The following is a 48128-nucleotide window of genomic DNA, read 5'->3' on the forward strand; positions in this document are numbered from 1 at the left end:
CCAAATGACCGAGTGTCCGTTGATGGTTGAGTTGACAGCCATCAAAAGATGCAGCCGCGGTTGATGGTTGAGCCGACGAGTTGCGACGCGACAAGGCGTGTAGAAGCCCCTGTCGGCCGAACCGCCTACAGGGGAAGCAGCAGTTTGCGATTGCGCCTTGAACCGATCCGGCGACGGCAATGCTCGTCGAGGGCGGCCGACTGTGCGACGTCGAGGCGGACCAGGCCCGCCCGTAGTGCCGAACGCACCCGGGTGTAGAACGCCGACGGCGGCATCCCGAAGGTCAGGAAGATCTCCTCCTCCGGGGTGTCGAACGGCGCCCAAGCCAGGGCGAACCGCACCATCTCGGCGGAAGCGGCAGTGGTCTGCGAGGTCTGCATCTCGCCCTCCTTTCGCTGTGTTTATGGTATGACCAAATAAGGATACGGTCAACCACCGACGCCCATCTCGCTGCGGCCGGTGGATCGTTTGCCTTTTTGGTCGTACCATACGATCTATTACGCCAATGGGCGCGACAATCACCACGACGTCAGGATGGTCCATGATCTCCTTCGAGTTCACCGAGGAACAACAACAGTTCGCCAAGGTGCTGCGCGACTTCAGCACCAAAGAACTTCTCCCCTACTACACCCGGCGTGCGGCGAGCACCGACTTCCCGTACGAGGCATTCGCGCGCCTGGGAGAGCTGGGAGTGCTCGGCATCGGGCTTCCCGAGCGGTTCGGCGGCACCGGCACCGAGGATCCACTGCTGCTCGGCCTGGCCACCGAGGTCCTGGCCGAGGGTGACATCAATCTGGCGTCGGCGCCCATCCAGGTCGGGCTGGTGGGCTCCCAGCTCGTCCACTCGAGTGACGAAGTCCAGGAACGATATCTGCCCGCACTGATCGAGGGCCGGGAGACCCTGGCCATCGCACTGACCGAGCCCGGCTCCGGATCGGATGCCGGCGCCCTGCGGACCACCGCCACCCCGGTCGACGGGGGCTGGCGGCTCTCCGGCGAGAAGACCGCCATCAGCTGGGCCATGAACGCCTCGGCCACGCTCGTCTATGCCCGGACCCCGGGCACCAGCCGCTCGAAGGGCGTGAGCTGCTTCGTCGTCCCGATGGACGCCGAAGGCGTGACCCGCCATCACATGCTGGGGATGGGATGCCTGCCGATCGGCTGGGGCTCGATCCACCTCGACGACGTCTTCATCCCCACCAGCCACCTGGTCGGTGAGGAGGGCCGTGGATTCGCAGCGGTGATGAACCACTTCGACTTCAGCCGCGCCGCAATCGGTTTGATGTGCCTGGGTGCGGCCCGGCAGAGTCTGGACGAGGCGGTGACCTACTCCGAGCAGCGCGAGACCTTCGGTCAGCCGATCTCGACCTACCAGGGCGTCTCGTTCGGGATCGCCGAGCAGGCCACCCTGGTCGAGGCGGCGCGACTGCTCTGCTACAAGGCCCTGTGGTCGCGTGAGGCCGGCCTCCCGCACACGGCACTGGCATCGATGAGCAAGTGGTGGCCGCCGCAGGTCGCACGGCAGGCCATCGAGGTGGCCATGCGAATCCACGGAAACCTGGGCTACGCAGCCGAATTCCCGCATCAGGCCCGCTACCGTGACGTGATGGCCTACCTGGTGGCGGCCGACGGCAGCGCCGAGATCCAGAAGCGCATCATCTCCGGCGACATCTACAAGCGCGGTTCCACCGCATTCTGATCCACTTCGGAATCGACGAGACCGCCGGTGTGACAATCTCTGTCACACCGGCGGTCTCGTCAGAAGGGGGAGGATTAGACAGGCGAGGACCTGTCGTGCCGACTCAGCGGTCGGCGAGTGCCAGGACCCGCTGCGCCTGCTTCAGATGCGGCAGGTCGAGCATCTTGCCTTCCAGCGCAACCGTTCCCACGTCGCCGGCGAAGGCCTCCACCACGCGGCCGGCGAAGGCCACCTCGTCGGCGGAGGGGGTGAAGGCGGCGTTGATCGTGTCCACCTGCGCCGGATGGATCGCGATCCGGCCGCTGAACCCCTCGGCGCGGGCACGGCGTGACGACTCCGCGAGTCCGGCGTCGTCACGGATGTCGACATACAGCGTCTCGACCGCCTCGACGCCTGCGGCATGCGCGCCCATCAGCATCAGCGAGCGCACCAGCTGATAGGTGGTCGCCCACCTACCGTCGGGTCCGAGGTTGGTCGACGCTCCCAGGGCAGCGCTCAGATCCTCGGCACCCCAGGTCAATCCGTAGAGCCGTGCGATACCGGCCGTGGCGAAGTCGCCGAGGCGGAACGGGGCGAGCGGTGTCTCGGTGGCCACCGGGAGCACCCGGATCGTACCGGGCGCGATCCCGTGGGCCACCTCGAGCGCCTCGAGGTAGTGGTCGACCCGCGCGACAACGGCGGGACCGGTGATCTTGGGAATCATCACGCCTGCGGGCACCGCGGGTGTGATCGCGGCGAGATCGGGTAGCGCATGGGCGGCGTCGAGCGGGTTGATCCGGACCCACAGCTGGGGGCCGCTGCCCGCACCGAGTTGTGCGACCACGAACTCCGACACCATGTCCCGGGCCAATGCCTTACGACTCTCGGCGACCGAGTCCTCGAGGTCGAGGATCACCGCGTCAGCGGTGGATTCGGCGATCTTGCCGAGCTTCTTCTCACTGTCGCCGGGGACGAACAGGAAGGACCGGAGGGGGGCGCTCATCGCTGCGGGTTCTTCTTCTGCAGGCCGCTGCGCTTGCACGAGGCGACGAGTTCGTCGTTCTGGTTGAACGCCTGATGCAGGAAGGTCACGATGCCCTGGTCGGGACGGGACTTGGAATCGCGCAGTTCGATCACCTCGGAGACGACGTGGATGGTGTCGCCGTGGAACAGCGGCTTCGGGAAGCGGACCTCGTCCCACCCCAGGTTGGCGACCGCGGTGCCGAGCGTGGTGTCGCCCACCGAGATCCCCACCATCAGACCGAGGGTGAAGGCGCTGTTGACGATCCGCTGACCGAACGGCGTGTCCTTCATGTATTCCTCGTCCAGGTGCAACAACGCAGGGTTGTGCGTCATCGCCGTGAACAGGACGTTGTCGGTCTCGGTCACCGTCCGTCGAATCGGATGCTCGAACCGCTGTCCCACGGTCAGCTCGTCGAACCACACTCCGGGCATGTCGCCACCTCCAGTTGTTTGTCTTGTTGACGTCTCGTCGGTCGTGTCGGCCACCGCGTCCCGAACATCCCGGTCACGGCCTTCACGGTCACGGCACCGGCCGCCTCAGGCGGCCGAGATACCGCCGTTGACGCTGATCGCCTGTCCGGTCAGCTTGGCCGCGGCGCGGGTGACCAGGAATCCCGCCAGCGCGCCGATGTCGTCGGCGGTCGCCACCCCGAGATGTGCCTGCTTGGCCGCACTCGCGAACAGCTTCGCGCTGAACCCGTCGGTTGTGATCCGCTCGGTGGAGGCGGTGCCGTGCACCAATGACGGCGTCAGGACGTTGGCCCGGATACCGCACCGCTTCTCCTCGATGGCGAGGCCTCGGGTGAACATGATGATCGCGGCCTTCGCCGCCCCGATGACGGTCTCACCGGGGGTCGCGGTCTTCCCCGCGTCGGAGGCGACGTTGATCACCACGCCGCCACGCCGCTCGCGCATACCCGGAAGCACCACCGACGCCATCAGCATGGAGGGCAGCACGAGGTCGTCGAGCGTGGTGGCGATGGCGGTGGCCGGGATGTTGCCGAACAGTTCGGGGCGGACGTCGGCGGCCGTCGTACACATCAGGATGTCGATGGCGCCGAGGAACTCCGACGCCTGCGCCTCGATGGCGGTCGCCCCCTCGACGCTGCGCGCATCCCCGGCGACGAACCTCGCGTCGACCCCGCGCTCCCGGAGCCGCTCGCAGGCATCGTCACCACGGGCCTGTGTCCGCCCGACGATCACCATCCGCCGGACCCCGACGTCGGCCATCGCGAACGCACTGTGCAGCCCGATCCCGGCGGTCCCGCCGACGATCAGCGCACCGCTGTCGGCCGGGTCCTTGACCACGATCTCGCTCATCACATCACCTGCTCCCCGCGCGACTCGGCCTGTCCGGACGTCGTCCGGCACGCGATATCGGCGACTGCCTCCGAAGCTACTAATGGTACGACCATTAGTCAATATCGCGGATTCCCTGGCGAGTGGCGCAGAGGATCATCAGTCTTGACTGATAAGCCTAGACTGATGATCATGACGTCTCCCGATGTCCTCGACGTGGCCTCCGACCTGCGCCTCACCCTGGGCGGACTGATCCGGCGACTCCGGACGATCCGCTCCCCCGACGACCCGTCGGTCCCGGAGACCTCGGTGCTCGCACGACTCGACCGCGAGGGCCCGACCACCGCCGCCGACCTCGCGCGCAGCGAGCAGGTCACCCCGCAGTCGATGGGCGCCACCATCACCGGACTGCTCGGCCGGGAGCTGATCGCCCGGCAACCCGACCCCGACGACGGCCGGCGGGTACTGGTGCACCTGACCCCGGCCGGCTGCGCGGCCCTCACCGACCGCCGCAACACCCGCACCCGCGCCCTCGCCGACGCCCTGGGTACCACCCTCACCGACGACGAGCTCGACACCGTCGCCGCGGCGCTGCCACTCCTGGCCCGCGCCGTCGACGCACTGCAGGTGCCGCCCACCCCCGACCCCCGGAGGTAGCCACGAACATCCCGCTCACGAAAACCCCCGAAAGCCCCGATGTCTCGGCCCCGCCACCGTCCGACGGCTACCGGTGGGTCGCGCTGTCGAACACCACCGCCGCGGTGTTCATGTCGGCCCTCGACGGGTCGATCGTCATAATCGCCCTGCCCGCCATCTTCCGCGGTATCGATCTCGATCCGTTGGCACCGCACAACATCGGCTTCCTGCTGTGGATGATCATGGGGTATCGCCTGGTGCAGGCGGTGGCGGTCACCACGCTCGGCCGGCTCGGCGACATCTACGGCCGCGTCCGGATCTACAACGCCGGTTTCGCGGTGTTCACCATCGCATCGATCCTGTTGTCCTTCGACCCTTTTCACGCATCCGGGGCCGCCGTCTGGCTGATCGCGTGGCGCCTGCTGCAGGCGCTCGGCGGGTCGATGCTCACCGGGAACTCCGCCGCCATCCTCACCGATGCCTTCCCGGCCGATCGACGGGGATTCGCACTGGGCCTCAATCAGGTTGCGGCACTGGCCGGTCAGCTGACCGGACTCGTCCTCGGCGGACTCCTCGCCGCCTGGGACTGGCGGGCGGTGTTCTGGGTGAACGTCCCCATCGGACTGTTCTTCACCGTCTGGGCCTATCGCAAACTGCGTGACACCGGTGAACGGCATCCCGGGCGGATCGACTGGTGGGGCAACGGATTGTTCGCCCTGGGACTCGGGGCGATCCTGATCGCCATCACGATGGGGCTGCAACCGTACGGCGGACACACCATGGGCTGGACGAGCCCGGCGGTGATCCTGCTCCTGTCGGTCGGCGTCGCATCGTTGGCCGGCTTCGTCGGCGTGGAGATGCGCGTCGCCGAACCGATGGTCGACCTGGATCTGTTCCGGATTCGCGCGTTCAGCGCCGGGAACATCGCCGCACTGTGCGCCTCGCTGGCGCAGGGTGGCCTGCAGTTCGTGCTGATCATCTGGCTGCAGGGGATCTGGCTGCCGCTGCACGGCTACGACTACGCCGACACCCCGCTGTGGGACGGGATCTTCTTGCTGCCGTTGACCATCGGCTTCTTCATCTCCGGGCCGCTGACCGGTGCGCTCTCCGACCGCTTCGGTGCACGGGTCTTCGCGACCATCGGGATGGTGCTGTTCGGTTCGAGCTTCGTCGGGTTGCTGTTGTTGCCGATCGTGTTCCCGTACTGGGCCTTCGCCCTCCTGATCGCCCTCAACGGGATCGGCACCGGCATGTTCGCCGCACCCAACACCGCGTCGATCATGGGCAGTGTGCCCGCACGCTATCGCGGGGTGGCGTCCGGGATGCGGGCGACATTCCAGAACTCCGGGACCGCACTGTCGATCGGAGTGTTCTTCTCGCTGATCATCGTCGGGATCTCCGAGCGTCTACCGGCGACGATGTCGGTGGGTCTGCAGCAGCAGGGTGTCCCCGCCGACATCGCGACCCGGGTGGCCGACCTGCCACCGGTGACATCGTTGTTCTCGGCGATGCTGGGCAGCAACCCGATCGAGCAACTGCTCCGCGGAACCGGCATCCTGGACACCCTCGATCCGGCGCAGCAGCAACACCTCACCGGGGGCGAGTTCTTCCCCCAGCTGTTGTCGGGACCGTTCCATCAGGGCCTGGTGATCGTGTTCGTGGCGTCGATCGCCTTGTCGCTGTGTGCGGCAACGGCATCGGCACTGCGCGGCCCTCGATCAGCGGATGGTGACCACGGTGTTCGCCGCGGCGTCACCAAGGATCTTGTGCAGGTTCCAGACCGGACGGTGTGACTCGAACTGGGTCTCGTAGGGCACCTTCATGGTGGCGACCAGCTCACCCCAGTGGTTGGTGACCATGTTCTGGTAGCGCGGCAGCAGTTCGGTGGTCACGTACTTCCAGCGCTGGTCGAACACCGACCAGTCCCAGTCGGCGATCGGGGTCTTGACCGACAGGGTGCGGCCGTCGGCCAGACGGGTCGTGTAGGTGAACGGGATGAAGTCACGCAGCGCGGGGACCCCGGCGATCGACGGCGACCCGGCCAGCGTCATCGCGTAGGTCAGGGCGGCGCCCACCCCGTCGGCCTTGCGGTAGTTGCGGACATCGTCGAACTGCCACCCGACCACGTCGTACTGTTCGCGGTGCAGCAGTGTGGCATTGCCGCGCCCGACGCGTGCCGGGTCGTGGGAGTCGATGTCGCGCCAGGCGTCGAGGACCTGATCGTCGATCACGCCGGCGCGGCGCATCTCGGTGATGCCGTTCATGCCGTCGTGCACATAGGCCATGTGCAGGGGCATCAGGTCGCCGAAGATGGCCTTCTGCATCACCAGGATCCGGTTGGTGAACCAGGTGAGGTCGGCGGGCGTGATCTTGTCGGCGCCGTAGGCGAGGGTCTGCAGTCCCTTCGGGAAGATCCCGACGAATCCCGGTCCGGCCACGCTCGTGGTGGCCTCGATGATCTGTGCGGCAAGGGGTTGCAGACCGCGGATGGCGTAGATGTCACCCATCATCACCACGTCGGCGATACCGCCGCCGAAGTCGGCGCCGACGAGGCCGGCCATACCCGCCCACTGCAGGTTCTTGTGTGCGATCTGCAGATCCTCGTACAGGCGGTACGACTTGATCATGTTGGACCGGTTGGCCTCGAACCCCTTCTGCGGATTCCACGCGGCCAGGTCGATACCCGCCGTCGAGGTGGCCTGCGCCAGCCGCCACTGGAACAGCAATGCCTGGTAGCGCTGCGGATCGATGCCGCTCGCCCGGGCCTGTCCGACCAGCTTCGCCAGGACGGTGACGTCGGTGGGCAGGGCCGCGTTGACGCCACCCGCCGACTTGTCGGCAAACCGGTTGGTCAGCGGCAGATCGAGGTAGCGGTCGATGTCGGCGGCACGGGCCGGGCCGGCGAGCACGACGGTTCCCATCAGCGCCGACAGCAGCGCGAGAACTATTGCTGACCAGCGCAGACGCGGCGTGGTGGCGGACACGGTTCCCCCTTCGGGACGAGCATCGATGCGCTGGAACCTACCGGCAGGTAAGTTCGTGGCGCAACACGGAGCCCCCCGACACCAGCGATGAGACTATCAGACGATTCCGTCTCAGTCGTAACGCGTCGGATCAGCCGATCCACTCAGATCGTCGATCCACCCGGCCCGGAATGGTCCGGACGGTCTCGCCTACCCCTCGTCCCCGTGGCCGTCCGCGACCTGCCCGGCCTCGACGTGCCCGGCCTCGACGATGAGGACGTGCAGGGTCCGCGGGCCGTGCACACCCTCCACGCGGTCGAGTTCGATGTCGCTCGTCGCACTGGGACCGCTGATCCAGGTCTGCGGCCGGGTGTCGGCGCCGTCGGCGATCAGCCTCGCCACCGCCTCCGGGACATCACTCACGATCTGGCCGGCGTCGACGATGCACACGTGGACGTCGGGAACCAGGGACACCGCCCGCCTCCCCTGGCCGGCGGTGTGGTCGAGCACGATGGTGCCCGTGTTGGCGATCCCGACCGCGGCGGTGGTGATCACCGCCCCCACCGCATCGAGACCGTCCGCGGTGAGGGCGTCGTCGTCGATCCAGTCGATGTCCGCGGCGATCCGGCGCCGGACTCGATCATCGGCGATCACCGGTCCGGCGATCCCGATGAGTGCGGCGGTGATGGAGGGCGCCAGCCGGTCTTCGGTGACCCGCTCCACCGCGGCACGGTAGTCGGCGACCCGTTCGGCGAACCGGGCGACGGTGTCCAGCGCACCGGTGGAGACGGGCCGCCCATAGGTCCAGTCGACGGTGACGTCGGCGGACTCGGCGTCGACATCGTCGAGTGCGCTGCGGATACGGGCGAGGATCTCGTCGCGAGCGGTGCTCATGACCGCGGTCCGCCATCCTCGGACCGGTTGCCGCGCTCGCGTTTCCACCAGTCGCGGAACGACTCGGCGGGCGGGACCGGGACGTCACGGGCCGAACTCCACGCCGACAGCGGCCACGGCAGCGCCCCGATGGTGGTGCGCTTGCCGAAGAACCGGTGGCTGGTGGTGGCGGCCTTCTGCGCGGCCTCGAGGCGACGGTGATCGGCGAAGGTCCAGGCCATCGCCTTCATCGCGGCGGCCTCCCCCGACGGAAATCCGCCGCGGTTCTCGTCGACGACGCGGGTGCGCAAGTGCACCAGGATCTCCGGGATGTCGATGCGCACCGGGCACACGTCGAAGCATGCCCCGCACAGACTCGACGCATACGGCAGGGACTTGTCCACCGCCGACGACGTCCCGCGTAGCTGCGGGGTGAGGATCGCGCCGATCGGGCCGGGATAGACCGAGCCGTAGGCGTGTCCGCCGGCCCGCTCGTACACCGGGCACACATTGAGACATGCCGAGCATCGGATGCAGCGCAACGCATCTCGGCCCACCTCGTCGGCGAGGACATCGGTGCGGTGGTTGTCGAGGAGCACGATGTGGACGTTCTGCGGACCGTCTCCGGGGGTGACGCCGGTCCACACCGAGGTGTAGGGATTCTCCCGTTCGCCGGTGCTCGACCGCGGCAGCACCTGGAGGAAGACCTCGAGATCGGCCCAGGTGGGCAGGATCTTCTCGATGCCGACCACCGAGATCAGGGTCTCCGGCAGCGTCAGGCACATCCGGCCGTTGCCCTCCGACTCCACCACCACCAGGCTGCCGGTGTCGGCGACGGCGAAGTTGGCCCCGCTGATCCCGACCTTCGCACGCAGGAACTTCTCCCGCAGGTGCAGACGTGCCGCCTCGGCGAGCCGTCTCGGCTCGTCGGTGAGGTCGTCAGGGGCCGGGCGTCCCACCTCTTTCATGCGGCGCAGGAAGATCTCCCGGACCTCGCTGCGGTTGCGGTGGATGGCCGGCACCAGGATGTGGCTCGGCCAGTCGTCCCCGAGCTGCACGATGAGTTCGGCGAGGTCGGTCTCCCACGCGTCGATACCCGCGGCCGCGAGTGCCTCGTTGAGTTCGATCTCCTGTGTGGCCATGGATTTCACCTTGACCACCTCGTCGGCGCCGGTCCGCCGGACCAGGTCGACGACGATGCGGTTGGCCTCGGCGGCATCTCGCGCCCAGTGCACCGTGGCACCGGCGGCGGTCGCCTTCTCCTCGAACTGCAGCAGATAGGTGTCGAGGTTGCGCAGGGTGCGGTTCTTGACGGCCTCGGCCGCGAGCCGCAGCTCCTCCCAGTTGTCGAGCTCACCGACGACATTCGCCCGTTTGGTCCGGATGATCCCGGTGGCGTGGGCCAGGTTTCGGCGCTGGGTGGTGTTGCCGAGCTCGGCCTTGGCGGCCTCGGGGAACTTCGGCATCCCGACGAAGGTGGCGGTGACCCCGACGTGCGGGTGGACCGACACCGCCGATGCTGCCGAGAGCGGGGCCGGGGTCATGCCGGCTCCTCCTCGGTGGAGGCCAGGATCTCGGCGAGGTGCATGGTGCGAATCCCGGCGCGTTCACGGGTGAGCAGGCCGCCGATGTGGGCCAGACACGAGTTGTCGCCCGCGACCAGGACCTCCGCGCCGGTCTCCTTCACGTGTGCGGACTTGTCCGAGCCCATCGCCACCGACACGTCGGCGTTCTTCATCGCGAAGGTTCCACCGAACCCGCAACACTGTTGCGCGGCAGGTAGTTCCACCAGGTCGATCCCCTTCACCGCCCGCAGCAGCTGCAGGGGTTTGTCGCCGACCCGTAGCATCCGCAGCGAGTGGCAGGTCGGGTGATAGGTCACGCGATGCGGGTAGTAGGCGCCGACGTCGGTCACGCCGAGTACGTCGACGAGGAACTCGCTGAGCTCGTACACCTTCGGGGCGTACTCGGCGACGGCACGTTGCAGACCGGGGTCGCCGGAACGGCGGGCGAGCCCGGGATGCTGATGGCGGACCGATCCGACGCAGGAACCCGACGGCGCGACCACGGCGTCGAATCCGGCGAAGACGTCGGCGAACTGGCGGACCCCGGGGATCGCCTCGTCGGCGTAACCGGTGTTGGTGAACATCTGCCCACAGCAGGTCTGTGCCTCCGGGAACTCGACGCGCACACCGAGACGCTCGAGCAGTGCGACCGTGGCCCGGGGCGTACCGGGCCACATCGTGTCGTTGAAGCAGGTGGCGAACAGCGCGACCGTCATCGAGCGAGGAGGACCTGAGCAAGGACCTGAGGGCATGGGTCAACGGTAGTCCAGGGACACCGGTCCCGGCAGCGTTCACGACTCCCGGTTGTCCGGTCACCCGTTCTCGATGACATGATCGCCGCCGTGGTGCATAGTTGACCTAACGAGTAGTTGACCATTTGATCAACTCCACGCCAACGCCGTCTGACGCCACCACCGACGGTGTCGGGTCAGGGTGACCTGTGCGCGGAGCCGAGGGGACTGGGGATCGCAACGTGAGCACGTCATCAGAACATCGCCCGGGTGTGTCGCGCCGAGGATTCTTCGGCGGGGCCGCGGTCGCCGGAGCGGTCGGCATCGGGATCGCGGGCGCGGCTGCGGCAGGCTCCGGCCCGGCGGCGGCCGACCCGGCCGGCGGATACCTGGTCGGCGCCGGACGTGGCGATGTGACCGGCGTGATCGCCGGCCAGGGCATGATGGGCTACTCCGACCTGGAACAGGTGGCCACCGGCCTGTTGCAACGGGTCTGGGCGCGTGCCTACATCATCGCCGACGCCGCCACCGGCAAGCGTGTGGTCTTCGTCAACGCCGACCTGGCGATCATCTTCGAGTCGCATCGCGTGGGTGTCGTCAAGGCGCTGCGACAGCGGTTCGGCAACCTGTACTCCGAGGACAACGTCAACCTCAACGCGACCCACAACCACAATTCGTGCGGTGGCACCGCCTGGGACTACGCCTATGTGCTCGCCGCGCTGGGACATCGCGAGAACTCCTATCGGGCGGAGGTCGACGGCATCGTCGACGCGATCGTCGCCGCGCACGACTCGCTCGCCCCGGGCACGCTGGAGATCGGCCACACCGAGCTGCACGATGCCAGCGCGAACCGCTCGCTCGAGGCCTTCCAGAAGAATCCCGCCGCCGACCGCAAACACTTCCCGCAGCACATCGACCCGCAGGTCACCGCCCTGCGACTTCGGCAGGGCGGCACCACGATCGGCGAGATCACCTGGTTCGCCACCCACGGCACGTCACTGACCGATGCCAACACGCTGATCTCCACCGACAACAAGGGCTATGCGTCGTATCTGGCCGAACTGCAGAATCCGGGTGTCGTCGCCGCGTTCCCGCAGACCAATGCCGGCGACATGACCCCGAATCTGTGGGTGCGCAAGATGAATCCGGGTGGCCCGACCGAGGATCGTCGCGCCAACTGCGCGATCATCGGCGAGCGGCAGCATCGGGCCGGGGCACGGGCACTGGGCGCCACCACCCCGTTGACCGGGTCGATCGACTACGCCTACCGCTTCGTCGACCTGTCGGATGTCCGTATCGACGGGCGCTACACCCCCGACGGCAAGCCGGCCCGCACCAGCCCGGCGATCATGGGTGCCGGTGCCGCGGCCACCAGCACCGAGGACAACACCCGTAGCCAGTTGAGCTTCCTCAAAGAAGGCATGGTGCTGCCCTTCGCCGCGGCACTGGGCGCCACCACCTCGGCCACCCCGCCCGCGTGGGTACAGGCGATCCAGGCCCCCAAACTCGACCTGTTCCCGCTCGGCCTGCTCCCTCCGCGCCCGTGGATTCAGCAGGTATTACCGATCCAGCTCATCCGGATCGGCGACCTCGTGCTTGCGGCCGGGCCCGCGGAATTCACCATCGTCGCCGGCCTGCGCATCCGCCGGATCGTCGCCGACACCCTCGGGGTTCCTCTGGAAAATGTTCTGCTACAGGGATATTCCAATGGATACAGCCAGTACGTGACGACCCCGGAGGAGTATCTGTCGCAGCAATACGAGGGCGGTGAGACCCTGTTCGGCCGCTACACCCTGTGCGCGTACATGCAGGAGTTCGACAAGCTTGCCCGGTCGATGGCCGGCGGCCCGCGGGCCGGACGCGGACCCACGCCTTCCGACTACAGCGGCCTGCAACCCGACCTGCTGACGCCCGTGCCCGCCGACACCCCGGTGCGCGGCACCCGGTTCGGTGACGTCACCTCCGCACCCAAGGCGAAGTATGCTGCGGGACAAACGGTGTCGGTGTCGTTCTCCGGCGCCCATCCGGCCAACCGAGTGCGCCGTACCGCCCCCGGCGGAACCCGACCCGCTGACGGCTACTTCGTGGTCGAACGCTTCGAGAACGGATCGTGGGTGACCGCGTCCGACGACAACAGCTGGAACAGCGAACTCACCTGGAAACGCCCGAACGGCAGCACATCCGCGTCGGTGGTGACCATCGTCTGGCGAATCCCCAAGGGCACCGGCGGCCGTCACCGCATCCGCTACTTCGGTGACGCCAAGTCGGCGTCGGGGCGGGTGTCGTCGTTCACCGGTGTGAGCCCGGCATTCGAGGTCGGCTGAGGCGGTACGTTCGTCGACGTCCACCGGTCACCGTGGCAGTGCCGCAACCACTTCACGGGCGGCGGTGGTCCATGCAGCGGTCGACGGCTGGGCGGGCAGGTTGCTGCCCACCAGCACCACGCTGACCACATAGTCGTCGGTGACCACCCACATCTGCGGGTAGTCGTCGGGCGGGGTGATGATCACCGCCCGCGCGATCCCGGGCACCGTCGTCGATCCCGGCTCGGTCAGACCGGCGACGATCTCGTCGGTGATCGGTCCCGACTCCGGCTGTTGCACTTTGATGGTGCCGGTGAACGACAGGATGCCACCGGCGGTGAGGTAGTAACTGCAGTTGTACGAGTCGGGTCGGCCCTGATTGATCAGCCGGGTGTCGTCCCCGTCGTCGAGGGCCACTCCCGCCAGCGCCGACATCTGGGCGCCGGTCAGCAGACAATCGCTGGGCAGGACGTGGTCACGCAACCGGGGACGCGGGGTGCCCGGCGTCGTTCGCGTCGGAAAGCTCCGCGGCGTGTTCGACGGGGCGGTTGTCGCGGTGGTGGGGATCGTGGCGGTGGGGAACGTGGCGCCGGGCTCCGCCTGGTTCACACCTCCGGCAGCCGCGCCGGTCGCCACCGGTTCACCGGATATGGGCCGTGCGCACCCGGCGATTCCGCCGGCGGCGATCACCACCGCACCGGCGAGCGCGGCCGTCGCCATCCGATGTCGGCGATGCCACCGAGGCCTGCGCGAATCAGGTTGGCGTGTCACCGACTTCAGTGTCCTCACGTTCGGCAGCGTACCGCGCCATGGCCTCGCGCTCGCCCGCGGCGTTCGGATAGAACAGCCACACGAGCAGTGCGCCGGTGGCCACGATGACGATCGCTGCCGAGTACGCGCGGGTGTCACCCTGCACGAAGGCATCCCGTGCGGCACTGATGATCTGCTCGCCGTACTGCGGATAGCGTTCGGCCAGATCGGCGGCGCTGGCGAACGACTTGGTCAGTGCGGCCTGGGTCTCGGAGCTGATCTGGGCGGCATTGGGCGAATCGTGGATGGTCTCGGTGAGCGCCTTGGCATATCCGGCGGTCAGGATGGCGCCGAGCACCGACTGCATGATCGCCCCACCGAGGTCGCGCTGCAGATCCGACGTACTCGACGCCATGCCTGCACGGGACACCGGCACCGAACCGGTCAGTGAATGCGATGCCGGGGTTCCGGCGAATCCGACGCCCACACCGATCAGCATGTAGGTTCCGATCACCGCCCACAGTGAGGCCGAGTCACGCCAGAAGACCTGTGCCACCACCAGTCCGGCGATGATGAAGGCATATCCGATGATCAGCGTGTACCGCGATCCGATCGACTCGACCATCTTGGCCGACTGCGGCGCCACGATCACCATGGCCGCGGCTGCCGGCAGCGCCAGCGCACCCGCGGCGAGAGTGGAGTAGCCGAGAACGTTCTGCAGATACTGCTGACCGACGAACATCGCGCCCATCAGGGTGCCGAAGATGATGATGCCGCCGACCGCGGCAACCCAGAACGTCGGGCGGGATGCGATCCGGAAATCGTAGAGCGGTACCCGAATCCGCAGCTGCCGCCACACGAACACCAGGGTCGAGATCACCGCGACCGCGGCAAGGATCCATACCGCGGTACCCATGTCGCCGAGCGGGGCGAAGTTGATGGCCAGGACGGTCGCGCCGACGAGCACGATGGACAGCACACCGGAGAAGTTGTCCACGCTGACCGCGGTGTCGCCGCCGTCGCGGGGTACCAGGAACCAAGCTGCGCCCAAGGCGATCACCGCGAGTGGGATGGTGACCAGGAAGACCGACTTCCAGTCGAACTGCTCGAGCAGTGCACCCGACAGCACCGGGCCCATCGCCGAGATGGCACCACCGATCGCCGACCACGCCGCGATCGCGGCCGTCCGCTTGGAACCACCCCACAGTGCGGTGATGATCGCCAGCGTCGTCGGATATGCCAGACCGGCGGCCACGCCACCGAGGACACGGGCGCCGAAGAGCACGTTCGGGTCACCCGCGAACCCGGCGATCAGCGACGCCGGGAGGGTGAGCAGCATGCCCGCGACCAGCAGCCGCTTGCGGCCGTACCGGTCGCCGAGCACACCGAAGTACAGCACCGACGCCGCCAGACCGAGCGAGTATCCGACGGCGATCAGGTTCAGCTGGGTGGAGCTGGCGTCAAGGGCACGACCGATGTCGGGCAGGGCGACATTGGCGACGGCCAGGTTGATGTTGGCGACGCCGGCGACGAGGATCAGTGCCGCCAGTACCAGCTTGGCGCGGGCCGGGGCCCGATCGTCATTGGTCCGGGTGTCCGTGGTGGTCACCCGCTGAGCGTACGTTGACCAGCGTGTTCTCGCGGGATTTGTGCGGGTTCCGCCCCGGCCCGGACCTACCCGGGAAACGTCGTGACCGTCTTGCCGGTGAGCGGGTTGCGCCAGACGATCGCACGATCGGTGAGCATCGTCGGAATCCACAGACCCAGATGCTTGCGCTGATGATCCGCACGACACAACGGCATCAGATTGAATTCGACGGTCCAGCCACCGGATGCCGGGTCGGCATGGTCGAACTTCACGACATGGTCGAGTTCGCATGCGGATGCATCGCGCCCGCAACCGGGATAGCGGCAGATCTTGTCCAGCGCGACGACCTTGTCCCGCAGCCACTCCGGCGGCCGGTATCGCAGTGCCTCTCTCGGTGCCACCGCATATCCGCCGTGACCGGTGGGATCGACCGGTGGTGCCGGACCGCGGTCGGCGCCGACGTCGACGGTCTGCCAGGCCGCGAGATCCCGGCCGATCGCGGCGAGCTCGACACCGGGATCATCGAGTTCGGGCAGGTCCAGCTCCGGTGCATCCATCCTGGTCACCAGCTGCCCGGCCGCGATGTCGTGCCAATGCTGCGGATCGATCGCCCCGTATCCGACCAACCGGGGTGAAGCGATTCCCGCGGGATCGGTGATCACGGTCAGGGATGACTGCCTCGCGATGGATTGCCGTGGCGTGATGGGCGATCGCGGTGGGACGAGTGCGACCGGGAGTCGAGGCGACTGATGCTCTGGCGCCGGATCGGACCCCCCGAGCCGCTGCGGGATCGGCGGCGTCGTCGTTCTCTGATCTCGGGGCGGGTTCGGGACGGGGTCGGCACCGGACTCTGCCCGAGGCGCATAGTCCAGATCCAGTTCGGGATCCGGTTGTGGGACCGGCGGTAGCGGAATCCCCCGACTGCAGAACTCGTCCCCGCAGGCGCATTGCAGAACCTCGCCCGGCATGCCCTGGATCTCCTTGAGCGCCTCGACCCGCAGCCGACCCATCGGCCGCGGGTCCCTGGAGCACACACGCTCGGTGATCAGTTCCCGGATCCGGCAGGCCAGGAACAGACCGACCTCCGCCGGTACCGTCGCATGCACGTTCACATGTCCGTGCGCCTCGTCTGTGACGGTCACATTCTGCGCGGACTCCGCGAAATCCTTGCGCCGTTCGGCCGCGGCATCCGGGTCCAATGCGATCACCATCTCCGCGATCTGGTTGCGCAGGGTACGTTCCGCGGTCGGCCGATCCGCCAGTGTGATGGCCCGGACCTCGGCGAAGGCCCGCACCTCCGGATCGGTCAGTACGGCGAGTTCGGCGACCATGGTCGAGGTTCGGGAGAAACTCCACCGACCATCCAGGAATGCGGCGCGAATACCCGGCCAGTCGGCGAGAGCGAGTGCCAGCCACATCCATTCGCGCGCGACCTTCGGCGGCACATTCAACGCGATGGCCACCTGCGAGGCAGCGGTCTTGTCCACCTGGCGCGCGATGTACCCGGTGGTGATCGGTGCGGTGACGATCATCTGGTCCAGGGTGTGTTCGGCGATCCGATTCGCCGCGAACACCTTACGTGCCATCAGCCGGTACTCGTCGCGCTGCAGTGACTCGGCCACCGAGTCCACCTCCGTGGACGAAAGACGTTGGAGGCGGAGGTAATCGGCGTCAGGATCGGTGAGGGTGAACATCGATGCGGCGTCGGTTCCGGTGGTAGCAGTGGCAGTGGCGACCATGGTGTTCCCTCCCCCGGAGCGGTACTCGATCTCGTGTTCCACCATAGGCCAGGGGTCTGACAAGAAACGCTGCGTGAGAAGGTGACCGGTAGGTGGCAGTGGCCGAATGAACCATGCTCGGCGAGGTGACGTTGTCTGTACCCGCCTCGACGGTGGCTCCTACCGCGTTGCCGGGCGGAGGAGGTTTCGACGGACGGGCGTCCTCGCTACGCTCGGTCGACCTGCTCAACCACCGTAAGGGTATCGGTGCCGACGGACGACAGATCACCTACGCCCGATCAACCCGCTCACCCACCGTAGGGGTGCCGGCGTCGACGGCGGCTCCAGTCGCGTTGTCGGGCGGAGGAGGTTTCGACAGACGGGCGTCCTCGCTACGCTCGGTCGACCTGCTCAACCACCGTAAGGGTGCCGGCGTCGAGAACCAGTCGGTCGACCTGCTCAACCACCGCCGGGGCGCCGGCGTCGACGGTGGCCCCTGTCGCGTTGTCGGCCGGAAGAGGTTTCGACAGACGGACGTCCTCGCTACGCTCTGTCGACCCGCTCAACCACCGTAGAGGTGTCGGCATCGACGGGGCGCCCCTGGACGTAGACCTCGGCGATGGCCGGCTCACGCAGACCCATCAGCAAGGTGAACAGCTCCTGATCGCGGGCGAGTTCGGCGTCGTCGGAACGGATTCCGAGGTGTAAGGACTTCGCCAGCGGCGGCCAGCGGTCGGGTTCGATCACCAGGAAGTCGGCTTCCTTGCCGACGTCGAAGTTGCCGAACCGGTCCTCGGCGTCGAGGGCCCGGGCACCGGCGAGGGTGCCGGTGAACAGCAACTCCGCCGGGTGCATGGAGTAGCCGGCCTTCCCCGGCTCGGAGATGTGCACCTTGAACGCATCCGACAGCACCCGCGAGATCAGCCACTCATCGCCTGCACCGCAATCGGTTCCGGCGGCGACGGTCACCCCGGAGGCGACGGTGCGCAGCCAGGGCATGGTGCCCGAACCCAGGAACAGCTGTGAGGTGGGACAGTGTGCGATCGACGTCCCGGTCGCGGCCATCCGGGCGAGTTCGGCGTCGGTGCAGTGCACCGCATGTGCCAGGACGGTGCGCCGCCCGAGCAGGCTCTTGCCGCCGGTCGCCGAGCCGGGCAGGAATTTCCCGTCGTAGGTGTCGAGGTACGAGTCGACCTCGAAAAGTTCTTTCACCGTGTCGATCTCGCCGGTACCGGGACGATTGTTCTCGTTCAGGTGGGTGTGGACGTACACCCCGGAGCCGGCGACCTCGCCGTACAGCTCGCCGAGTTCGGTGAGCGTCTGCGTCGTCACCGACAGCGTGAACCGGGGGACGATCGCGGTGTGCAGCAGGGCACTGCGCTTGCCGCGCTCACCCTTTCCGTGCCAGGTCTCGATCTCCGCGCGGGTCAACGCGATGGCATCGGCCTCCGAGGTGAGCAGCGGCGCAGCCGATTCGGGGCCGACGGTCTGGATACCCCGGCCGCTGACCGTACGGAGACCGGCCTTCAGGCTCTCGGCGAACAGGGCATCCTGGGCATCGGGGAACGCCGACCCGAACACCATCGCCGCGGTGGTGCCGGTCGACACGCGGCGGGCGGTGAAGTCACGGGCCGCCATCTCGGCGAACCCGACATCGGCCAGACGTGCCTCGGCCGGGAAGATGCACGTGTTGAGCCATTCCAGCAGCTGGCCGCCGCCGTAGGCGTCCAGCGAATAGGTCTGCGGGAAATGGATGTGGGCGTCGACGAACCCCGGGATGATGTAGGCCGACCCGTGATCGTGGACGTCACGGCCGGCCGGGTCGGTGAGCCGCGTCGGGAGTTCGGTACGCGGACCGCAGAACTCGATGACGCCGGTCTCGTCGTCGTAGGCCAGCGCACCCTGCGGGATGTCGACGAGCGCGGCGGCCGCCTCGCCGACCGCCGGACGGCCCGCGATGTGGATGATGTGCCCGAGGTGAACATGAGTACTCACCTACGTAACCGAAGCACAACTTCGGCGTTCCGGCTCGCCGGGCGCACGACACCACACCCCGGACGCCGCCGGGCCCCGCTCAGATGGTGTGGCCGTCCCATTCGTGGTCGTGCATGAACCCCTCCGCGAGTCCCACTCGGTACTTCACACAGCTGCGCAGGATTCCCGCGTAGGCGGCCGGCAGCAGCACACCCGGCTTGCGGTCACCGGGCACGCCGATCACGTCGTCGAAGGTCCGCATGTCGTGGAAGTACTGCTTCATGGTGCGGCCCTGGCGGGCGTCGGCCCTCCAGCCGTAGAGCGCCATCCCGATCTTGATCATCCGTTCGACGTCGTCGTCGGGGGTGATCAGCTCGTCGTTGGTACCGAAGAACGCCTGGTCGACGCGGTTGTGCGGCCGGAACATCATGATCCCGCTGGTCGCGCGCGGATTGCACTCGATGGTGTAGAGGCCGTCGTCGGGGTGATCGATGAAGTCGAACCCGACCTGGCCGGTGAAGGACGTGTCCGCCAGGAAGTCGGTGACCCAGTCGAAGATGCCCTGATGGTGGACGTTGGTGAACGACAGACATGAGCTGCCGCCGATGGCGTAACCGACCGGATAGGTGGCGTGGGCGAAGATCTTGCCGTCCCGCACCACCGAATAAGTGCAGTAGCGGTCGCCGTGCAACCACTGCTGCGCCAGCCACGGGTTGTCGTCGTCGAACTCCAGCCAGTCCATCGGATCGCCCGGATACACCTTGTGTACCTTCTGCGATCCGCGTGAATAGACCTGCTTGACCGCGAACGGCCCGTCGAAGTCCAGCCCGGCGATCTCCGCACGCGAGGCGAACTGCGCATACTTCAGCGTCGGCACACCCCGCTCGTCGAGCATCGCCTGGAACTCGAACTTGTTGTGCAGGCGGTTCTCCAGCTCGAAATCGGAGAGGAACAGCTGACATTCCGCCGGGAACAGCCCCTGCATCATCGACAGGATGTCGGTTTCCTCGTGGATCGGGATGACCATGTCGACCGACTCGGCCCGGACGATCCGGGCCAGCTCACGGCAGTACTCCTGGGGCGCGAACTTCGGTGGCGGCACCTTGTGGAACCCGGTGACCGCATTCGACACCCGGGTGATCGCCACCGGGATACTGTCGACCGTGGTCACCCGATGCCCGCCCGCGGCCAGCAGCCGCGCCAGGTTCAGGGAGAGAAACGACCGTCCGAAGGTGATGAGCACATGTTTGCCGGAAGAGGTCACCCCGGTGAGTGTAGTGCTCGGCGGTACCCGGCCACCGCGACGCCGCGCACCGGTCGTCCGCACCGCCGAGCACGCCGCGTCACCCGGAATAGCCGGACGGCAGTCGTTGTTCTTCTTAGCTGATTGTTAGGTTGGGGTTGTCGGTCTCACGGGAGCACCGGCGCCGAACGGGCCGACTGGGGTGGTCCGGGCGGCATGAGGTCTTCGGGAGGCACGGATGCTCTTTCTCATCGGAGTGGTGTCCGCATGTCTTGCCGCGGTCGCATACGGAATGTCGACGGTGCTGCGTGCACTCGGCGCCCGACGGGTGGCGCAGGCCGACCGGGAACGCGGCGTCGACGACACCAATTCCGCCGGTGGCCCCACCCTGACCTCGACGATGTCGACGCTGGTCGACCCGTCGTTCATCCTCGGCACGGTGATGGTGGTGATCGGCTTCGCCGGTGGCGCCATCGCCGCACGGTTCCTGCCGCTGTTCCTGTCGCAGACCATCGTCTCGGCCAACCTCATCGTCACCGCCCTGCTCGGCACGATCATGCTGAACATCGCCCTGCACACCCGCGACTGGGTGGCGATCTGGCTGGTGGTGCTGTCGCTGTGCCTGCTCGGCTTCTCCTCGTCGACCACCACCGGTGAGGGTGAGGAGGCCTCGATCCACTGGGGCCTGTTCCTGACCACGCTGGTCGCGGCCGGACTGGCCCTCGCCGCGGTCTACAAGCTCGGCAAGCACGGGGCCATCGTCGGCGGCGCGATGTCGGGTCTGCTGTTCGGCATCATCGCCATCTCGGTCCGCATCCTCGACGGCGTACATCCCTTCGAGCCGACGACGCTGCTCCTCGACCCCGCCGCCTGGACCATCGCGGTGGCCGGCGCGGTCGGCTTCTTCGTCCAGACCGTGGGCCTGCAGCTCGGCGCGGTCAACGGCGTGACCGCCGCGCTGGTCGTCGGCGAGACCGCCGGCCCCAGCCTGGTGGGCGTGGTCTTCCTCGGCGACACCGCCAAGGCCGGCCTCGGCTGGCTCGCGGTGGTCGGCTTCATCGGCGCATTCGTCGGCGCGGTGCTCGTCGCCTGGTACGGCTCGGGCGATCCCGACCACTTCGGTGAGGCCCCGCCGATGAAGGGTGGCTGGCGGCGCGGACGTGAGGACGACTACGACGACGAAGTGGAGTTCGACGAACTCGAGGCGATCGACGAGACCGCCCCCGACGTGCCACGGATTCCGCCGGTGCCCGACGACGCCGCAGCACTCAACTGCGACCTCACCACCGACCTCGGGTCCGGGCCAGACCTGGATTCCCGGCCAGACCTGGACTCCCGGCCTGCCGATGACCTGCGTCCCGACGACGTGCGGTCCGACGGCACCGACCGCGGACCGGTGCGCAACGGACTCGGTCACCGTCCGTCCGACTGACCGATCCGATCCCGCCGATCCACCCGGTCGGGCCATCGCCGGGACCACCCCGACAGCCGTCGGAACGTCCTCGACAGTGATCTGGCACCGCCTCGAGGGCGGGCGAGCCCGTCCTTGACAGTGGTCTGGCCCACCGACAAGGTGGGGACATGACCTCGACCGCGCCGTCTCGCGCGCGCCTTGCCTATGACACCCTCGAGCCGTTCCACGTCCTGGCGTACTTCAATCGCGGGCTGGGCGCGGCCACCCGGGAGACCGGACTCGACCAGTTCGCCTTCTACACCGGCACGCGCGGCGCGCCGCTCGGGGACTGCTCGTCGGCGGTGGTCGCCGCCGCATTCGTGAACTTCAATCCCGACCCGCTGCGCGCGAGTTGGGACAGCGCCCGCGCCGTCGGCCTGGAACGGCTGTCGGAGGTCCGCTACCGGATGCTCGACGAGCAGTACCACGAGATCCTCGGCGATGCCGCCGACCATCCGTATCTCACCGAGGCCGCCGACCGCATCCTCACCGCGGCGGCAGGCCTGCCGACGTCGGGACGTCCGCTCGGGGCGGCCTGGCTCGCCGCCGAACCTCCCCGCGAACCCGCCGTCCGCCTCTGGCATGCGCTGGCCGTCGCACGAGAATGGCGCGGCGACAACCACATCGCCGCACTGGTCGTCGAGGGCATCAACGGGATCGATGCGTGCACCTTCCACGAGGCGCAGCTCCCCGACCCGACGGTTCGACGCCGCGTCCTCGGCCGCGACATGACGCTGCTGACCCGGCAGTGGTCCGAGCAGCAATGGGAGGACAGCGTCGACCGCCTCGTCGACCGGGGTCTGGCCGAACGCACCGACACCGGGCACCGGCTCACCGCCGAGGGTGCGGCCCGTTACGACGACATCGAGGCGACCACCGACGCCCTGACCGAACCCCTGTGGACGACAACCGGTCTCGACGACGTGGTGGAACAGCTCCGGCCGTACGTCAAGACCCTGATCGACGCCGGGGTGCTGCCCGGTACACGCCGCAAGAGCTGACCCGGGCCGGTCCCCCGACCCGGATGACCCGGACGACCCGACGTGCGGATCGCCGCGAGATCACCTGTCCCGCAGGATGAGTGCGGCGATCCCGTCACGGTCGGTGACGTCGAGTTTGGCGCATGCACGATAGATGTGGCCCTCGACGGTGCGCACCGACACGGTCAGACGTTCGGCGATCTGCTTGTTGCTCAGGCCCGATGCCACCAGGTTGGCGATCTCGCGTTCCCGTGAGGTGAGCGGCAGCGGCTGCGCCGCCTCCAGCAGCGCCGGGGTGCGCAGCCCACCGCAGGCCGCAGCCAGCCGGTTGGCCATCGACGACGACGCGACCGTCGCCGACCGTTTACCCGCGGCGTCGTGGATGGTGCTGGCCTGGGCGGCGATGTCGGCCGCCGACAGCTTGAACCCGAGTTCCTCGAGTTCGGCTGCGCAGACGTCGAGTTCGACGCCGTCACCGTCGGCCAGCGCGGCCGCGTGCCGGGCATAGATCCCGGCGAGCGGGCCGTCGATCACCTCGGCGAGTTCGGCCAGCCGCGGCGCCCCGGTGGTGTCGCCGAAGCGCGCCGCGGAGTGCAAGGCCTCCGCCTCGATCGCGAGCTGACCGGTCTCGGCAGCGGCCCGGGCGGCGACGTGGGAGAGTTCGATCCCCTTGGACACCACTCCGGCGGCGGCCGCCTGCCAGGCCTCGGCGATCCCGAGCATCGGGTCGAACACCGCCACATGGCGTCCGCCGCGGGCGCGGGCCCGGTCGAGGATGGCCTCGGCCCGGTCCGGCTCACCCAACGCGCTGAGTGCCTGTGCGAGAAAGACATAGGCCGGATGGTTCCAGGACGCCGAGTACTCCTCGCCGTCCAGGGTGGCCAGGGTCTGCTCGATCCGCCGGACCACCGCCGCACAGTCGCCGCGCGCCAGCTCGATGGTCGAGACCAGCACCCCCGACATCGCCCAGCTCAGATACTGCGCGGTGTTGGCGAAGGCGACGTAGCGTTGCACGGCCGCGTCGGCGTCGTCGAGTCGCCCGGTGAGGGTCAGGCCGAGGACCTCGCCGATCCCGGCCGGGTAGCGCAGCAGACCGTCGGTGAAGCGCTCCGCCTTGCGGGCACGGTCGGCCATCGGCCCCAGCTCGGAGCCGCGCCCGGCGACCGCACGCGAGAGCATCCCGCCGAACACACCCCATTCGACCGCCCACGGCAGCGCCGTCTTCTCGGCGAGTACCGAATCGGCCATCGAGATGGCGTCCCCGATCCGGTTCTCGAAAAGTGCACAGGCCGAGGCGATCCCGTCGACGATGAGCATGAGATTCTGATCGTCGACGCCGGTGCGGACCTCGTCGAGGATCTTGGCGGCACGTTCGGCGTCGTTCATCACCCAGAACATGTTGCCGACGCGCTGCAGCCCGATCCGCAGGGTCAGGGCCGCATCGAGTCCGGTGACGTCGATGTCGGTGAGGATCTCCTCGGCCTGATCGGGGTGTCCCTGCCACATCAGTGCGCGCGAGAGCAGTTCGGCCTCGGCGGGTCCGCCGCCCTCCTCGAGTGCGGCCCGCGCGAACCGCTCCCCCATCGGGGTCTGCGCCAGGTTCAGCGCATCGTCGGCCGCCGACGACAACAGGCTCAGATCCACCGCCGACGCATCGCTCTCCAGCGCCAGCTCGGCCAGCCTGATCCGGTCGAGGGGGGTGTCGAGGCTGCGGGACTTCAACGCACGCACCAGATTCCCGCGGAGCCGACGCGAGGAGGCGAAGCCCAGGCGGCGTCGGATCACCTCGCCGAACAGGGGATGCTGGAAGCCGACGTTGAGATCACGTCCGGCACGTTCGATCCGTACCAGCCCGTCGATCTCGGCGTGCTCGATGGCCTCCTCACCGGCGAGTTCGGCCAGGACGTCGAGATTCAGGGGTTCGCACAGACTCACGTACTTCAGCGAGGTCAGCACCGACTCGTCGAGTTGCTCGATCCGGCCCTCCAGCAGGGAGGCCAGCTCGGAGGTGATGGCTGCGCGGCCGCGCAGCTGCCACACCCCGTTGACCTGCCGCAGGGTGTTGGCCTGCCGCGCTCCCTCCACCAGATGACGCAGGAACAGCGCGTTGCCGCCGGATGCGGCCCACATGCGGTCGGCCGAATGCTCCTCGAGCTGCCCGCCGAGTACCGACTCGACCAGTTCGACGCTCTGTTCCTTGGTGAACGGCGACAGCGTGATCCGCAGGAGGTGGTTGTCCTTCCACAGCGACGTCACCGCATCGGGGACGGTCTCCCCGCTGCGCACCGTGGCGACGATGTGCACCGCCCGGTCGATCGCCAGCTGGTGCAGCAGCGTCGCCGACAGTTCGTCGAGCAGATGGGCGTCGTCGACACCGATCACGACGTTGCCACCGGACAGCAGTGACTCCCGGGCGGCGGCCAGGTAGGTGACCGGATCACTCGACGTCGCCGGCCCCACCAGATGCGCGAACACACCCAGGGGGATCGACCGTGCCGATTCCGTTCCGGCGACCCACCGCACGCCGCCTTCGATTCCCGCCGTGACGTGACGGGCCAAGGTGGTCTTACCCACCCCGGAATCCCCCGTCAGCACCACGCCACATACCGAGGCCTCCCCCCGCAGTGCCGCGGAGATCGCCCGGTACTCCTTCTCGCGCTCGACCAGAGGCCAGTTCGCCGGCATGCGGAGAATTTTAGTCGGTTGATCAGGAGTTCGATACGTCGTGTCCCCGCGCCGACGGACACCGGTTGCCGATCAGGCTGTACACCGGCTGTGCGTCGGCTGTGGATCTATGCGTCGCGTCGGTCGGTGACGACCACACCGATCACGAAGATGACGATCGCCCAGATCGCGAAGTAGATCAGCGAGACCGTCGGTCCCCAGTGGTAGTCCGAACCTTCCACACCCGACAGGAACCGGGTCCCGTTGCCGAACGGCAGCAACGGCGCCGCCCAGTCGCTGACCTTGGGGACCGCACTCAGGATGGTCTCGATCACGAGCATCCACACCAGCACCAGCGAGATGGCGCCGGCGGTCTGCCGGATCAGTGCGCCCACGCCGATCGAGAGCAGCACGCACAGCGCGGCGTACACCGGGATGCCCCAGATCTGCCGGATCACCCCCGAACTGCCCAGGTCGACGCCGGTGATCCCGGCCTTGAGCACGAGCACACAGATCACCGTGAGGATCAGCATGACGAGGAATGTCAGGCCCACGTAGACGACCGCCTTGGCGACCAGCGCGACCGGCCGCTTGGGGACGGCCAGGAACGTCGACCGGATGGTGCCGAACCGGTGTTCGCTGGTGATGCCGAGGATCGCCATGATCATCAGCACGATGACGGCGAACTGGTGCAGCCCGATCAGTGCGACGAACATCGACTCGCCGTCGACCGGCGTGCCGTCGGTGTTGTCGGCGAGACCGGCGAACAGTCCGGTGACACCCAGCGACAGGATCACCGCGAGTCCCACACACCAGTAGGGAGATCGGATCGTGGTGAGTTTGATCTGCTCGGCCCGCAGTGCGCCGATCATCGGGGACCTCCGTCGAACGGTGCGGACGGCGTCTGAGGTGACCCGGCCTGCGGGGGCTGCTGGGGTATCGGGTGAGGTATCGACGCGGACGGCGGGGGGCCGGCGAAGGGCGGGCCGGCAACAGGCGGTCCGGCGAGCGGGGTGGCAGAGTGCGGCGGGGCGGCGACGGGCGGTCCGGCGTACGGAGTGGCGGTGGTCCCGCCCTGGTACTGCACCGACCCGGCGGTGATCGCCATGAACGCCTCCTCGAGCGAGGCGGTGTGGGCGGCCAGCTCGTGAAGACGGATACCGGCGTCCCCGGCGACGTCGCCGACACGGTCGGTGGTCACGTCGTCGATCGCGACGACCGGACGGCCCTGCGCGTCGGCTTCCGGGCGGGGCGCCAGCCCGGCGGTGACCAGCGCGTCGTGCAGACGTTGCGGTTCCGGCGTGCGGACCCGGACCGTGGTCCGCGCCGATGCGGTGAACTCGCCCACCGAGCAGCTCGTGATCAGCCGGCCCTGCCCGATGACGACGAGGTGGTCGGCGGTCAGCGACATCTCGGTGAGCAGATGACTCGACACCAGCACGGTGCGGCCCTCCCGGGCCAGCTGCCGCATGAAGTTGCGAATCCAGACGATGCCCTCGGGATCGAGCCCGTTGACCGGCTCGTCGAACATCAGGGTGTGCGGGTCGCCGAGCATCGCCCCGGCCAGCCCGAGGCGCTGTGACATGCCGAGTGAGAACCCGCCCGCCCGCTTCTTGGCCACCGAGGTCAGGCCCACCATCTCGAGGACCTCGTCGACGCGGCCCACCGGGAGGCCGTTGCTCACCGCGAGCCACCGCAGATGCGAGCGTGCACTGCGGTTGGGGTGGACCCACCGTGCGTCGAGCAGGGCACCCACCTGCCGCAACGGGTTCTCCAGCTCGGCATAGGGGTGACCGTCGATGGTCGCGCGGCCCGACGTCGGACGGTCGAGTCCGAGCATCATGCGCATGGTGGTGGACTTCCCGGCCCCGTTCGGACCGAGGAATCCGGTGACCCGGCCCGGTTCCACGTCGAACGAGAGATCGTCGACGGCGCGGACGCTTCCGTAGTCCTTGGTGAGGTTCTCGACCTTCAGCACACGGCCGACATTACACACCCGGTGACGAGGCCTGAGCCCAGAAACGCTTGGGAATCCGCCCCGCCCCCGCGGCCAGCCGGCCCGCCGTCACCGCGTGCGCCATCGCCTGCGCCATCCGTTCCGGATTCTCCGCACGGGTCACCGCCGTCGCCAAAAGCACGGCATCGCAACCCAACTCCATCGCCAGGGCGGCATCGCTGGCCGTTCCGATGCCGGCGTCGAGGATGATCGGCACCTGTGCGGCGGCCACGATCATCTCGATGTTGTGCGGGTTGCGGATTCCGAGGCCGGTGCCGATCGGCGAACCGAGCGGCATCACCGCGGCCACACCGAGATCGGCGAGCCGGCGGGCCAGGATCGGGTCGTCGTTGGTGTAGGCCAGCACCACGAACCCGTCGTCGACGAGGCGCCGGGCACCGTCGAGCAGTTCCACCGGATCCGGTAGCAGGGTCTTCTCGTCGGCGACCACCTCGAGTTTGACCCAGTCGGTCTCGAGTGCCTCCCGCGCGAGTTGTGCGGTGAGGACCGCCTCGGCCGTCGTGTGGCTGCCGGCGGTGTTGGGCAGCGGCGCGATATCCAGGCGCCGCAACAGATCCAGCACTCCGGTTGTCGACGAACCACTCACCCGGCGCATCGCCACCGTGGTCAGTGCGGTCCCGGAGGCCACCAGGGCACGTTCGAGGACGTCGAGGTTGGCCGCGCCACCGGTACCCATGATCAGCCGGGAGGCGATCTCGCGGCCGGCGATCGAGAAGACGTCGGGGTCCGTCGCGGTCACCGGGCTAGCCACCTTGCACCGCCGTGACCACCTCGACCTCGGCCCCCTCGGACAGTGCGGTGTCCCAGTGCCGTCGCGGCAGCACCGCACCGTCGACGGCGACCGCGATCCCGGTGTCCGGCAGGCCCAGTGCGGCGAGCAGGGTGCGAACGGTGCCGCCGGCGTCGAGCTCGGCGGCATCTCCGTTGACGGTGATGGTCATCCTATCCCTCCGGTGGTGATCGTCTGTTCGAAAATGTTTGCGGTGCAGGGCTTCTCGTCGCCCGGTTCGGCGAGGAGTGCGGCGAAGGCGTCGGCGGTGTAGGGCGCCAGCATGATCCCGTTGCGGCCGTGACCGCACGCCAGCAGCACCCGCTCGTCGAGACGGCCGATGATCGGCAGGCCGTCGGGCGAACAGGGCCGGAATCCCACGCCGACCTCGGCGAGGGTGTACTCGCGCAATCCGGGATAGACCTCGATGGCGTCGGCGAGCAGGTCGGCGACCCCGGCGGCCCGGGCACCGGCGGCACCGCTGCGCCATTCGTGCGCGTCCCCCTCGTATTGTGTTGCGCCGACGACGATCCCGTCGGATCGGGGCACCAGGTAGACCGTGCGGCCATCGACCCGCGCGCGGATCACATGCAGGGGCGGGGGCACGGTCCAGCGGTCGGCCCGCAGCCGCAGCACCTCCCCCTTGTCCAGGTGAACCGGGGCATCGGGCCAGAGGTCGGCGATCCCGGCACCGGCGGCGAGCAGGATCTGATCCGGGCGATGGCCGTCGAGCTCGGCGAGGTCGGCGATGCGACCCGATTCGATCCGCCCACCGGCGGCGATCAGGGCCGCACGCAGTGCGGCCAGCAGGCGGCGGTTGTCGACGGCCCCCTCCCCGCGGGCGAGATAGCCACCGCGCAAACGGGATCCGATCGCCGGCTCGCGCTCTCGGATCACCGTGGCGTCGACCGGGGTGAGCCGATCGGTGCTGCGCGGACGCCGCGACCAGACGAAATCGGCGAGTTGAGCGAGGTATCCGGCGTCGGCGGCGGTGGCCGCGACGAACAGCGAGTCGTGTGCGGCGACCACATCCGGGTCGCCGAGCCGGACGATCAGGTCCGGCCAGCGTGCGACGGAACGTTCGGACAGCTCGAGCAGGGCGTCCTCGCCGGGATGACCCTCACCGAGCGAACCGAGCATCCCGCCGGCCACCCAGGCGGCCCGCAGATGTTCTCCGGCGTCGACGACGGTGACCTGCCAGCCCTCGTCGGCGGCACGGAGTGCGCAGGTCAGGCCGATGACACCGCCGCCGACCACGACGAGATGGCGGGGTGTGCGCGATGTTTCGCTGGACGACATGGGTCGGTCGCATCCTTCCTTCGCCGGCATGATCCGGATCAGGTGTGACGGTCAGCGGGGGCGTCCCGCACTCTCAGCCCGGCGAACCCCGGACTCCCGTGTTGTCGTACCCAGCATAACCTTTCGGTCATGGCCACCGATCACCCGTCCGCCTCCGCCCGTCCCGACATCCGAACTCGCCTCGCCGGGGCCCGGCTGTACCTGTGCACCGATGCCCGCCGCGACCGTGGCGACCTGATGGAGTTCGTCGACGCCGCACTCGCCGGTGGCGTGGACATCATCCAGTTGCGCGACAAGGGATCTGCGGGAGAGAAGCAGTTCGGCACCCTGGAGGCCCGCGCCGAGCTGGACCTGCTCGCACAGTTGCGCCGGCTCGCCGACGCGCACGGTGCGCTGCTCGCGGTGAACGACCGCGCCGACATCGCCGCGCTCGCCGGAGCCGACGTCCTGCACCTCGGGCAGGGCGACCTGACGCCGGCGCGGGCACGCGAGGTGGTCGGCGATGCGATGATCGTCGGCGTGTCGACCCACGACCCCGATCAGGCCCGGAGCGCCGACGCCGACCCGGCGGTGGACTACTTCTGCGTCGGGCCGTGCTGGCCGACGCCGACCAAACCCGACCGCGTCGCCCCCGGCCTCGGCCTGGTCCGCGAGGTGGCGGCGAGTGCACCGTCGACCCCGTGGTTCGCGATCGGCGGCATCGACGAGCAGCGGCTGCCGGAGGTCGTCGAGGCGGGCGCGTCCCGGATCGTGGTGGTGCGGGCACTGACCGCCGCCGGCGACCCCGCCGCCGCGGCCACCCGTCTGCGTGCGGGCACCGGTCGGCCCTGATCCCCCACACCTGTCCTGATCCCCCGCCGGTCCGGATCTCACCCGGACGGCGGTTGCCGGACCCGCAGGTCGAGGTCTATGATGGTCCGATCATGCGTATCCACAACGTGCTCGTATCCCGCCGCAGCGGGGCCTGACTTCGACCGGCCCCCCGCTGCGGGGTCGTTGCACGTTCTCGTCGGTCACCTTTTCTTCGACCGAAACGAGTTTTCCCGATGCGCAGCCTTCACTTCTCCGAGTCATCGTGTTCGTGTAGCGAGCGTGACGCCGGAGTCCACGACGAGCTCCTGGCTCGGTTCGGCGCTCCGCTCCCCCGAGGCATTCGCGAGGAGGCACACGGAATGACCTGGCAAGAATTCGACGATTCCTTCGGCGGCACGGGTGCGATCCGGTTGGGGTCGTGGTCGCTGAACCCGGCCCCGGCCGACATGATCGAGTGTCGCGCCACCATCGCCTACGCCGACCGGATCATGTCGATGTCGGCGACGGCGACCGGACCGGTCGGCGCGATGACGTCGATCCTGCACGAGATGGGCGCACCCGTCCAGGTCGTCTCGGTGCATCAGCGCCAGACCGACGACGGCATCACCGCGTTCATGCTGTGCGAGCACAACCACCGGCAGTGCTGGGTCTACGGTGACGGCGCGACCGCCGACGAGGCGAACGTCAACGCCCTCGTCGCCGGCGCCAACCGGTTGCTCGAGCCCGACGCCTGAGGTGCCCCGGCCCACCCCGGACACCATCTGCCGTCACAGGCGGATCGCATCCGACAAGGCCTCGGTGATCCGGGCGAGACGATCGGCGGCGGCGGCACGCGGCACCTCGTCGTCGCACCGGAACACCACCTCGAGGTAGCACTTGAGTTTCGGTTCGGTACCCGACGGCCGGATGATCACCCGGTCGTCGGCGGCCGTCCGGAACATCAGGCCGTCGGTGGGCGGCAGATCCGGTGACCCGACCGACAGGTCGACCGATTCGATCACCGCCGATCCGGCGAGCACGGTGAGCGGCCGCGCCCGCAGCCGCGTCATCGCATCACGGATCCGGGACAGGTCGTCGACGCGGATGCTCAGTTGCGCCGTCGCGTGCAGCCCGTGCTGCCGGGCGAGCTCGTCGAGGCGGCCCCCGAGTGTCACGCCGCGGCCGGCGAGTTCCTCGACCAGCGTCACCACACGGACCGCGGCACCGATCCCGTCCTTGTCGCGAACCGCCTGCGGATCGGTGCAGTACCCGATCGCCTCCTCGTACCCGAACCGCAGGTCCGGTGCGCGGGCGATCCATTTGAACCCGGTCAGGGTGGTCACCCCGCGCAGCCCGTGGGCCTGCGCGATCCGCCCGAGCAGCCGGCTCGACACGATCGAGCACGCCAGGGTGGTGCCCGGACGGGAGTCGTCGCGGGCGGCCTGATCGCCGAGCAGGGCGCCGAGTTCGTCGCCGGTGAGCTGCCGCCACGTCCGGTCGGCCTGCGGGATCGCCACCGAGCAGCGGTCGGCGTCCGGATCGAGGGCGATCACCACATCGGCGTCGACATCGGCGGCCAGTGCCAGCGCCAGGTCGAGGGCGCCGGGCTCCTCCGGATTGGGGAACGCGACGGTCGGGAAGTCCGGGTCGGGGTCGGCCTGGGCGGCGACGACGTGCACGTCGGTGATCCGTGCGGCGTCGAGCACCCGCAGGGCGGTGGCGCCGCCGACCCCGTGCATCGCGGTCAGCACCACACGCACCCGGCTGGGTTCGGGGTCGCGTCGATGTGACGCCATCCGGCTCACATAGGCCTCGACCACCTCGTCGGCGACCGGTTCGACGTGCTCGGTGCTGCGGGGTACGGCATCGGCCGGCGGGGCGTCGGCGATCCGTGCCGCGATCTGGGCGTCGGCGGGCGGCACGATCTGCACCCCGCGGCCGTCCGGGTCGGCGGCACGGCCACCGAGATAGACCTTGTAGCCGTTGTCGGCGGGCGGATTGTGCGACGCGGTGATCATGACCCCGGCGTCGGCGTCGAGGGCTCGCACCGCGTAGGCGGTGACCGGGGTGGGCAGTCGGGCCGGCAATGCGAGTGCGCGCAGCCCCGCCCCCGACAACACCTCGAGGGCGACGTCGCGGAAGGCCGACGACCCGTGGCGGGCGTCGCAGCCGACCACCACGCGGGCATCGGCTCCCACGGTGTCGAGCAGATGGCGGGCCACACCGGCGGTCGCCCGGGTCACCACCGCGACGTTCATCCGCGACTGACCTGCGCCGACCGGTCCGCGCAGGCCCGCGGTACCGAACTCGAGGGGACCGGCGAAGCGGTCGGCCAGTGCGGCGAGCGCACCGGGCCGGCTGCGGTCGGCGTCGGCGATCAGTCCGGCGAGCTCGTCGCGGGTGGTCGGGTCCGGATCGTGACCGAGCCAGTCGCGAGCGCGATCGGTGAGGGTCATCCGGGCAGGTCGAGTGCGTCCATCCGGCTGCGCAGGCCGGGCCAGGCCTCACCGAACGCCGGATGCAACGGGAGATCACCCACCTCGGACTCACCCACCCAGCGCAGCTCGGCGGATTCGCCGTTCGCCACGGTCCGGACCGGTTCGGACGCCTCGGCGATCACCGTGGTGTACGCCCACCCCGAGGTGGCCTGGTGGGTGACCACCGCGGCGACCACCCGGATGTCGTCGGCCTCGATACCGGCCTCTTCCTGGGCTTCGCGGAGGGCCGTGTCGACCGCGCTCTCGTGCGAATCGCGGGCACCACCGGGCAATCCCCAGGTACCGCCCTGATGTGACCATGCCGCACGATGCTGCAGCAGGATCAGCGTCGCGCCGTCCGGGGCCGCCGCACGCAGCAACAGACCCGCCGCGCCGTGCACCCCCCAGTATCGCGATCCATCCGGATCGATGACCCAACCGTCTCCGTCGCCACGCACCGCGCCTCCTGACACCCAGCCGTCCCGGCCTCGCCCCTACCGTATGTGAGGGTGGCCACGCGGGCCAGGGATGATTCCGACACGTCCTCGCCGAATCGCCCGGTTCCGCGTGCCTGGCGCACCTGGGCGGGCCGATCGTCTTAGGCTGGGAAACAGATCGACGGCCGGAGACGATGGACCGAGTAGGACCGCGGCACATCGCGACGCCGGATGACGTGGACGCCACCCGGCGCGCGAACGACCGCGAGCGGTCGGAAGGGATAGTGGTGACCGGCGACGCATCCCCTGTGCGCACGGTGCTCACCCGTGCCGGGCGGTCGCTGCGATCAGATCTCGCGGCCCCGCCCATCCGGGAGGTCCTCGCCGACCGCCGGGAGCAGGTCGCCTTCGGCCGTGAGCCCGGCCGCTCCCCGCTCACCATGCTGCGGCACTACGCCGGGACCACCCCGGGAAAACTCATCATGATCGTCGCGGCCTTGTCGACGGCGATGCTGATCACCGGCTGGTACGGCTCGACGGTGCTGGAGAACCGGACCGCCACCCTGCGGACCATCGTCGACCGGGCCGAACCCCTCGCCGAGGCGTCCCAGGTGCTCTACAGTTCGCTGTCGATCGCCGACGCCGCGGCCAACTCCGCATTCATCTCCGGGGGACTCGAATCCCCCGAACTGCGTACCCGCTACTCCGACTCCCTGGCGACCGCGTCGGCCGCGCTGATGCGGGCGGCCGGCACCTCCGGTGTCCCCGGCACCGACCCGGACGCCGACACCCGAGCGGTCACCGCCGACCTGACCACCCTGGCCACCACGATCCCCGTCTACAGCGGGCTGATCGAGACCGCCCGCACCAACAACCGCCTCGGCAACCCGGTCGGCAGTTCCTATCTGACGCAGGCGTCGGCGCTGATGCAGAGCCAGATCCTGCCGGCCGCGCAACGACTCTACGAGCGGCGCTACGCGGCCATCGCCGACCCCCAGCAGGCCCTGACCATCCCGCCGTACGGGGTGTATGCGGGACTGTTGTTCGTCGCCCTGGCCCTGATCGGGACGTCGCGGTATCTCGCCAGACGCACCCGACGTCGCTTCAACATCGGGGTGGTGCTGGCGCTGGTCGCGATCATCGGCGGGCTGGTGTGGCTGCTGGCGTCCGGTCTGATGTCGGTGGCGGCCACGTCGTCGGCGAAATCCGACGGCGTCGATCCGCTCCGACAACTCACCGAGGCGCGCATCCTCACCCAGCAGGCGCGGTCGGCCGAGACCCTCGCCCTGATCCGACGCGGCGACCAGACCGACCTGGAACGCACCTTCGCCACCTCCACCCAGCAGATCACCTCGATCCTCGACGACCTGCAGTCGCAGACCTCCGCGGGCTCCGACGGGCCACTGACCACCCGGCAGATCGACTCGGTCTCCTCGGCCCTGGATCAGTGGCGGACCTCCGACGAGAAGACCCGCAGCGCCATGGACACCGGCGACTTCGCGACCGCCCGCACCCTCACCGTCGGCTCCCAGCCGTCGAGTACCGCGAGCAGCTATGCCGCCGTCGACTCCGCCCTCGTCGACGCCATCACCACCACCCGCACCGGTTTCCGCGACGACATCAACACCGCGCAACGCGTGCTCGGCTTCACCGGCACCGGTGTGCTGCTGCTGACCATCTTCGCGACCGCCGCCCTGGTGCTCGGCCTCATCCCGAGGGTCCGGGAGTACCGATGACGGCCGCACGGGAAGCAGGGCGTCGTCGTGGACCGGCGGCGACCCGGCCCGTGCTCTGGATGATCGTGGTGCTGGTCGCGATGCTGACGATGACCGGTTGCGTCCGGTTCACCGCGCCCGAGTCGCCGCCGCCGAGCGCCACCGCGGTGATGCCGTCACCGCAGGGTGCCGACACCAACGTGCCCCGGGAGACCACCCCCAGCGCCGACTCGTGCGATGCGACGGTCAGCCTGCGGCCACCGGCCCAGATGCCCGAACCCGGCCACATGCCCGCCGGTTCGACGATGGCCGCGATCCAGCGGCGCGGCCGGCTGATCGTGGGCACCGACATCGGCTCCAATCCGTTCAGCTTCCGCGACCCCATCACCGGTGACATCCAGGGATTCGACGTCGACATCGCCCGGGAGATCTCCGACGCCATCTTCGGCGACCCCGACCGGATCGAGTACCGGGTGCTGACCTCGGCCGAACGCAGCGAGGCACTGGAGACCGGTGACGTCGACATCGTCGTCAAGACCATGTCCATCACCTGCGACCGGCTTCGATCGGTGAGCTTCTCGTCTCCGTACTACATTGCGTCGCAGCGGATTCTGGTGCCGCGTAATTCCGGCATCGACGAGATCGACGGCCTGGCGGGCAAGCGTGTGTGCGCCGCCCGCGGCTCGACGTCGATCGGGCGGATCCAGGCCGAACAGCCCAAGGCGACCATGGTCACCACGACGACCTGGGCCGACTGCCTGGTGATGCTGCAGCAGGGACAGGCCGATGCGGTGTCCACCGACGACGCGATCCTCGCGGGCCTGGCCGCACAGGACCCGTGGGTGGAGATGATCGGCCCGGGACTCGGCGCCGAGTACTACGGCGTGGGTATCCCGAAGGGCCATGACGACATGGTCAGATTCGTCAACGGGGTCCTGGCCCAGACCCGCACCGACGGTCGATGGTATGAGATCTACAACCGGTGGCTGGCCAACCTGGGTCCGGGATACGGCCCGCCACAAGCTGTCTACCGGGATTGAGAACGATGGTGCGCCGACACGAACCGACCGACGTCACGCCTGCGGGTGTCGACGGCGACGACGCCACCCGCCGGGATGTGGGCACCGAGCGCGGCGAGAGCGTGGATCAGGATCCCGAGGTGGGTACGCAGCGGGCGAATCCGGCGGACCTCGACCTCACCCTCGGCACCCAGCGGACCGACCCCGCCGATCTCGACCTCACCCTCGGGACGCAACGCGCCGACCCCGCAGACCTGGACGTCGACCTCGGGACCCAGCGTTCGGATCCCACCGATCAGCTCGGGACCCAGGCCACCCCCGCCACCGCGTCGACCGACCCCGTCGTCCGGTCACGTCCACTCATCCCCACCGAGGCCCTCGCCTCGGTGGGGCAGACCCGTCGCCTCGTCCCCAGCCGGACGTCGGCCGTCCACGACCGCAGGCTCGGCAGCGGGCTCGTCGAACTGCCCAAGATCACCGACATCGAACCGGCCGACGCCGTCCTCGACGTCCCGGTGATCGCCGAACGCAAACGTAACTGCTGGCGCTGCGGACGCCCGGTGGGACGCGAATCCGGTTCCGACACCGGCGATCTCACCGGCACCTGCCCGCACTGCGGGGCTCGCTACTCCTTTGTCCCGGGACTGGCGCCGGGCACGCTGGTCGCCGGCCAGTACGAGATCGCCGGTGCCATCGCCCACGGCGGACTCGGCTGGATCTATCTGGCCATCGACCGCAACGTGTCGGACCGGCCGGTGGTACTCAAGGGCCTGCTGAACTCGTCGGATTCCGAAGCGCAGCAGGTCGCCCTGGCCGAACGGCAGTTCCTGGCGTCGGTGAACCATCCCGGCATCGTGAAGATCTACAACTTCGTCGAACACATCACCGCCGACGAACAGACCTTCGGCTACATCGTGATGGAGTACATCGGCGGCCAGACGCTCAAACAGATCACCGCCGACGGGCCGTCGCGACTGATGCCGATCGAACAGGCGATGGCCTACATGCTCGAGGTGCTGCCCGCCGTCGGATACCTGCATTCGGTGGGTCTGGTCTACAACGACGTCAAACCGGAGAACATCATGGTCTCCAGCGACGAGGTCAAGCTGATCGACCTGGGTGCGGTGTCGGCGATCAACGGGTACGGACATCTGTACGGCACACCGGGTTTCCAGGCCCCGGAGATCGTCCACACCGGGCCGCAGGTGGTCACCGACATCTACAGCATCGGCCGGACCCTGGCCGTGCTGACCGTCGACATGCCGATGTCCAAGGGCCGCTACGTCGACGGTCTCCCCGACCCCGACACCACCCCCGTCTTCGCCGACAATCCGTCGTATTACCTTCTGCTCCAACGTGCGACGGCACCCGATCCGGCCGACCGGTTCGCCTCGGCCGAGGAGATGACCACCCAGCTGCTCAACGTGCTGCGGGAGACCGTCGCCGTGCACACCGGCGTACCCCGCCCGTCGCTGTCGACGGTGTTCACCCCGCAGCGTTCGACCTTCGGTACCGATCTGATGCTGGCCCCGGTGGACGGATTCTTCGACCCGCAGGAGGGGTCGTTCCACGACCCGGTGGACATCGCCCGGGCATTGCCGGTACCGCTGGTCAATCCCAACGATCCGGCTGCGGGACTGCTGAACTCGGCGGCGCTCTCGGACCCGCGTCAGACCCTGGACTCCATCTCGGCGGTGCGCGCCGAGGGATTCGCCTCCCTGCTCGGACGGCGATCCACCAGCGCGCATCCGTCCCTGGAGATCGACCTGGCCGAGGCCCGCGCGCATCTCGAGCTCGACGACGTCGACACCGCCCTGGAGATCCTCCGGAATGTGTCCGCCCAGCACGGTGATTCATGGCGGGTGCAGTGGTACATGGGGATGTGTGCGCTGATGAACGCCGAACCCGAACTGGCATATCAACGATTCACCGACGTACTGCAGGCCATGCCGGGTGAGGTGGCCCCGAAGCTCGCCACCGCGGGCACCGCCGAACTGATCGGCCGCTGGCTGTCGGCCGAACACGGCGGCCGGGACGGCTCCTACGGCACGGTCGGCAAGGTCGCGGAGCTGTATGACGTTGCCACCCACCACTATCACGACCTGTGGCTGACCGACCACGCGATCGTGACCGCCGCCTTCGGGCTGGCCCGGCTCGCCGTGGCCCGCGGGGATTTCGACGCGGCGATCAGGCCGCTCGACGAGGTCCCGCCGACCAGCCGCCACTACAACACCGCACGCGCCACCGCCGTGCTCACCCTGGTCCACGGCCGGGACCCGAGGGATGTGGAGAAGCGTCAGATCGTCGAGGCCGCCAAGCGTCTGGAGGTCATGCCCGACACCGAACCCCGCAAGGCGCGACTGCAGCTGATCGTCCTGGGCACCGCACTGGGCTGGATTCTGGCGCACCCCGATCACACCGGCGGCCCGGACCGGCTCCTGGAGGTGCCGTTCACCGAGCGGGGACTGCGCGCGGGTACCGAGCGATGCCTGCGGGCCCTGGCCCGCCAGACCCGCAGCAACCGGGATCACCGGTTCCTGCTGGTCGACCTGGCGAACTATGTGCGACCGGACAGCCTGTTCTGATCCGCCGGTCCGGCAGACCTATCCGGGATGGGCCAGGGATGCGGTGCCGGCGCGCCGATCGCCGGTGTCCTCCGCACCGAAGACGTGGTCGGTGGGAGCGAAGTGCGACATCATCTTTCGGTAGGTCGAGGTGAACGTCGGCCACATCACCGAGTTGCGGCCGGTGGCGTCGATGTACCAGCTCCCGCAGCCACCGGTGTTCCAGACCGTATGCGCCAGTTGGGTGTCGAGGTGGGCGTTGTAGGCGTCGTGGGCACTGCGGGTCACCTCGACGGTCTGCGCCCGGCGCGCCTCGAGATGCGCCAGCACGGCACCGATGTAGTAGGCCTGCGACTCCAGCATCAGCAGGATGGAACTGTGCCCGAGATTCGTGTTGGGGCCGTACAGCAGGAAGAGATTGGGGAAGTCCGGGACCGACACCCCGCGGTAGGCGCTGGGCGAGCCGTTCCACACCTGCGCGAGATGGCGGCCGTCGCGGCCGGTGATCACGCGGGCCAGCGGCGGACTGGTCGGCTCGAATCCGGTGGCGAAGATGACGGTGTCGACGTCGAACTCGGTGCCGTCGGCGCTGACCGCGCCGGTGGCGGTGAGTCGTTGCAGCGCACCGGTGACGGTGGTCGACCGATGATCGAGCGCCGGATACCACTTGTTGCTGATCAGGATTCGTTTGCAGCCCATGGTGAAGTGCGGGGTGAGCCGGCGACGCAGGGCGGGGTCGGAGATCTGCCGGGCACGGTGCCGGTTGGCGATGTGCGAGAACGCCCGGAGCACCGCCGGCTGGTGGGCCATCCCCACCACGTGGAACTCGTGGGTGAACCAGTTCAACATCCGAACCGCTCGGTGTGCCTTGGGGAATCGGCTGTAGATCGCCCGTTCCAGCGGGCCGATCTTGCGGTCCAGACGGGGGATCACCCACGACGGCGTGCGCTGGAAGGAGACCAGGGACTCGACCTTGTCGACGATCTCGGGCACCACCTGGACGGCCGACGCACCACTGCCGACCACGGCGACCTTGCGGCCGGCGAGATCCCGCGAATGGTCCCAGGCCGCGGTGTGGAAGACCGCGCCGGTGAACTCGTCGAGACCCGGGATGTCGGGGATGACCGGTTCCGACAGGGCACCGGGGGCGGTGATCAGGAATCGGGCCCGGATGGTGCCGTGAGCGGTGTCCACCACCCAGCGATGGGCGGCGTCATCCCATGCCGCCGCGAGCATCTCGCAGTCGTAGCGGATGACGTCGGCGTAGTCGGCGGCGACCTTGGTGGCGTATTGCCTGATCTCCCACTGCCGTCCGAAGGTGTGCGACCAGTTCGGGTTGTCGGCGAAGGACAGCGAGTAGAGGGCGGTGGGGACATCGCATGCCGCACCGGGATAGGTGTTGGCCAGCCACACGCCACCGGCCTCGGCGGCACGTTCGACCGCCAGCACCGACAGGCCCGGATGGTCGGTGCGCAACCGGTACAGGGCGGCCAGCCCACCGAATCCGGCGCCGACGACGAGCACGTCGATCTCGGCGGGCAGCCCGTCGACGGCGATTCCGGCGGGTGTGGCCGGTGCGGTGCCGGGGGTTGCGGGTGTGGTCGTCATCGACGTCGTCCCTCCGTCCAGGTGGTGAAGATGTGCTCGCAGAACTGCCGATCCGTGGCGGGATCACGGAGTAGTCGTGAGATCGCCAGGCCGCGTGCGAGTTCGGCGGCCACCTCGAGCTCGGCACTGGTGTACCGGTCGCCGAACAGGGCGGCACCGGTGTCCATCAGTTCGTCGGCGATCCGGCGTTCGAGCGGGATGATCGCCGTCCTGAGTGCGGCGTCGGTGCGGGCGGCCACCCACAGTTCGAGCGCGGCATAGAACAGCGGGCCGTCGAAGACCTCGATCAGGATGTTCAGATCCTCGTGACCGGTGCGGGGCCGGGACAGGATCTCGGTCTTACGACGGTCGACGAGATGTGCGACGGCGGCCACGACCAGTGCCTCCCGGGTGGGGAACTGATGTAGCAGTGCGCCGCGGGACACTCCCGCACGCCGGTTGACCTCCTGCGTCGTGGTGCCGGCATAGCCGAGCTCGATGAGGGCGTCGACCGTCGCATCCAGGACCTTTTCCCTGGTCAGGGCCGATCGTTGGGCCTGGGTCCGGCCGGTTGTCGAGGTCGGCGGGGTCTCGGTGTCGAGCATGACTGTGATGGTAACCATACTTTCACAAACAGTCCAGACTGCTTGCAAATCTCGTCGGTGATGCCCCGCCCGGTGACGACCGGGCGGGGACGACCGGGCGGGGACGACCGGGCGGGGACGACCGGTCAGCGATACCGGTCGCACCGATCAGGCGGCCACCACCTCGGCCGCCTGCTGGGCGATCGCGAGTTCCTCGTTGGTGGGGACGACGAACACCGCCACCGTGGAATCGTCGGTGGAGATCTTGCGTGGTTGCCTGCTGCGCACCGCGTTACGGTCGGGATCGATGACGATCCCATAGTTCTCCAGGCCGGCCAGCGAGTCGGCGCGCACGGTGGTCGCGTTCTCCCCCACCCCGGCGGTGAAGGTGATCGCGTCGACCCGGCCGAGTTCGATCATGTAGGCGCCGATGTAGCGGCGCAGGCGATGGATGTAGACATCGTAGGCCAGCTTCGCCGACGCATCGCCCGCGGCGAGCTTCTCGGTGACCGAACGGAAGTCGTTGTCACCACACAGGCCCTTGAGCCCGGAGTTCTTGTTCAGCAGGGTGTCGATCTGGTCGGCGCCGAGTTTCACCACCCGATGCAGGTGCAGCACGGCGCCGGGATCGATGTCGCCGCTGCGGGTCCCCATGACGAGCCCTTCCAGCGGCGTCATCCCCATACTCGTGTCGATCGGGGCACCACCGGCGATCGCCGACGCCGACGCACCGTTGCCGAGATGCAGCACGATCTGGTTGACCTCGCCGGCCGGTTTGCCGAGCAGTCCGGGAACCTTGCCGCTGACGTACTCGTGACTGGTGCCGTGAAAACCGTAGCGGCGGATGGCATGGAGCTTCGCGACACCACGATCGATCGCATAGGTGGCAGCGGCCTCGGGCAGGGAGTGGAAGAACGCGGTGTCGAAGACCGCCACCGACGGCACATCGGGCAGCAACTCCCGGGCCGCCTGGATTCCGGTGAGATTCGCCGGATTGTGCAGCGGTGCGAGGGTGGAGATCCGGTCGATCTCGCTGATCACCTCGGTGGTGATCAGCGTGGGCCGGAAGAACGACCGCCCGCCGTGTACCACGCGGTGCCCCACCGCACTCAGACCTGCTGCGGCCAGGTCGATCCCACCGTCGGCGAACAATTCCATCACCCGGCGGATCGCGGCGGTGTGATCGGGCAGTTCGATCTGCTCGGTCACCTCCAGCCCGCCCTGCGAGTGGGTGATCGACCCGCCGTGGTCGCCGATCCGCTCGGCGATGCCCTCGGCGGTGACCTCACCCGATTCGGGATGGACCAGTTGATATTTCAAGGACGACGACCCCGCGTTGAACACCAGGACCGAGCCCGCGATACCGTCACTCACCGTTCGACTCCCCCGCCCCGGTACCGGCCGTTTCCGCACCCGCCGCCGCTGCATCCGCCTGCTCGGCGTCGCTGCGGCCCGCCAGATTCTGGGCTGTCAGGTTCTGGGCTGTCAGGTTCTGGGCTTGGATCGCGGTGATCGCCACGGTGTTCACGATGTCGTCGACCAGCGCGCCGCGGGACAGGTCGTTGATCGGGCGGGCGATGCCCTGCAGCACCGGGCCGATCGCGACCGCACCGGCGCTGCGCTGCACCGCCTTGTAGGTGTTGTTGCCGGTGTTGAGGTCGGGGAAGATCAGCACCGTCGCGCGACCGGCCACCGGCGAGTCGGGCATCTTGGTGGCCGCCACCGACGGATCGACCGCGGCGTCGTACTGGATGGGACCCTCCACCAGGAGCTCCGGCGCCCGCTCTCGCACCAGTTCGGTGGCGACACGGACCTTTTCGACGTCGGCGCCGGAGCCGGAGCTGCCGGTGGAGTACGAGAGCAACGCGACCCGCGGTTCGATCCCGAACCCGGCGGCGGTGGCGGCCGACGAGATCGCGATGTCGGCGAGTTGCTCGGCGGTGGGATCGGGCACCACCGCACAGTCGCCGTAGGCGAGGACCTTGTCGGCCAGACACATGAAGAACACACTCGACACCGTCGACACCCCGGGCGCGGTCTTGATCACCTCGAAGGCGGGGCGGATGGTGTGTGCGGTGGTGTGTGCGGCACCCGAGACCATTCCGTCGGCGCGTCCGGTGTGGACCAGCATGGTCCCGAAGTAGGAGACGTCGAGCATGCGTTCACGGGCCCGGTCGAAGTCGACGCCCTTGTGCTTGCGCAGTTCGGCGTAGATCCTCGCGAACTCGTCGGTGAGCGGCGAGTTCGCCGGGTCGATCAGCTCCACACCGTCCAGGTCGAGGCCGAGATCCTGTGCACGACGGGCGATCCGCCCCGGGTCGCCGAGGATGATCAGGTTCACCACACCCCGGCGGAGCAGCCGTCCGGCGGCCCGCAGGATGCGGTCGTCGTCGCCCTCGGGCAACACGATGGTCCTGCGGTCGGCGCGGGCCCGCGCGATCAGTCCGTACTCGAACATCTGCGGCGTCATCACCTCGGTGGTGGGCACCTTGAGGACCCGGGTGAGGGTCTCGGCGTCGATGTGGCGGTCCATCAGCTCCAGCGCCGCCTCGATCTTGCGGGCCGATCCGGCCGCCACCCGGCCCCGCGTGTTGGCCGCGGTGCGTGCGGTGTCGTAGGTTCCGTGCCCGCACAGGATGATCGGCAGGGTCGACTCCAGCCCGCCGACGAGTGCATCGATCATCGGATGCGGCCGTAACCCGCCGTTGAGGATGATCCCGGACAACCGCGGAAAGCCTTGTGCGGCATTGGCTGTGACCAGGGCGAGGAGGACGTCGGAGCGGTCGGCCGGGGCGATCACCACGGTCCCCTCCGACAACCGTTCCAGGATGTGTTCGACGGTCATGCCGCCGACCATCACCCGCAACGCCTCCCGGTCGAGCAGTTCCGGATCGCCGCTGAACAGGCTGGCGTCCAGCGCTTCTTTGAGCTCGGCCATGGTGGGGGCCACCAGCACCGGGTCTTCCGGCAGACACCAGGTGGGTACATCCAGGGTCAGGAACGCCGCCTGGATGGCCGGCATCTGTGCCGGATCGCACCGGTTGGCGACGACGGCGGCGGTGGTCGCGTGCATCGCGGCGATCTCGGTGAGCAGGTGGTCGGTGGTGTCGCGGAGCTCGGCGGGGGCTCGTCCGGCGGCTTTGAGCGCCAAGATGATCGGCGCCGACAGGTTGGCCGCGATCCGCGCGTTGTAGCTGAGTTCCGACGGGTTGCCGATGTCGGTGTAGTCCGAACCGATGATCACCACGGAGTCGCAGCGGGACTCGACGGCGTGATAGCGGGCGACGATCTCGGCGATCGCGGCGTCGGGTGCGGCATGCACCTGGTCGTAGGTGACGCCGATGCAGTCGTCGTAGCCGATGTCGGTGGAGGTGTGCTCGATGAGCATCTCGAGCAGATAGTCGCGCTCACCGGCCGCCGCCCGGGAGATGGGCCGGAACACGCCCACGCGCCCGCCGGTGGCGGACAGGAACGCGAGGATGCCGAGGGCGACCGTCGACTTCCCGGTTCCTCCCTCGGCGGAGGCGATGTAGATGCTGGTCGAGGTCGCTGCGTCGTCGCCCATGCCCGTCAGCCTAATGTGTGGACGCCGCCGGCAAGGGCCGCTGCGCACACCCGGTCCGGTGGGAACCGTCTCACTCGTGCCCGGCGGCGTCCGGACCGGTCCGGACGATCGCCCGCACGACCAGGTCGGCGATCTGGTCGTCGGTCAGCGAACTCTCCGGTTCCAGCATCACCGAGAAGATCATCCGCACCAGGAATTCCGCGGCCGCACGGGGATCGGGCACGAGTTGTTCACCGATCGCGGGCTCCAGATCCGGCAGTGCCTGATCGACGATCCGCGACACCAGCGACGGCCCCTCGGTCTGGTCGGTGGTGACCAGTGCCCGGACGATCTCCTCGGGTTCCTTGCGGAGCACGTACTGCAAGGCCTCGTGCTCACGGATATAGGGCAGCACGTTGCGGATCTGCGCACGGATCTTGCCCGCGGCGTCGGGTTCGGGGGCCGCCCACTCGCGCAGCAGCACACGCAGGGTGGCGACCTCACGGTCGACGATCGCCGCGACCAGCGCGTCCCGGCCGCCGAACATCCGGTAGGCGGTCGCGCGGGCCACGCCGGCGTGCCGGGCGACCGACGTCAGGCTCAATGCCTTGGCCCCGAATCGCGAGACCAGGCCGACACCCACATCCACCATGCGATCGCGATCCATGGGAGAAAACGGTATCCGACGGCGGAACGGACTGTCGGCCCCGGCGCCTACGCTGGATGCGACGACCGCCGACCCGACCGGACGGAGACACCACGTGGACACCCGAGCGACCGGCGAGACCGTCGATTCCCTGATGGCCGAGTTGTCCGACCTCGCCGATCCCGCGATCCTGGCGGTCAACGAGCGACACGGCGACGAGCACGCGGTCAATCTCACCAGGCTTCGGGCCGTCGCCAAACGCGTACGCACCGATCATGACCTGGCGTGTGCACTGTGGGCGACCGACGACTCCGCTGCCCGCCTGCTGGCCGTGCTGATCTGCCGGCCCCGGTTGTTCACCGCCGACGAGCTCGACGCCATGCTGCGCCAGGCCCGGACACCCAAGGTGCAGGACTGGCTGATCTCCTATGTCGTCAAGAAGAGCACCCACGTCGAGACCCTGCGGGTGGCCTGGTTCGACGACCCGGATCCGGTGGTGGCGGGCGCGGGCTGGACGCTGACCGGTGATCGGATCGGTTCCGGTGCCGACGGTCTCGACCTGCCCGAATTGCTCACCCGGATCGAAGATCAGATGGCCGACGCCCCGGACCGGTTGCAGTGGGCCATGAACGGCTGCCTCGCCCGGATCGGGATCGACCATCCCGACCACCGTTCCCGGGCCATCGACATCGGTGAGCGGCTGGAGGTGTTGAAGGACTATCCGACGGCGCGCGGTTGTGTGTCACCGTTCGCACCGATCTGGATCACCGAGATGGTGCGCCGTCAGGAGGCCGGCTAGATGGAGATCCGTGACGCGCTGGCGGCCGATGCCGAGGCGATCTGCGACATCTACAACGACGCCGTCGCCCATTCCACCGCGATCTGGAACGACCGCCTCGTCGACGTCGACGACCGGCGTGCCTGGATGGCCGAGCGGCAGCGGTCGGGATTCCCGGTGCTCGTCGCCGTCGACGGGGCGGCGGTGCTCGGTTACGCGACCTATGGTCCGTTCCGTCCCCACGACGGCTTCCGGCATTCGGTGGAACATTCGGTGTATCTGCATGCCGATGCGCGTGGCCGGGGGCTGGGTACGGCGCTGATGCAGGCGCTGATCGTCCGTGCTCGGGCCGCCGGGGTGCATGTGATGGTGGCAGCGATCGACGGCGCCAACACCGGGTCCATCCGCCTGCACGAACGACTCGGCTTCACCCACGCCGGCGCACTCGGCGAGGTCGGCACCAAGTTCGGGTCATGGCTCGATCTCGTGTTCCTTCAGCTCACTCTCGACACGGGCGCCCCGGGCGACGGGCCGCGGGACGCCTGAACGTCGTCGCGGCACCGGGATGAGACCCCGGGTCAGGGCGACCCCCGCCAGACTCAGCGCACCGCCGGCGATACGCAGGCCGGTCGGCACCTCGTCGAGCAGCAGCCACGACAGGATGATCACCAGTGCCGGCACCACGAGCGTCGTCGCGGCCATCGTGCCCGCGTCGGTACGGGCCAGCGCATACGCCCAGGTGGTGAAGGCGACGGCGGTGGGTCCGACACCCAGGAACACCACCCAGCCCAGGTCGGCGGCGGAGGCCTGCCCGACCTCGGTGATCGCGGCGGGGAGGAACGGCAGGGTGACGACGAGGCCCGCGAGTGCACCCCAGAACGTCGCCGACACCGCATCGACCGCACCGAGGGCCACCTTCTGCAGCAAGACCCCGGCCGCGTAAAGAAGTGCGGCGAGCAGCCCCAGCCCCACACCGAGCCAATCGGCGTGGGCACTGCCGCCACCGAAGGTGATCAGGACGACGCCGACGAATCCGATGGCGATACCGATCACGAGTGGCGGCGAGAACCCCTCGCCGAGAAAGAATCCCGCGAACACGGCGACGAGGATCGGGGCGAAGTTCACCAGCAGCGCGGCGGTACCGGCGTCGATATGCTGTTCGGCCCAGTTGAGGACCACGGTGTACGCCCCGAACCATGCGACCCCATAGGCGACCACGAGGGCGAGTGCCCGGCCGCGGGGCGGGATGAACGCCGACCGTAATCGCTTGCGACGCAGAGTGATCACGATCGCCACCAATGCGACCACGGCCACCGCGAGCCGGCCGAGTGCCATCACACCGGGAGTGAACGCGTGCCCGGCCGACCGGATCGCGATGAACGACAACGCCCAGAGCACGACGGTCACCGTTGCCGCGAGCGTCGAGAGGTTCACCGGTTGTCGGGTCATCGACTCATGGTCGCGGTGCGCGAGTCATCACACAAGGCGTTTTGTCTCGACACCGTCGATCCGGTGGTCCGACGATGTCGGTATTCAACTTCGATGGCCCCACGGGTGAACCCGAGTCACCAAGGTGAACCGCTGTCACAAGTTGTCCACAAATGTTGTTCCGCTTTCTTATTCGCTGATTGTTCGCCTATGTGTTCGCTACAATGGAACACATGCAGGGGGAGCTGGAGACCATTCTCGACGCACTCATCGATTGTCGTTTCGACGACGATCCGACCGGGCCGGACGTGTTCACGGATATGCGGACACTGGTCACCATCAGGAACGTCGTCGACGCGTTGACCGCGGCGGGAGCTGGGCATTTGGATCGGCTGGGGGTGGCGCAGCGGCATGGGCACAAACCGATCGCCTTGCTGATCGAGATGGGGTACGCGCCCGCCGTCGCTGCGCGGATGCAGCGGATCGGCACCTCGGCGGTGGTGGAACGCACGTCGAAACATGCTGCCGACGGCGCGATCTCGGGTGAACACGTCGATGCGATCGTGCGCGGGCTGAACCAGATCGGGTTACGCGCCGGGGAGGCTCCGACTGCCGAGACCTGGGCCGAGTTCGAAGGTGATCTGTTGGCGCAGGTGTTGTCGGGTGCCAAACCGGCTGAGGTGATGGCCCGGGCACATCAGCTCGGGGACCATCATGCTGACGATGCCGAGGGTGGACGTCCAGCGAAGGAAGACCGCAATCTGAATGCTCTCGATATCGGGCGGACAGATGATGGGCGGGTCGCTGTCTCCGGGAGTCTGGATGTTGTTGTCGGGGAAAAGTTGGCGACGGCGATCGAGAAGCTGTCGGCCCCGGTCCCGCAACCGGATGGTTCGAAAGACCCCCGCGACGCACCCCGACGCCGGGCTGACGCCCTGGAGATGGTGTTGGATATGGCGGCTGGTGCCGGGGAACGGTCGGTGACCGCGCTACCGTCGGCGTTGATCAATCTGTCGGTGCCCGCGGATACG

At 68.5% G+C, this 48128-nt stretch carries 41 protein-coding genes; 14 read left to right on the forward strand and 27 right to left on the reverse strand.

The window, feature by feature from the left end:
- Positions 1-125: 125 nt before the first annotated feature.
- Positions 126-380 (reverse strand): hypothetical protein, encoded by a 255-nt coding sequence (locus tag GD1_RS13065; protein ID WP_059037400.1) that lies wholly within the window; start codon positions 378-380, stop codon positions 126-128.
- 161 nt (positions 381-541) lie between these two features.
- Here GD1_RS13065 and GD1_RS13070 point away from each other — a divergent pair, with 161 nt between their 5' ends.
- Complete coding sequence (locus tag GD1_RS13070; protein ID WP_059037401.1) at positions 542-1699, forward strand: acyl-CoA dehydrogenase family protein; 1158 nt, start codon at positions 542-544, stop codon at positions 1697-1699.
- A gap of 103 nt (positions 1700-1802) precedes the next feature.
- Here GD1_RS13070 and GD1_RS13075 read toward each other — a convergent pair whose 3' ends face one another.
- The 3 genes from GD1_RS13075 to GD1_RS13085 form a co-directional block, all read right to left on the reverse strand.
- Positions 1803-2681: an HpcH/HpaI aldolase/citrate lyase family protein gene (locus GD1_RS13075; protein ID WP_059037402.1), complete on the reverse strand. Its 879-nt coding sequence runs from the start codon at positions 2679-2681 to the stop codon at positions 1803-1805.
- Positions 2678-3133, reverse strand: a complete 456-nt coding sequence (locus tag GD1_RS13080) for a MaoC family dehydratase (RefSeq protein ID WP_053776253.1) — start codon at positions 3131-3133, stop codon at positions 2678-2680. Before GD1_RS13080 ends, GD1_RS13075 begins: the two co-directional genes overlap by 4 nt.
- Positions 3134-3238: 105 nt before the next feature.
- Positions 3239-4021: an SDR family NAD(P)-dependent oxidoreductase gene (locus GD1_RS13085; RefSeq protein WP_059037404.1), complete on the reverse strand. Its 783-nt coding sequence runs from the start codon at positions 4019-4021 to the stop codon at positions 3239-3241.
- Between the two features lie 171 nt (positions 4022-4192).
- Between GD1_RS13085 and GD1_RS13090 the strand changes: the two genes are divergently transcribed.
- A complete protein-coding gene (locus tag GD1_RS13090; protein WP_059037439.1) occupies positions 4193-4657 on the forward strand; it encodes a MarR family winged helix-turn-helix transcriptional regulator in 465 nt (154 codons plus the stop codon).
- An 8-nt stretch (positions 4658-4665) separates the two neighbouring features.
- The gene (locus GD1_RS13095) at positions 4666-6429 is read left to right on the forward strand and encodes an MFS transporter (protein ID WP_439108935.1); all 1764 of its coding nucleotides are present in this window, start codon (positions 4666-4668) and stop codon (positions 6427-6429) included.
- Here the strand turns inward: GD1_RS13095 and GD1_RS13100 are convergent.
- The 4 genes from GD1_RS13100 to GD1_RS13115 form a co-directional block, all read right to left on the reverse strand.
- On the reverse strand, positions 6355-7557 hold the full coding sequence (locus GD1_RS13100; RefSeq protein WP_169798194.1) for a hypothetical protein: 1203 nt from the start codon (positions 7555-7557) through the stop codon (positions 6355-6357). The two genes, GD1_RS13095 and GD1_RS13100, sit on opposite strands and share 75 nt — an antisense overlap.
- A gap of 252 nt (positions 7558-7809) precedes the next feature.
- Positions 7810-8493, reverse strand: a complete 684-nt coding sequence (locus tag GD1_RS13105; RefSeq protein ID WP_059037409.1) for a LutC/YkgG family protein — start codon at positions 8491-8493, stop codon at positions 7810-7812.
- Positions 8490-10016, reverse strand: coding sequence for a LutB/LldF family L-lactate oxidation iron-sulfur protein (locus GD1_RS13110; RefSeq protein ID WP_020789650.1), 1527 nt, complete (start codon positions 10014-10016; stop codon positions 8490-8492). Before GD1_RS13110 ends, GD1_RS13105 begins: the two co-directional genes overlap by 4 nt.
- Positions 10013-10753, reverse strand: a complete 741-nt coding sequence (locus GD1_RS13115; protein WP_053776249.1) for a (Fe-S)-binding protein — start codon at positions 10751-10753, stop codon at positions 10013-10015. Before GD1_RS13115 ends, GD1_RS13110 begins: the two co-directional genes overlap by 4 nt.
- A 257-nt stretch (positions 10754-11010) precedes the next feature.
- On the opposite strand from GD1_RS13115, the gene GD1_RS13120 reads away from it, so the two are divergent.
- Complete coding sequence (locus GD1_RS13120) at positions 11011-13092, forward strand: neutral/alkaline ceramidase (protein ID WP_373855323.1); 2082 nt, start codon at positions 11011-11013, stop codon at positions 13090-13092.
- Positions 13093-13119: 27 nt separating this feature from the next.
- On the opposite strand, the gene GD1_RS13125 is transcribed toward GD1_RS13120, so the two are convergent.
- The 5 genes from GD1_RS13125 to GD1_RS13145 form a co-directional block, all read right to left on the reverse strand.
- Positions 13120-13791: a hypothetical protein gene (locus GD1_RS13125; protein ID WP_059037412.1), complete on the reverse strand. Its 672-nt coding sequence runs from the start codon at positions 13789-13791 to the stop codon at positions 13120-13122.
- 34 nt (positions 13792-13825) lie between these two features.
- Positions 13826-15430 (reverse strand): MFS transporter, encoded by a 1605-nt coding sequence (locus GD1_RS13130; protein WP_059037414.1) that lies wholly within the window; start codon positions 15428-15430, stop codon positions 13826-13828.
- A gap of 65 nt (positions 15431-15495) precedes the next feature.
- Positions 15496-17148 carry an HNH endonuclease signature motif containing protein gene (locus GD1_RS13135; RefSeq protein ID WP_157079470.1) on the reverse strand — a complete coding sequence of 551 codons (1653 nt, stop codon included), beginning with the start codon at positions 17146-17148 and terminating at the stop codon, positions 15496-15498.
- A gap of 522 nt (positions 17149-17670) precedes the next feature.
- A complete protein-coding gene (locus tag GD1_RS13140) occupies positions 17671-19122 on the reverse strand; it encodes an amidohydrolase family protein (RefSeq protein ID WP_059037418.1) in 1452 nt (483 codons plus the stop codon).
- A gap of 79 nt (positions 19123-19201) precedes the next feature.
- Positions 19202-20365 carry an ATP-grasp domain-containing protein gene (locus tag GD1_RS13145; RefSeq protein ID WP_059037419.1) on the reverse strand — a complete coding sequence of 388 codons (1164 nt, stop codon included), beginning with the start codon at positions 20363-20365 and terminating at the stop codon, positions 19202-19204.
- Positions 20366-20582: 217 nt separating this feature from the next.
- On the opposite strand from GD1_RS13145, the gene GD1_RS13150 reads away from it, so the two are divergent.
- Together GD1_RS13150 and GD1_RS13155 are read left to right on the forward strand one after the other, a co-directional pair.
- On the forward strand, positions 20583-21776 hold the full coding sequence (locus GD1_RS13150; RefSeq protein ID WP_083534158.1) for a DMT family transporter: 1194 nt from the start codon (positions 20583-20585) through the stop codon (positions 21774-21776).
- Positions 21777-21925: 149 nt separating this feature from the next.
- Positions 21926-22798 carry an SCO6745 family protein gene (locus GD1_RS13155; RefSeq protein ID WP_059037421.1) on the forward strand — a complete coding sequence of 291 codons (873 nt, stop codon included), beginning with the start codon at positions 21926-21928 and terminating at the stop codon, positions 22796-22798.
- A gap of 60 nt (positions 22799-22858) precedes the next feature.
- On the opposite strand, the gene GD1_RS13160 is transcribed toward GD1_RS13155, so the two are convergent.
- The 6 genes from GD1_RS13160 to GD1_RS13185 all read right to left on the reverse strand — a co-directional run bounded on the left by GD1_RS13160 (position 22859) and on the right by GD1_RS13185 (position 29526).
- Positions 22859-25462, reverse strand: coding sequence for a helix-turn-helix transcriptional regulator (locus GD1_RS13160; protein ID WP_059037423.1), 2604 nt, complete (start codon positions 25460-25462; stop codon positions 22859-22861).
- A gap of 107 nt (positions 25463-25569) precedes the next feature.
- Positions 25570-26313, reverse strand: a complete 744-nt coding sequence (locus GD1_RS13165) for a DUF2705 family protein (RefSeq protein WP_059037425.1) — start codon at positions 26311-26313, stop codon at positions 25570-25572.
- Positions 26310-27419, reverse strand: coding sequence for an ABC transporter ATP-binding protein (locus GD1_RS13170; protein ID WP_083534160.1), 1110 nt, complete (start codon positions 27417-27419; stop codon positions 26310-26312). Before GD1_RS13170 ends, GD1_RS13165 begins: the two co-directional genes overlap by 4 nt.
- 10 nt (positions 27420-27429) lie before the next feature.
- Positions 27430-28197 (reverse strand): thiazole synthase, encoded by a 768-nt coding sequence (locus GD1_RS13175; protein ID WP_280513267.1) that lies wholly within the window; start codon positions 28195-28197, stop codon positions 27430-27432.
- A 4-nt stretch (positions 28198-28201) separates the two neighbouring features.
- Complete coding sequence (thiS, locus tag GD1_RS13180) at positions 28202-28399, reverse strand: sulfur carrier protein ThiS (RefSeq protein WP_053776243.1); 198 nt, start codon at positions 28397-28399, stop codon at positions 28202-28204.
- Entirely contained in the window at positions 28396-29526 is a 1131-nt protein-coding gene (locus GD1_RS13185) for an FAD-dependent oxidoreductase (protein ID WP_083534162.1), read from the reverse strand. The genes thiS and GD1_RS13185 overlap by 4 nt, the downstream gene beginning before the upstream one ends.
- Positions 29527-29655: 129 nt before the next feature.
- Here GD1_RS13185 and thiE point away from each other — a divergent pair, with 129 nt between their 5' ends.
- Positions 29656-30357: a thiamine phosphate synthase gene (gene thiE, locus GD1_RS13190; RefSeq protein ID WP_059037431.1), complete on the forward strand. Its 702-nt coding sequence runs from the start codon at positions 29656-29658 to the stop codon at positions 30355-30357.
- A gap of 341 nt (positions 30358-30698) precedes the next feature.
- Entirely contained in the window at positions 30699-31073 is a 375-nt protein-coding gene (locus tag GD1_RS13195) for a hypothetical protein (RefSeq protein ID WP_053776258.1), read from the forward strand.
- Positions 31074-31106: 33 nt separating this feature from the next.
- On the opposite strand, the gene GD1_RS13200 is transcribed toward GD1_RS13195, so the two are convergent.
- Positions 31107-32774, reverse strand: a complete 1668-nt coding sequence (locus GD1_RS13200) for a phospho-sugar mutase (RefSeq protein ID WP_059037432.1) — start codon at positions 32772-32774, stop codon at positions 31107-31109.
- Positions 32771-33253, reverse strand: a complete 483-nt coding sequence (locus GD1_RS13205; RefSeq protein ID WP_020790107.1) for an NUDIX domain-containing protein — start codon at positions 33251-33253, stop codon at positions 32771-32773. The genes GD1_RS13200 and GD1_RS13205 overlap by 4 nt, the downstream gene beginning before the upstream one ends.
- Positions 33254-33519: 266 nt before the next feature.
- Between GD1_RS13205 and GD1_RS13210 the strand changes: the two genes are divergently transcribed.
- Genes GD1_RS13210 through GD1_RS13220 form a run of 3 tightly spaced genes read left to right on the forward strand, consistent with a single transcriptional unit; the run spans position 33520 to position 38551 of the window.
- Positions 33520-34968, forward strand: a complete 1449-nt coding sequence (locus GD1_RS13210) for a GlnX family signal transduction membrane protein (RefSeq protein ID WP_053776257.1) — start codon at positions 33520-33522, stop codon at positions 34966-34968.
- Positions 34965-35987, forward strand: a complete 1023-nt coding sequence (locus tag GD1_RS13215) for a glutamate ABC transporter substrate-binding protein (protein ID WP_083534163.1) — start codon at positions 34965-34967, stop codon at positions 35985-35987. The genes GD1_RS13210 and GD1_RS13215 overlap by 4 nt, the downstream gene beginning before the upstream one ends.
- Before the next feature lie 5 nt (positions 35988-35992).
- The gene (locus GD1_RS13220) at positions 35993-38551 is read left to right on the forward strand and encodes a serine/threonine-protein kinase PknG (RefSeq protein ID WP_083534164.1); all 2559 of its coding nucleotides are present in this window, start codon (positions 35993-35995) and stop codon (positions 38549-38551) included.
- Between the two features lie 18 nt (positions 38552-38569).
- Here the strand turns inward: GD1_RS13220 and GD1_RS13225 are convergent, their stop codons facing one another.
- The 5 genes from GD1_RS13225 to GD1_RS13245 all read right to left on the reverse strand — a co-directional run bounded on the left by GD1_RS13225 (position 38570) and on the right by GD1_RS13245 (position 44912).
- Positions 38570-40138 (reverse strand): flavin-containing monooxygenase, encoded by a 1569-nt coding sequence (locus GD1_RS13225; protein ID WP_083534166.1) that lies wholly within the window; start codon positions 40136-40138, stop codon positions 38570-38572.
- On the reverse strand, positions 40135-40722 hold the full coding sequence (locus GD1_RS13230) for a TetR/AcrR family transcriptional regulator (protein ID WP_020790108.1): 588 nt from the start codon (positions 40720-40722) through the stop codon (positions 40135-40137). The genes GD1_RS13225 and GD1_RS13230 overlap by 4 nt, the downstream gene beginning before the upstream one ends.
- A 147-nt stretch (positions 40723-40869) precedes the next feature.
- The gene (locus GD1_RS13235) at positions 40870-42075 is read right to left on the reverse strand and encodes an acetate kinase (RefSeq protein WP_053776241.1); all 1206 of its coding nucleotides are present in this window, start codon (positions 42073-42075) and stop codon (positions 40870-40872) included.
- Complete coding sequence (gene pta, locus GD1_RS13240; protein ID WP_083534168.1) at positions 42068-44266, reverse strand: phosphate acetyltransferase; 2199 nt, start codon at positions 44264-44266, stop codon at positions 42068-42070. The genes GD1_RS13235 and pta overlap by 8 nt, the downstream gene beginning before the upstream one ends.
- 70 nt (positions 44267-44336) lie before the next feature.
- On the reverse strand, positions 44337-44912 hold the full coding sequence (locus GD1_RS13245; protein ID WP_059037434.1) for a TetR/AcrR family transcriptional regulator: 576 nt from the start codon (positions 44910-44912) through the stop codon (positions 44337-44339).
- A 133-nt stretch (positions 44913-45045) separates the two neighbouring features.
- Between GD1_RS13245 and GD1_RS13250 the strand changes: the two genes are divergently transcribed.
- Together GD1_RS13250 and GD1_RS13255 are read left to right on the forward strand one after the other, a co-directional pair.
- Entirely contained in the window at positions 45046-45690 is a 645-nt protein-coding gene (locus GD1_RS13250) for a DNA alkylation repair protein (RefSeq protein ID WP_053776254.1), read from the forward strand.
- On the forward strand, positions 45691-46215 hold the full coding sequence (locus GD1_RS13255; RefSeq protein ID WP_059037436.1) for a GNAT family N-acetyltransferase: 525 nt from the start codon (positions 45691-45693) through the stop codon (positions 46213-46215). It begins immediately after the preceding gene.
- Here GD1_RS13255 and GD1_RS13260 read toward each other — a convergent pair.
- Positions 46141-47118 (reverse strand): DMT family transporter, encoded by a 978-nt coding sequence (locus tag GD1_RS13260; protein WP_059037437.1) that lies wholly within the window; start codon positions 47116-47118, stop codon positions 46141-46143. The genes GD1_RS13255 and GD1_RS13260 overlap by 75 nt on opposite strands.
- A 212-nt stretch (positions 47119-47330) precedes the next feature.
- Here GD1_RS13260 and GD1_RS13265 point away from each other — a divergent pair.
- Positions 47331-48128, forward strand: a 798-nt coding sequence (locus GD1_RS13265; protein WP_169798193.1) for a DUF222 domain-containing protein, incomplete at its 3' end; no start/stop codon positions are given.

The sequence above is a fragment of the Gordonia desulfuricans NBRC 100010 genome (genome assembly GCF_001485495.1).
GTDB lineage: Bacteria > Actinomycetota > Actinomycetes > Mycobacteriales > Mycobacteriaceae > Gordonia > Gordonia desulfuricans.

What these genes read in the sequence shown, in the direction of transcription:
- GD1_RS13255 (WP_059037436.1), top strand. Translation starts at nt 45,691, where the DNA reads ATGGAGATCCGTGACGCGCTGGCGGCCGATGCCGAGGCGATCTGCGAC.
- GD1_RS13080 (WP_053776253.1), bottom strand. Translation starts at nt 3,133, where the DNA reads ATGCCCGGAGTGTGGTTCGACGAGCTGACCGTGGGACAGCGGTTCGAG.
- GD1_RS13110 (WP_020789650.1), bottom strand. Translation starts at nt 10,016, where the DNA reads ATGACCCCGGCCCCGCTCTCGGCAGCATCGGCGGTGTCGGTCCACCCG.
- GD1_RS13070 (WP_059037401.1), top strand. Translation starts at nt 542, where the DNA reads ATGATCTCCTTCGAGTTCACCGAGGAACAACAACAGTTCGCCAAGGTG.
- thiE (WP_059037431.1), top strand. Translation starts at nt 29,656, where the DNA reads ATGGCCACCGATCACCCGTCCGCCTCCGCCCGTCCCGACATCCGAACT.
- GD1_RS13135 (WP_157079470.1), bottom strand. Translation starts at nt 17,148, where the DNA reads ATGGTCGCCACTGCCACTGCTACCACCGGAACCGACGCCGCATCGATG.
- GD1_RS13090 (WP_059037439.1), top strand. Translation starts at nt 4,193, where the DNA reads ATGACGTCTCCCGATGTCCTCGACGTGGCCTCCGACCTGCGCCTCACC.
- GD1_RS13225 (WP_083534166.1), bottom strand. Translation starts at nt 40,138, where the DNA reads ATGACGACCACACCCGCAACCCCCGGCACCGCACCGGCCACACCCGCC.
- GD1_RS13195 (WP_053776258.1), top strand. Translation starts at nt 30,699, where the DNA reads ATGACCTGGCAAGAATTCGACGATTCCTTCGGCGGCACGGGTGCGATC.
- GD1_RS13165 (WP_059037425.1), bottom strand. Translation starts at nt 26,313, where the DNA reads ATGATCGGCGCACTGCGGGCCGAGCAGATCAAACTCACCACGATCCGA.
- GD1_RS13125 (WP_059037412.1), bottom strand. Translation starts at nt 13,791, where the DNA reads ATGGCGACGGCCGCGCTCGCCGGTGCGGTGGTGATCGCCGCCGGCGGA.
- GD1_RS13245 (WP_059037434.1), bottom strand. Translation starts at nt 44,912, where the DNA reads ATGGATCGCGATCGCATGGTGGATGTGGGTGTCGGCCTGGTCTCGCGA.
- GD1_RS13065 (WP_059037400.1), bottom strand. Translation starts at nt 380, where the DNA reads ATGCAGACCTCGCAGACCACTGCCGCTTCCGCCGAGATGGTGCGGTTC.
- GD1_RS13075 (WP_059037402.1), bottom strand. Translation starts at nt 2,681, where the DNA reads ATGAGCGCCCCCCTCCGGTCCTTCCTGTTCGTCCCCGGCGACAGTGAG.
- GD1_RS13105 (WP_059037409.1), bottom strand. Translation starts at nt 8,493, where the DNA reads ATGAGCACCGCTCGCGACGAGATCCTCGCCCGTATCCGCAGCGCACTC.
- GD1_RS13250 (WP_053776254.1), top strand. Translation starts at nt 45,046, where the DNA reads ATGGCCGAGTTGTCCGACCTCGCCGATCCCGCGATCCTGGCGGTCAAC.
- GD1_RS13155 (WP_059037421.1), top strand. Translation starts at nt 21,926, where the DNA reads ATGACCTCGACCGCGCCGTCTCGCGCGCGCCTTGCCTATGACACCCTC.
- GD1_RS13215 (WP_083534163.1), top strand. Translation starts at nt 34,965, where the DNA reads ATGACGGCCGCACGGGAAGCAGGGCGTCGTCGTGGACCGGCGGCGACC.
- GD1_RS13115 (WP_053776249.1), bottom strand. Translation starts at nt 10,753, where the DNA reads ATGACGGTCGCGCTGTTCGCCACCTGCTTCAACGACACGATGTGGCCC.
- GD1_RS13185 (WP_083534162.1), bottom strand. Translation starts at nt 29,526, where the DNA reads ATGTCGTCCAGCGAAACATCGCGCACACCCCGCCATCTCGTCGTGGTC.
- GD1_RS13150 (WP_083534158.1), top strand. Translation starts at nt 20,583, where the DNA reads ATGCTCTTTCTCATCGGAGTGGTGTCCGCATGTCTTGCCGCGGTCGCA.
- GD1_RS13100 (WP_169798194.1), bottom strand. Translation starts at nt 7,557, where the DNA reads ATGGGAACCGTCGTGCTCGCCGGCCCGGCCCGTGCCGCCGACATCGAC.
- pta (WP_083534168.1), bottom strand. Translation starts at nt 44,266, where the DNA reads ATGGGCGACGACGCAGCGACCTCGACCAGCATCTACATCGCCTCCGCC.
- GD1_RS13200 (WP_059037432.1), bottom strand. Translation starts at nt 32,774, where the DNA reads ATGACCCTCACCGATCGCGCTCGCGACTGGCTCGGTCACGATCCGGAC.
- GD1_RS13230 (WP_020790108.1), bottom strand. Translation starts at nt 40,722, where the DNA reads ATGCTCGACACCGAGACCCCGCCGACCTCGACAACCGGCCGGACCCAG.
- GD1_RS13085 (WP_059037404.1), bottom strand. Translation starts at nt 4,021, where the DNA reads ATGAGCGAGATCGTGGTCAAGGACCCGGCCGACAGCGGTGCGCTGATC.
- GD1_RS13260 (WP_059037437.1), bottom strand. Translation starts at nt 47,118, where the DNA reads ATGACCCGACAACCGGTGAACCTCTCGACGCTCGCGGCAACGGTGACC.
- GD1_RS13220 (WP_083534164.1), top strand. Translation starts at nt 35,993, where the DNA reads ATGGTGCGCCGACACGAACCGACCGACGTCACGCCTGCGGGTGTCGAC.
- thiS (WP_053776243.1), bottom strand. Translation starts at nt 28,399, where the DNA reads ATGACCATCACCGTCAACGGAGATGCCGCCGAGCTCGACGCCGGCGGC.
- GD1_RS13160 (WP_059037423.1), bottom strand. Translation starts at nt 25,462, where the DNA reads ATGCCGGCGAACTGGCCTCTGGTCGAGCGCGAGAAGGAGTACCGGGCG.